Below are 56,584 nucleotides of genomic sequence, written 5' to 3'. Positions count from 1 at the left end.
GGGCGTCCCGCCCGTCCAAAAAGGCCGGGCGGGACGCCCATCCCACAATCTTGTGGAAGTTATTTAATTCTCATTCCATCTGCGGTTTGCCTATTACATCAAAAATTTAGGCAAGAAGTTTAATCAAGAAAAAAGGCAGGGGGAAAAATGTTTATAGTAAGGCCTTTAGTCATTAAAAAGGTAAAGGATCAGGTTCTGACGGTAACAGACTTACGCCAGTATAAGCTGATTGGAGTCGATCAAAAATGTATTCAAAAGCTTCTTCAAAGTGTCTGGGTTCATCAATGAGAATCTTGAATTCGTGACCCCAAGGATAAACGGTGACAATGAAATTGTCAATAACTTTGTTAACACTCAAAGATATTTCGACTGTTTCGCGATCGCCCTTTTGGGGATTTTCGGGATTTTCGCAAACATCGATCGCACCATCAAAATACAGAATGCCATTGTCATCAAACTTCTGATTTTGCTTTTGAATCGGGCATTCCAAATAATCGCTCATTTGCTTGATAAAAATGTCACTAAAATCCTGACAAGCTTCGCAGGATTCGCGGTATGCTTGCCGGGATGCGGCGTAAGCTTTGCAAAGTTCCTCAAATTTAGACATAGAAATTACCAGTGTTAACTGCCCAACATATCAAGTGTGCGATCGCAGGCGCAATATTTTCAACAAGGTATTGAATTGATCGGGCAAAGGGGCGATCGCCTCTATTAATTCTCCTGTTACGGGATGCTGTAATGTCAGCCGCCATGCGTGGAGGGCTTGTCCGGTTAAATTGACGCCGATAGAACGGTTGGAACTGTACATGGGGTCGCCCACAATCGGATGTTTTATTTCCGCTGTATGGACGCGAATTTGATGAGTGCGGCCGGTTTCTAATTGATAGTGCATTAAGCAATAGTTGCCGATTCTTTCTTTGATTGTCCAGTGAGTAACGGCGGGGCGACCGCCTTTTTCTACTGGTACTACTGCCATTTTTTTGCGGTCTGTGGGATGCCGTCCGATGGGTAGGTCTATTGTGCCTGTTTCGGTGTTGGGAGCACCGTAAACTATGCCTAAATATTCGCGGCGGGCCGTTTTGCTTTTGAGTTGGGCTTGCAGGTGTTGGTGGGCGATGTCGGTTTTGGCGATCGCGATCGCACCTGTTGTATCTTTGTCTAATCTGTGCACGATTCCCGGCCGCTGAACTCCGCCTATTTCTGCTAGGGGACAGTGGGCTAACAAAGCGTTGACTAATGTACCGTCTTGGTGTCCGGCGGCTGGGTGGACGACTAATCCGGCTGGTTTGTTGATGATAATTAAGCTGTCGTCTTCGTAGAGAATGTCGAGGGGAATTGCTTCGGCCTGCAACTTTGTGGGCTCGGTTTCGGGTAAAGTGAGGTGGATGCGATCGCCCGTTTTTACTGAGATTTTTTTCGAGGTGCAGGTTTCGTCGTTGACTTTGACGTTGCCTTGTGATATGAGGCTTTGGATTCGCGATCGGGATAAGTCCGGTATCTGGTTTGACAGCCAAATATCTAATCGCTGATTGACATTACTGCGATCGAATTCCTCTGTATTTTCTACTGTGTAAATCTGTGCCGCAGTGTCTGTTTCTATCATTTACTTTTTACTATTTTTTGCCAAGTGTGTAAAGCAAATATCCTCATCATAACATCTGTGAGTTAGTTCGCGATCGCACGGGCAGCGAGAAACCGGGTTTTTTCACCACAATACTTCGTTTCTGCCTGCTGATTGGGTAAAAAACCCGGTTTCTTTGATCGGAGTGGTTAAGTCGTTTGAGTATAATCGTCAATTCTATCGACAATTATCGCAGTGGCCGCAGCGCATTGATTTAGCTTCCTTGGCAAACCCAAAAGCTTGCAGCAAAAATTGCCACCTACACTCGCGATGTTTGAGATATTTTGCCATTTCTTCCGCTGCGGTAAAATTAAATTTTTCCGCTTTTTGCTGTGGAGATTTATTGATCGCATAATTAAAAGGATCTTGCCATGTTAATTGTCCGCTGCTGTGCAAGATTGAAAGGGCGATCGCGCTTTCGGGAAACTCCTCCGAGACTGCTTCTATATTACCTTTTACTGGCAGTTTCTTGGCTAATTGCTGAGCTTCTCGGTATTGCGATCGCAATTTATCTTGAAAAAATTCCTTTCTTTGTTTATCTTCGGGATAAAGCAAACCCGTCGGTTCGCTAATCAATGTCAGGGCGATCGCCGATTTGCCGTCGCGTCCGCCTCTACCAATTTCCTGAATGTATTCCGATAATAGCAAAGGTGCTTGATAATGAACAACCCACCGAACATCGGGCTTGTTAATTCCCATCCCAAATGCTGATGTACAAGTCACAAATTTAAGGTCATTGTTCAGCCAAGCTGTTTCTATTTTTCGTCGTGATTCTGGACTTAAACCTGCATGATATGCTGCTGTTTCATAACCTGCTGCTTCCAACAAATTCGCCAAGTTTTCGCTATCTTTTCTAGTGCGGACATAGACTAAACCTGCTTGTTTTGGTCGAGCTTTAATAAAATTTAATAACTGCTGCTTGCGTCCTCTCGGCGTCCAGACTGTCTGCACTTGCAGGTGCAGATTAGAACGGTAGGGACTTAGCAAAAATGCTTCTGGTTTTTGCAGTTGCAAGACTTTTTTGATTGTCTGCTGTGCTTCCGGGTTGGCGGTAGCGGTGAAAGCTGCGATCGCAATTTTACTATTTGCTGGTTTAGCTTTCAACAAAGCCGGCCGTACTGTTCCCAAACGACGGTAAGCTGGTCGAAAAGTATCACCCCACTGCACTAAACAGTGAGCTTCATCTAATATTAAACCGTTGATTTGGATGTGCGGCTGACTGATAATTTCCCAAACTGGTTTGCTGAGTAATGTTTCGGGAGACAGGTACAGCAATCTTAATTTGTTTTGTTGCAGCGACTGCATAGTTTGTCGGCGCTGCGCTGTTGGCAATTGACTGTGAAGTAGGGAAGCGGGAAGATTGCGATCGCGCAATTCTTGTACTTGATTTTCCATCAAGGCGACTAGCGGCGAAACTACGAGAGTTAAACCTGTTTGTAACAAAGCTGGCAGTTGAAAGCAGATGGATTTGCCGCCACCTGTCGGCATAATTATCAGCGTGTCTTTTCCGGCTAATAAACTGCCGACGATTTCTCCTTGGGGCGGGCGAAAGTCGTCGTATCCCCAATTTTTTTTAAATGTGGCGCGGGCTTGATTTAATGATGTTAATTCGGGTTGAAAGTTCATTTGACTGAGTTAAAAAACTTGTATGGTTTCGCCACAACTAACGAATTTTTGGCAAATTCGGATCTTTTCGACAAGTCGAGAGTGGTAATTGTTCACCACCTTGTATCGTGGTAATTCTCATTCGATTTCTATTTATCACCACATTTAAACAAGCACAGCCATATCCATAATTAACATTAGTTTTGACATATTCATCGTCGTTAAAAGGAGGAATATTGTTCATTCCTCCGGCTTGATATCCCCCTTGCACCGAGATAGTCCACTGAGCATCTTTGTCTTTGAGATACCAATTAGCAGGCGTGGGATTTATCAACCATCCGCACCTAATTTCAGCCGCTTTCGCAGGAATAATAACCATCGAAAAAGATGAGATAATTGCAGGTATCAACCACTTTAGTTTCATAGCTTTACATCCTAATTTTTGAGCGACAATCATACAGGAATTACGCGCTTCGAGAAAAGAAACAGAAACCTGGTTTTTTAGCGAATCTGCGGGTGACAACGAAATATTTTCGCAAAAACCTGGTTTCTAACTACCTGCGCGTAAGTCCTGTCCAAAATCCAAAATCCAAAATCCCCTAAGACTCCTCGCCGTCTCGGCGGCCGAGCTCGTACACGCCGCCGCCAATACAGGCGATCGTACCCATAGATACCGCCCAACCAGTACCCAGAGAAAATTCTACGCCCCAATTGCACAATCCGCCCGCAATCAAAAAGGGTACAATGCTCAACAGCGAAGCGTAAAACGTATTTTGGGCTTCTCTGGCTTGGCGGGTTCTTTCAAACTCGGCTTCTGAGGTGTAGAGGGATCTCTCCGCAAAATTCATCCAGCGGTTCAGTTGCAGGATTACCCATTCTGTGAGGGGCGACAGGCCCCAGTACAGGGCCAAAGACCACAAGGACGCACCGGCGATCGCAGTTGCGTCTATGGCAAAACTAAAGGGAAAAATTTCAGTAAGCATTGCTTGATGTGTTATGAATTTGAGATTTTGGATGACATCCAAAATCCAGGAACTAACTATAGTGTCAAGCAAAAGCTCGATCGAATTCAACCGCAGCACGAATTAGTCTGCCAACTTTTTTTTATCACCCCTGGGCATTTACCCGGAAGCCTTGACACGGGTTTTGGATGGAGTAAGATACACGTTGTTGATAAACTGATTCGCGATCGCGGGTAGAGCTCAAAGCCAATCTTGCAGCGAATTGGCATCACTTACATTTTGCACCCTTCTGAGAAACGGGCTTTCCGGCCCGTTCCACAAAGGATGATTTTTTTGTGGGCTGGGCCGGAAAGCCCGCCCCTGAAAGCTTTATTGACAAGGGTGCAAGATGTGAGCCTAACAGACAACGCACACTCCCACACACATTTAACTTTGAGCCGTGAAAAAAATCCTGCAAGACTCTAGAGGCCCGCTGACGGCAAAACGCTTTTTTCGTCTCAGACAGATGCTGCTGCTGGCACTTTCGATCGGCATTGTGTTGATTAGCCCTTATTTGCAGCAGCAGGTGGTCAAAGCTCAGTCAGGCTTACCAACCAGAGTAGCGACGGGTAATTTGTGGCAAGAAGCTTCTTTTCCAGTCGAAAACTTTGAAACCTACACTTCCCCTTTCGGCCCCCGTGGCGGGGATTTTCATTACGGTTTGGACTTGGCCGCCCCGGAAGGCAGCTATATCCGCAATTGGTGGGGCGGGCAAATTGTGGAAGTTTGGGAAGATGGCCGATGCGGCACTGGTATGATCGTGCGATCGGGAAATTGGGAACACATCTACTGTCACCTCAGAGGCCGAGTGCTAACGGCTAACGGCGGGCGTTATTATACCGATCGCGAAGGTACTTTGCAAATTTGGCAAGGTCAAACAGTGCCTGCGGGTGCGAGAATTGCCAGAGTTGGGATGACCGGCCGCACGAGTGGGCCTCACTTGCACTGGGGATTGAAGTACGGCGGCCGCTGGGTTGACCCGGCTTTGGTTCTCCGGGAAATGTACGCGCAACAATCTTAATTAGTCATTAGTCATTAGTCATTAGTCATTAGTTAGTAGTCATTTTTGGGGTTTGTAGTAATGAGTAAAGTCCTGATTTTTTCGAGAATGAGGAATAAAGTCATCACTACAAACTTGAATAACTAATGACTAATGACTCTTTATGTTGGTGCCAACTCTTTTTTGTTTACCTCGGTGTAGCGATCGACAATTTGGCGGAATTCATCGCCGTCGATCGTTTCTTCATCCAACAGCGCTTCGACAAGTTTGTCTACCAAATCCCGATTTTCGCGGATAATTCGGCGAGCTTCTTCGTAGCACTCAAAGGCAATTTCCCGGACTTGGCGATCGATCTTGATTGCCATTTCTTCGGAATACTCCGATCGCGAATTCCAGTTTTGGCCTAAAAACACCTCATTGTTCGGACTTTCCAAAGCCACAGGCCCCAAATCCGACATTCCGTAAAGCGTTACCATCTCCCTCGCGAGACTGCTAACTTTTCTGAGATCACTACCGGCACCGGTGTCGATTTCAGCATCGCCATAAATTTCGGCCTCCGCCGCCCGTCCCCCCAAAGCTACTTTAATTCGGTTTAACAGCAAAGCCCGACTCCTCAAACCTTCGCTGTCGAGCATTTCGTCGTCGAGCACAAAGCTAGTAAAGCCTTCGACCCCGCCGGAACGCGGAATAATCGTTACTTTTTCAACCGGGTCGGCATTTTTGAGCATGGTCGCGACTAGGGCGTGTCCGACTTCGTGGTATGCTGTCATCCACTTTTTCTTGCTGTCGAGCAGCGGGTTGAGGGTAAGCCCGATCGTGATCCGGTCGATCGCGTCGTGAACTTCTAAGTTAGTAATCGTGTCTTTGCGACGCCTCGCAGTGAGAATTGCTGCTTCGTTGAGCAAGTTTGCCAAGTCAGCGCCGGAAAAGCCGGGAGTCCGGCGGGCGATCGTGTCTAGGGCAACTTCTGGGTCGAGTTTTTTGTTGCGCGCGTGAACTTGCAAAATCCCCAAACGCCCTTTGTAACTGGGTAAATCTACCGTTACTTGTCGATCGAACCTGCCGGGCCGCAGCAGGGCGGTATCGAGCACGTCGGGGCGGTTGGTAGCTGCAATCACAATCACGCCACTGTTACCCTCAAAGCCGTCCATTTCTGTCAGCAACTGGTTGAGAGTTTGTTCCCGTTCGTCGTTGCCGCCGCCGATACCAGCGCCACGCTGCCTTCCTACGGCGTCTATTTCGTCGATGAAGACGATGCAGGGCGAATTTTCTTTAGCTTTCTTGAACAAGTCGCGGACGCGGGAGGCGCCAACTCCGACAAACATTTCGACAAATTCGGAACCAGAAATGCTGAAGAAGGGGACGGCTGCTTCGCCTGCGATGGCTTTGGCCAGCATTGTTTTGCCGGTTCCGGGAGGCCCGATTAACAGAACTCCTCTGGGAATTTTGGCGCCGATGGCGTTGAAGCGTTCGGGTTTTTTGAGGAAGGTTACGACTTCTTGCAGTTCTTCTTTAGCTTCTTCGATGCCTGCTACGTCGTCGAACATCACGCCGGTTTTGGCTTCCATTTGGAAACGGGCTCTGGATTTGCCGAAGTTCATGGCATTTCCTTGAGATTGGGTCGATCGGCGCAGGATTGCCATCAGCACTGCCAAGACTGCAAAAATCACTAGCAAGTTTATTACTAAACTGACTGCTGCTGCGTTATCTGCTGTTTGTTTGACTTCAAAGTCAATCTTTTTGGCGCGGATTTGCGAGTACAGTTCTCGGTTGTTGTAGTCGAACAGACTAACTGATTGGGTTTGATCGCTTTTTTGATTTTTTAGCCTAACCTTGGCAGTTCTTTGAGTTTCGTCTACTTCGATTTTACTGACTTGCCCTTTTTCTATGTTGTCGATGAGTTGGCTGTAACTCATGGTGTTTGGCGCACTCTCGGCAAACACCGGGGTCGAGAGCAATATTCCTTGAGAAATCACCAAACTGCCCAGGATGCGCCAAAGATTCCGTCCTGGAATTGATTTTTTAGGATTCTGGCTCGACTTGTCTTTGTTTACAGCTAGATGCCCCAGCCATGCGTGTTTCCAAGAATTTTTCATATTGCTTTGCCCAAGGTTGAAGACTGCCAAGATTGACCGCTTGTGGTTTGCTACGTTCATTTATTTTAACAAGATGGCGGGTGTTGGATGGGTTTATCTCTCGTGGGCATCTTAAGATGCCCCTCTTGAGGGGGGGGTTCATTCTCGGTAGGGGCAATCCCCCCGTGGTTGCCCCCATGTCTGAAACGCCTGTGCAATGGTCTGTGGGTGGGGGCGGGCACGGGGAGTAGGGGTCGCACCGCCCCTAAAAAAGCCTGATTTTCGTGAGAATGAAACCGCCCTGCTCAAGGGGGGGGGTTTTGAATCCACGGCTGCTCAAGAAACCGGGTTTTTTACCTAATCTGCGGGCTATAACCCAGGATTTTGCTCAAAAAACCCGGTTTCTCGGCTCCCTCCACTGAACTTACCCACGGCTCCTCAAGAAACCGGGTTTTTTACCTAATTTGCGGGCTATAACCCAGGATTTTGCTCAAAAAACCCGGTTTCTCGGCTCCCTCCGTAAATCTCAAATCTCAAATCTCAAATCTCAAATCTCAAATCGATGGATTTTGCTCAAAAAACCCGGTTTCTGGGTTCCGTCGGTAAATCTAAAATCTCAAATCTCAAATCTAAAATCGATTGACAGTTGTCGATCGAACTTGCTATGTTAATCATACTCGTAATGAGTACGTTTTAGTCAAGCAGTTATTGTTTTTAAGCTTTATGGTAAAAATTGTCGGCATTGGTGGAAGTTTGCGGGCTGGCTCCTACAGCCAGTTAGCGTTGAAGGTGGCAGCAGAACGGGCGCAGGCTTTGGGCGCGGAAGTTGAAATATTGGATTTGCGATCGCTCAATCTGCCATTCTGCAATGGTGAGAATGATTATCTCGATTACCCGGATGTGGAAAAGCTGCAGAATGCGGTTAAGCAAGCCGACGGCTTGATTTTGGCAACGCCGGAGTATCACGGTAGCGTCAGCGGTGCTCTCAAGAATGCCCTGGATTTGATGAGTTTTGAGCATTTGGACGGGAAAGTTGCGGGTTCGATCAGCGTTTTGGGAGGGCAGGTTAACAGCAACGCACTCAACGATTTGCGAACCATTTTGAGATGGGTGCACGCTTGGGTAATTCCCGAACAAATTGCGATCGGACAAGCTTGGAAAGCTTTTAGTCCTGATGGTAAATTATTGGATGAAAAACTGTCTGAAAGGTTCGACGAATTTGCTCGGAGTTTAGTGGAAAATACGCGGAAATTGCGAGGAATTTCGTAATTGTCTTTCAGGAAAAACGCATTCCTGGACGCAACTGGCATATTATTCGGATACGTCAGTTGCCATAATTTCTCGATTTGAAGAGGCTTTCTCTCTAGCAGAGCACCCTACAAGCTGTAATGTAACAGTTAACAGTCAACAGTCAACTGAGTCAAAATGGCATATCGATCATGTCTCCGAAAGGATGGGGTACGTCGATCGGCATTCTTCCGGGTTTTGACTCATATTTGTCTATCCACTTTTTGGCCAATTCCAAAGCTTCCTCCTCTGTCTTGGCATTTTGGACGGCGACGTGGCGGTTGCCGCGGCTATCCCAAACCTCGACGTAGAAGACTTTCTGGGATTGAATAATCCAACCTTTATAAGTGTCTGCTGGTTCCATAGTTAGAATCCTAAAATAATCGGGCGGGGAGTTCCACTGACTAGCTAATTGTAAATATTGCCCTGCATAAAATGAATTTTACGGGGGTTTCTATAGTATTTTTGGAAAAAAGTCAGTTTTACGGTTAACCTCATGACTCGACTCCTGAAGCAATTATTTAACTGGAGAAAATATCTCCAACCTTTGGCCGCGACGATCGCGATCGCCCTAATCGCATCCCAGATGGCGGTATTGCCGGCATTGGCGACTGGCGTTTACGAAATACCGATGTTGTCGGCGGGCGATCGAACTTGGGTGTTCGACAAAGGCGACGTGCTCAGCCGCAGCAGCGAAAGCAATATCAGCAGCGTGCTCGACAACCTGGAAAACAAAACAGGGAAACAAGTCCGATTTGTCACCATCCACCGCTTAGACTACGGTGAAACGGCTGCCACTTTCACCGACCAACTGTTTGAACAGTGGTTTCCCACAAAAGAAGACCAGACTAATCAAATTTTACTCGTTCTCGACACTGTTACCAACAGCGCGGCAATTCGGACGGGGGAAGGGGTGAAATCCCTGCTAACCGATGAAATTGCCCAGAGTGTGGCCGGGGAAACTGTGCAAGTGCCGCTGCGGGAAGCGAATAAATACAACGAGGCATTTGCGGCTGCAAGTACGCGCATTGCAACTGTTTTGTCGGGCGAACCCGATCCGGGTCCTCCTGAAGTTGTTGACAACATTCAAGTTGAAGGCACGTTTAAAAAAGCTGAAGAAACAGATCAAGGCAATGCCACAGTTGTTGTGGTTGTGCTGTTGGTGTTGGCGACAGTGATTCCGATGGTGACTTATTTCTGGTATCAAGGTTTTTCGTGATCGGGTGCTGCTTGCATCCGATCGGTTGCCGTTTTGTCAAGAAAATATGGCAGGGCTGCACTAATCTTGAACGTATTCTCGATCGCTCAACAAAGCAATTTCTGCCCGCACAAATTCCCGTCCCAGATAAGCCGCGTGATCTAACATTGTCACCGGACAGGGGCGGGTTTCTTCTAGGATTTTGACGCAAAGTTCTTTGGCGGTTCGGCCGGTAAAAAGTGTGGACTGAGTGCGTTCTACTTTGCCACGGGCGGGGATGGGTTTGCCGGTTTCGGGATCGACGGCGAGGCCGCGATCGTCGATGATGTTGGTGAAATGTTTGGCACAAATTAAGCTGGTTTCGCGATCGAGATAAATGATGAAGTAGCCGCCTGGATCGAGGTCGATGTGGCGTTTGGATAGCTTGTCATCGATTGCGGTGAGGTTTTCCAATGTTTGACTCATGGTTGGTGAAAGGAAGTAAAGAATAGCTATATTTTTTTTGCTATTTCTAGTTTAGTCGGCTGTGGGACAAGTTTGGGACATTGGTTGGTTGAATGCGGGGGGAATTTTCGGGCGATCGACATTCTACGCGATATCTGTGGGGACAGGGCATTGCCGTGTCCGGCGGTGGCTGCTGCGACTTTTAATGAGTGGTATAAGATTGAGGACTGTCACAAGACTTGTTGAACTTGATAGAATGAACCGCAGAGAACGCAGAAAACGCAGAGTGAAATAAGAGAGAGAAACAAAATATGTTATCACTGAGATATTGCACCATTTGCAATCAGCTTTTCAAGACCGGGTTGTCCTGCCCACCACCAGAAATTCACTCTTTGTGGAACAGGCATCTTGCCTGTTCTTGAGAATAGTGCTCTTCGGTGAGTTATCATTGGGGTGAGTAATTTTGGGATTTAATTATAAATGAAATTTATAGATTTATTTTCAGGAATTGGAGGTTTCAGACAAGGTTTTGAAAAAATTGGTTTTGAATGCGTTTTTTCCTGCGAAATTAACAGCAAATGCCGACAAGTTTACACGGATAATTTCGGTGAGGTTCCTTTTGGAGATATCAGTAAAATTAATCCCGTCGAGTTAGAAGACTTTGAGATTTTAGTCGCAGGGTTTCCGTGCCAACCTTTTAGCATCTGTGGCAAAAAGCTGGGTTTTGAAGATACTAGAGGTACGCTATTTTTCGAGATTTGTAAAATTATCAAAATCAAGCAGCCTAAAGTTATCGTTCTCGAAAATGTCAAGCACTTAATCCATCACGACAAGGGAAATACCTTAAAAGTAATTATTGCCAGTCTTGAAGATTTGGGATACAGCGTGAATTACAAAATGCTGAATGCTAAAGACTTTGGAATTGCTCAACATCGTGAAAGAATATTTATTATTGCAACTCAAGGTAAACCATTCAATTTTTCTCGACTTAAAAGCAAGTTTCCTCCGCAACTCAGGGAATTTCTAGACGAGACAGGAGATTTTGAAATATTGGATAAATCCGAGTATACTTTAATTGAGTCTCCGAGAAAGCAAGATTCGGGACTTTTATTTGTAGGTTACAGAAATAAAGGTACTTGGAAAACAGGCGTGAGGCCAAATACAGAACATTTATCGAGAGTGCACAGACAGCCTAATCGCATTTATTCGGTAGATGGAGTGCATCCGACAATTCCTTCGCAAGAAACATCGGGCAGGTTTTTTATCTACATTCCTGAGCAAGATAGGGTGAGAAAGTTGACGCTGAAGGAATGTTACCGTCTTATGGGTTTTCCTGAAGATTTTAAGAGTTATCCGAGTGCGGGGGAAAGTTACAAGCAAATTGGGAATTCGGTTTGTGTGCCGGTTGTGGAGGCGATCGCCCAAGAAATATTAAGTCAAAATTTATTGTATGATGAAAAGAAGGAACTACAAAGATGTCCAGAGTCCCGGCTTCGGGAACCAGTTGAGACTCTAGTTAACACTCTTACTTGAGATTAACTTTCTTATTAAACAATTTTAGAATTAACCAAGCGCTAACTTTGAGCTATAATATAAGTCACCCAAGATAGATATAGTCGTCATGGAAGAATTACTCACCTTAAAAAGCTTACTGCTAAAAGGGGATATACCTGGGTCATTAGCTATAGTTGAAGAACTAGAAGAAATGAGCAAAAAAGACATCATTAAAACTATTCGCAGCTATGCAGTGATTTTACTATTGCATCTGATTAAACAGCAAGCTGAAAATCGCACAACTCGCTCTTGGGATATCTCGATTCGGAACTCGGTTCTAGAAATTCAGGAGGAAAATAAGCGACCGAGAGGCGCGGGTTTTTACTTACCTCTAGAAGAGTTACTCATTGTTTTAGAAATGGCGTATCTACAAGCTATTAACAAAGCTTCCCTAGAAGTGGAAGAAGGGCGTTATGAACCAAGAGAATTGTCGCAGTTAGTGAATCAAGAGGCACTTATTAATCAAGCAATGACTTTAATTTCACAAGAAGCTGAAGATAAGGACTAAAGTTACCCAAAGTCAGGAGACGGCAGTGCCGTTTCCCTACAATTAATTGAGGTAGGGAAACGGCACTGCCGTCTCCTCGATTTTTGTAAGGACACGGCAGTGCCATTTCCCTACTTGTCTTAAGCTGGAACTTGGATTCTTTCAGTGCCGGCAAGTTCAAAGGCTGCGTGAATTGCCTTCAAAGCAGTTACTCCTTGTCCTTCATCCACAACGCAGCTAATTTTAATCTCGGAAGTTGCAATCATTTGAATGTTGATTTGCTGGCGGGAAAGCGCTTCAAACATCTTTGCTGCTACTCCCGGATGCGCTACCATCCCGGAACCGACAACGCTAACTTTGGCAATTTGTGTATCGACTGCTACTTCGCCCCATCCGAATTCTGGGGCGGCTTTTTCGAGGACTATTTTAGCAGCTTCGGCGTCAATTTGTGCTACGGTAAATGCGATGTCGCGAGTTAAGATACCGTCGATATTGTGACAGCGCTGCGACTGAATGATTGTATCTACGCTGATATTTTCCTCGGCTAAAAGTCCGAACAGTTTTGCTGCTACTCCGGGTCGATCGGGCAATTGGCGAATTGCCAGACGCGCTTGATTGAGATCCAACGCAACGGCGCGGACTGCAGGCGGTTTTTGAGATGATGAACGCAGCCCGATAGGGGAGTTGGCAACATCAAATGTTTTGCAGAGTTCGGCAACAGCCCGATCGCAATCTTCGGCATCGATCGCACAACTAACTTTCACCTCGGAAGTAGAAATCATTTGAATGTTAATTCCCGCATCCGCTAAAGTCTTAAACATCTGCGCCGCTACCCTAGGACGACCGATCATTCCCGCACCCGCAATGCTAACTTTAGCTATGGGCCGCTCTTCTGCTTTCACTTCCGGTTCTCCCAATTCTGGGCGAGAATTTTTGCCGAGGGCGGGGATAATTGCATCTGCAACGGCGGTGGCTTGTTGCAGAGATTTTCGCGTCACTGTGAAGGCAATATCGTTAGTATTTCCTTCATGAATTGACTGGATAATTAAGTCTACATCGAGGTTTTGTTGGGCGATCGCACCAAACAACCGCGCTGCTACACCGGGGCGATCGGGCAAACGCAGTAGCGACACCCCCGCCTGATCTAAGTCAAATTCCACCGCATCGACGGCTTTTGCGAGCTCCAAGCCCTCCAAAGGCCGGGGTTGCGGGGGTGGGGACACTACACGGGTACCGGGGGCGTCACTCCAGCTAGAAAGCACTACTAGGGGCACGCCGTAATTCTTGGCAATTTCTACCGCGCGCGGGTGGAGGACTTTTGCGCCCAAACTCGCCAATTCCAGCATTTCGTCGCAAGTGATTTCGTCCATCAATTGCGCGTCGGCAACCAAGCGCGGATCTGTAGTCAGAATTCCGGGCACGTCGGTATAAATTTCGCATCTGTCGGCCCGCAGCGCTGCAGCGAGGGCTACTGCGGTTGTGTCGGAACCGCCACGCCCCAAGGTGGTAATTTCCAATTCTCCGGCATCGGCGATACCTTGGAAACCCGCAACCACAACGACTTTACCGCTTTTTAACTGGCTTTCAAGCCGATTTGGGTCAATTCGCAAAATCCGGGCGCGGGTGTGGGCGGCTTCGGTGACAATGCCGACTTGGGCGCCGGTGAGGGAAATTGCCGGCTGTCCCATTTCCTGCAATGCCATGCTCAAAAGTGCGATCGAGACTTGTTCCCCAGTGGAAAGCAACATATCCATTTCCCGCTTGTTGGGATTTGGGGAAATTTCCTTGGCGAGTTTAACTAAACCGTCGGTGGTTTTGCCCATCGCTGAAAGTACGACAACGAGAGAGTTGCCGAGCTGTGCTGTTTTTACTACTCGTCTGGCTACTTCCAAAATGCGATCGACTGTACCAACCGAGGTGCCGCCAAATTTCTGAACAATTAGTGCCATAGATTCTACACAAAGCTACAAAATACTTATCAAATAATACAAGCAGCTTCTGGATTAGAAGTGGTAATTTTTAAAATTCCCATACGACAAACCGGAGAAAAGAAAAAAAATATCTGCGTAAACGACAAAAAATATGTGGTAGGGGGGGTTTTACCAGCCATTTAATTCTATCACACCAATATTTTAATAAACCCGCCCTCTTGATTCGGATTTTAGCCTCCTTCTAGCTCTCGCAAACGCGCTTCTAAAGCTTGAATTCGCTGCTCGGCTTCTATTCGCTTTTGCCGTTCTTGTTCTGCTTCTGACTGCGCTTGTTCGACTGCCAATTCCGCTTGTTCGGCTCGTTCCTCGGCGGCCGGCAGCAAATTCCCGGAAGCATCCCACCAGCGCAGCCAAGGCAGTTCTACGCCCTGATAAACCCCTTGCCAAATGCCTAATTCCAATCCCATTGGCTCGATTTGGTAATGTCCGCGCTGATTTTCTGACATTAATTCAAATCTATCTTCTACCAAATGATAGCATTCTATTTTGGCTTTTTTGAATTCATAAATTCCGTAAAAAGCAGGTCTAATAATCCGCTCGTAAATCCAGAATTTGCCTTTTTTGGGAGTTTTATCTCTTTCTTCGCTGCCATCTCCAGAGACAAATTCTAGTATGATTAACGGCGGCATTAATTCTTTCCACATCACATAGGAACGCCGCATATTTCCGTCGAGAGTTGGCGGCACGTCGGGGACGTAAAACCAATCCGGTGCTTCAGCTCCTCTGGCTAGGGGTTCTGGGGGTTGTGGGACTCGCCAATAGATGCCGGAATCTTGACCGATACAATATTGTCCGTCGGGATGAAGTTGGTCTAAAATGGGTCGAACAGATGTTGTTAACAGGATGCTTTGAGGATGTTCTTGGAAGTTTTTCACAAAAGTACCGTCGGAGTCGGGTAATTGAGTGTGGTCTGGGAAATCTGTAAAATCTGTTACTAGAAGTTCGGGTTTTTTGGTGACACTCATGTTGACCTCTTGAATGCTAAAAAATTATAATTCACATTGGGAATGGATGATGAGTCAGTACAAGTTAATTATTTTCGACTTCGACGGCACTTTGGCAATTACTCACAAAGCTATTGTATTTTGCTTTACCAAAACTTTTGAAACTTTCAATATTCTCCCGCCTGCTGCTGATACTATTATAGGTACGATCGGCATCAATTTACCAAATTCTTTTAAAATCCTCCATCCGGCGATCGAGGAAAGCGCAATTCCCGAATGGGTTGAAACTTACCGCTCTTATTATCGGACGGAAGGTGAAAAGCAGGTAGAGTTATTTACCGGGACAAAGCAAGTGTTGCAGTTGGCGCGTCAGTCGGGATTGAGCCTGGGAGTTTTCAGCAACAAACAGGTTACTTTTGTTAATGTATTACTAAAGAGTTTGAAAATTTACAGTTTTTTTGATTTGATATTAGGTGATAACGGACAAATAATTCCGAAACCCAATCCGACTGTTTTTCACTCGATTATTAAACCGCTGTTCCCGGAGTTGGATAACAGTCAAATTTTAATGGTTGGCGATACAGCGATTGATTTGCTGTTTGCTAAAAATGCTGGGATAGATGTTTGTTGGGCGGCTTACGGATATGGCGATCGCGCTCAGTGTCTCGCCCTAGAACCGACTTTCGCGATCGACGATATTTCAGAACTTGCTGTGTTCGTTAAAAATTAATTTTTCCTCGGTTTGTTTGAGAGAAGAGTTTGAATCATTTAACTATAAAGTATTTAATTAATTTTTTTTACGAGAGCCCGATGATGTATTTTTTATTTAACTAAAAAAATAAATGACCGAACTTGTAAGCCGCCCAAACTCTGCCAAGCAAACCATACCAGAGATAGAGTTATGGTGGGAACAACTATTATAAATTAACAACTAGGATTCCTTTGAAGGTAGAAGGCACAAGGCAGAAGGCAGAAGGAAAAAAAAACGATGGAAGCCAGATTTTCTTTAGGTAGAATTTAGCGCCAAAATTCTGCATGATAGCCTTCTAACTTCTGCCTTCGGAAAACAGGGAAATTCTGTTAAACTTTAGGGTGTGCTGGCAGTCGGTATCTACAATAAACTCAATTTATAGAAACTCATGCAGATAGATATAAGCATTCCTTCTGAAACGCTATCGCCGACTCGTACTGGCGGCACACCGAATTTAATAGAAGAAGTATTTCGACTGTACGATCGCGCCCTGGCAGCTACCAGCAACGGCATCGCGATCGCGGACGCTACCCAGCCGGACAAGCCTATAGTTTATTGCAACGGTGCTTTCGAGCGGATTACAGGCTACAATCGCAGCGAAATAATCGGGCAGAACTGCCGCTTTCTGCAAGGCCCGGATACCGATCGCGCTGCCGTCGATCGCATCCGCGTAGCCCTGAAAGAACAACACGACTGCAAAGTAGTTCTGAAAAACTACCGCAAAGACGGCACCGCCTTCTGGAACGAACTCACCATCTCGCCGGTGCGCGACAGCAGCGGACTCGTCACCCACTTCATCGGCGTCCAATCTGATATCACCGATCGCTTCCAAGCAGAAGAAGCCCTCAAACAAGCCGAGGCAAAATACCGCAGCATCTTTGAAAACGCCACCGAAGGCATATTTCAAACCGCCCCAGACGGGCGCTACCTCAGCGCCAACCAGGCACTCGCCCGAATGTACGGCTACGATTCCCCGTCAGAACTGATCGCAAAATGTTCGGCAAAAAACATTTACGCCGATCGCACCCGCCGCGCTTCCTTCATGGCAGAAATCAGCAAAAACGGCTCTCTGAAAGAGTTTGAGTCTTGCGTCCGCCGCCAAGACGGCAGCACTACCTGGATCTCGGAAAACGTGCGCGAAGTCCGCGACGAAGATGGCGAACTCCTTTACTACGAAGGAACCGTCGCCGAGATCGCCGATCGCAAGCGCGCCGAAGCAGCCCTGCGAAATCAACAATACTGGCTGAAAACCGCGATCAACGCCGTCCCCGACGCGATCAACCTCACAGACAGCGAGGGGCGCTGGCTGATTGCCAACGACTGCGCCCTCCAACTTTTGGGCTGGGAAACCGCAGACTACCAGGGCAAAACTACTGCCGAACTCGCTGCAGCCGCCGATCCCAGAGTCAGAGAAATCCTGCTAACTTGGCAGGAAACCGACGAAACCACCTGGGAAGCAGGCACTCTTACCTCCAGCCGCCAAATTGTCCCCTTGCCCACAGGCGGCAGCAATTTGTTTGAAGTGCGAAAAGTGCCACTGTTCAACCCTGACGGTTCGCGCAAAGGTTTGGCAGTGGCGGGGCGGGACATCACGCAGGAAGTGGCAGCGGATGCAGCTTTGCGCGACAGCGAACAGCGGTTTCGGGCAATTTTTGAACGCGCTGCGATCGGCATGGTAGTCGCTACCCTCGAAGGTGTTGCGATCGCCACTAATCCGGCATTTCAAGCTATGCTGGGGCGATCGGAAGCTCAACTGCGGGGTCTCGGCCTCGACGACTGCGCGCACCCGGAAGACGCACAAGTTTCGCGCGAGTTGCGCCAACAGTTAGTCGCGGGCACCCGCGAAGCTTACCAAATCGAGAAGCGCTACCTCCGCCAAGACGGCAGCATCAGGTGGGGACGCCTCAGCACCTCTGTCATCGACAGCAGTCAGGGAACGCCACAGTTTATTTTGCAAATGGTAGAGGATATTACCGATCGCAAAGAAGCCGAGTCAGCTTTGTTCCAAAATGAGGCTAAGTGGCGATCGCTGATTCTCAACAGTTCCGACATCATTACTATTCTCGATGCTAGCGGTCGCATTGTTTACGAAAGCCCTTCTGTAGAAAGAGTTTTGGGCTACGAACCCCTTGAACTCGATCGTCAAATTGCTCTCGATTCGATCCACCCTGACGACATTGCCTCGGTGATTTCCGACGGCGAAAAACTGATCGCAAATCCAGGCGTTCCCATCGCCCTAGAAGGTCGGTTCCGCCGCGCTGACGGTTCTTGGTGTTTTCTCGAAGGTGTCGGCATCAACTTGCTAGCAGACCCCGCTGTGAAAGGAATTGTGATCAACTCCCGCGACATGACCGCGCGCCGGCAAGCAGAGTACCGCCTCAGCAAAATCAACGAGTGCTTTTTGGGATTCACCACCGACGCCGCTGAGAACATCCAGCGCCTGACATCCTTAGCCGGCGAGCTTTTGGGCGGAAACTGCGCCATCTACAGCCACGTCGGTGGCGGACTGCTGCAAGCGATCGCGACTTGGCAAGCGCCGCCGGACTACCCGCTGGTCGATCGCGCCGAGGGCCACATCTGCACCGACGTATGCAGCAAAGGAAGCGATCGGGCTGTTGCCATTCCTGACTTGCAGAACACGATCTACGGCCAAATCGATCCCGCTGTCATCCGCTATCAACTGCGAAGCTATCTGGGACAAGCAGTGCGGCTGGGCGACAATTATGTGGGTGCGATGTGCGTTCTCTACACTGAGTCGATCGCGCCCACAGAAGCCGACTGCAAGCTGATCGGAATTATTGCCGGGGCGATCGGAGTTGAGGAAGAACGGGCCGCCGCCGCCTCGCGCGATCGGCAAAAATCCCAAGAATTGCAAACAGCTTTGCGCGACTTGCAGCAAACTCAAATGCAGTTAGTACAAACCGAAAAAATGTCTTCCCTCGGACAGGTGCTAGCAGGAATTGCCCACGAAATTAACAACCCAGTTGGCTTTGTCGCAGGCAACCTCTGCCACGTCCGAGGCTACGTTCTAGACTTGTTAGAAATCGTGCAAGTCTATCAAGAAGAGTACCCAAATTCCCCTACAAAAATTCAGCAACAAGCCGAAGATATAGACTTAGAATTTCTAGCAAAAGACCTGCCAAAATTGCTCAATTCAATGCAGACCGGATGCGAGCGCATTGTAGAAATTATTCAAACTCTCCGAAATTTCTCGCGGGCGGACGAAGCAAAAATCAAAACTGCCGACATTCACGAAGGTTTAGAAAGTACCTTGTTAATGTTAAACAGCCGGCTGAAAGCCAAACCCAACTGGCAGGGCATTAAAGTCATTAAAGAATACGGAGAACTGCCGCAAATAAACTGTCATCCCGGACTGTTAAATCAGGTATTTATGAATGTATTGGCAAATGCGATCGATGCCTTGGAAGAAAGCCGCATCCAAGCAAAAGACACAGCCGATTATACCTTTCCTACTATTACCATTCAAACAGAAACAATTGATGATAAGAGCATTTTAATTCGGATTAAAGACAATGGCTTGGGCATTCCCGAAGATCATATTGTGCGTTTGTTTGACCCGTTTTTTACCACAAAACCCGTAGGTAAAGGCACAGGTTTGGGTTTATCAATTTCGCACCAAATTGTCGTTGAAAAACACAACGGCAAATTGCAGTGTCACTCGGAACCCGGTAAAGGCACTGAATTTATCATCGAAATTCCAATTCGTTGACATCAGGACGACGCTAATCAGGATATAGCAATCCTCGCATCATTCGTGAATTTCTTACTTCCTCTCCGCGGGTTCGGGGAGGGTTGGGGTGGGGTAAAAAATTTACGACTCATTGAGGATTGCTATATAATTATGTTCAAGTCAGCCCTAACTTACTTAAAAACTAAACTGCGTCCGCAAATTGCCCACAAAAATTGTCGGGTTGTTATCGAAATTGTTGGGATTGCCGATCGCATAAAATGCTGGTACGATCGAAACATGGTCGGTGAGAGGAAAATAATAAGTTGCCTCAATTTCGTACTGCGTGCCACCGTTACCCCCGCCAGAAATCAGAAATCTCCGACCGCCAGTAAAGTCAAAAGGTACTAAATATGACACCGTAAGCAAAGCTCCTTCTTTGAACAAATCGGGAAATGCAACTCCTAACTGATAAGATTGATTTTTGATCGTGCCGTCGGGTCGGTTAGTCTTGGGAAATATATTGGTTTCGGCGTAGCCGTAACGGCCGAAAAGACCAAAACCGCGAGTGACTGACCAATCGAAATTGAAACTATAAGTATTCGCAGTCGCATTCCCCAGCCGACCACCAAAACCGTCATCTGCCACACCGTTTAACGGCTTGCTGTTAGGAGATCCAATTAAGCCGCCGATTTGCTGGATGTTGGAACGGCTGTACAAAAAGCGCAAATTAACCCGATCGCTCGGACTGAATGTTAATTCTGCTGTAGTCGTATTTGTCCCGTCAAACAAGCCTTGAGACGGATTGGAAGCCGAATTAAACACGGAAGTTGGCAAAAATTCTGTACTCTCGCCCAAGTAACCAAAACGCAGTTTCAATGCGCGGCCGATATCCCACAAAGCCAAAGCACCGGCACCGCGTCTGGTAGCGCTTAACAAAGGGCTGTTGTTAGAATTAAAGCTGCTCGCACCGTCTACGAAAAAGTTAAATTTATTGTTGTCAAAGTAGCGGTAAAAATTAATCCGCGGCCCGACTACTACTTGCAAGCTGTTGGTAAGCGGGAACCTATAGGAAAGTTCCCGCAGGATAACTTCATTGGGATTTGCTCCGGCAGTTTGATCGAGAAAAGGAGTGCCGAATGTATTGAAAAAACCCGTTGAAGTATACTGGTTGGCGGGGGAATTGCCGTTACCTACAGCTAGCTGTGTAATCAATTCGTCTTTCCCTGTAAAGGAAGTAGTGAGAGTCAACCAAACTAACTGACTGAAAGTGATTTCTGGATCGTCCACTCTCTGCACAATTGGTCTGTTGGTGACAGGATCGCGTCCGGCTACTCGATCGAGCGGAGCAGCATTTCCATCTATTGCTTCAACTCGGACTCGATCGCCCGCAAAAGCTCCACTCAGGTTAAACCAAGCAAATCCGTTGAGTTTAGTCGTAGTTGAAAATTGGTTGGCTTCCAATTCGGCAGTCCGGGCTTCTAAAGCATCTACTCGACCGCGCAATGTAGCTAATTCTGCTGCAAATTCTTCTTGCAATCTTTGCAAAGCAAGTAAATCTTCTCGCTTGACTAAATTACCAGTAGAACCGCCAATTTGTTTGGTGATTTGATCCAAGCAAGCGTTTAATCCGGCGGCAAATTCGTAGCGAGTCATTGCTCGATTGCCTCGGAATGTGCCGTCTGGATATCCCGCAATGCAGCCGTATCTTTCTACTAGGGATTGCAAGGCTTGAAAAGCCCAATCTGTCGGCCGCACGTCGGAGAGTTGGGAAACAGAAGTGACTTGTGCTGCGTCTTCTTGTATGCTGAGGTCATCAGCGCTGCCCGTCTCGCTGCTGATGTCGGCAACTTTGCTGGCTTCAGCAACTTGTTGAGACTGAGGAGAGTTTGCAATTTCTAACTTCTGTGGGGGCAATTCGCCGATTGCCTCGGTTATTTCTGGGGTTGTTGTTGCACGATCGACTTTTGCTATATCTTGTTTGGGTAAAGCACGATCGACTGTTGCTATATCTGTTTGGGGTAAAGCGCGATTCACCCATGCTGCATCTGTTTCGGGTAAAGCAGGATCGACTTTTACATCTGTTTCGGGTAAAGCGCGATCGACTGTTGCTATATCTGTTTGGGGTAAAGCACGATTCACCCATGCTGCATCTGTTTCGGGTAAAGGGCGATCGACTGCGGAGTTAGTCTCTGCGGTAATCGCCGCTAACTGCGGTATCTCAATCTTACCTGCTGCCAGCGCTGCGTCTGGGGTAGCCGTAGGGAGAGCACTATCTTCTAGCGCAACTTCTGGAGTTGAGGTATCCTGAATTTGAGCTGTTGCGGAGATCGGGCCCAAAGGCACTGCCACACCAGAAATCAAGAAAGACAGCCAAAAAGCTTTAACGGAGGTTGAATTATTCACCATACCACTCACACCACTTGTTGAAAATGAAATCTGGCCAATCTTAAACGATAAGCTTGCTTATAAATGTAGTTGGTTTAACAAATTCTTATAAATAGTTAAAATTATTTTAGGAAGCCAGCGATTCCCAATCACTAATCACTGATGACTACTGACTACTGACTCCTGACTAATTCCCCCAATGAAGTTTTTATTAGTTACAGATTTAGACAACACGCTAGTCGGAGATGACGAAGCAACTCAAGTTTTAAACCAGCGCTTGCAACCTGTGCGATCGCAAATTTGTTTGGTTTACGCTACCGGGCGTTCTTATGCTTCAACTTGCGAATTAATTGCCCAAAAGCAACTGCTAGCACCCGACTATTTGATCGCAGGTGTAGGTAGCGAAATTTACCAAGACGGAATCCTCGATTTAGATTGGGCGGAATATCTTTCTCAAGACTGGGATAAAATGGCGATCGCCTCTTTAGCACAGCAGTTTTCCCAGCTTAAACCCCAATCCGTAAAAGAACAAAATCCTTGGAAAATCAGTTATAGTCTGGAACCAGCAGCAGAAAATAGCTCGACAATCAACGCTTTGCAGCAAAAGTTAACTGAATCGCGACTGCCAGCTCAAATCATTTTTAGCAGCAATAGTAATGTAGATATTTTACCACAAACTAGCAATAAAGGCAATGCCCTTACTTATTTACAAAAGCGCCTACAAATTCCATCTGAAGCAACATTAGTTTGCGGTGATTCTGGCAATGATATCAGTATGTTTGAGCAGGATTTCCGGGGAGTAATCGTCGCTAATGCTCTATCAGAACTCTTAGAATGGCATCGCGAATGCGGCACTGAAAATCATTATTTAGCTAGTTCTGCTTCCGCTTGGGGAATCATGGAAGGAATGGCATATTTTTGGGAATTTTGATTGCCAAAAATTCAGTTTGGTTGGTAGCGATCGCTGAAGTCCTAAGTACAACCGCACCCCAAGCACCCCAAGTCCTGCAAACAGTTAAAATCTGTTCAGAATCTCAACCGCGTATCGATCGAACCTGCGAGTTGCGATACCATCAGCGTGTACTGCTTGATCAAACCTAATCGAACTTCACTTGAGTTACCTCAAGCGAGTTGAAGTTTATTTCCTAGCCTCTTGGGCCCAACGTAGTGGAGGGAGTCGGCTATCCCAAGATAAGTCGGCTATTCCCCGATCGCCAAAGGTTCTATAGTTAAGTGTAGCGCCTAAACCTAAATTACTCTCTCTATAAAAACTTATCTTTCTAGATGAACAAGATGTAGGTTGAGTCAACTATTTGCCCCTTTAGTTCAGTTCGCCAACGCACCGCCACATGGAACAAAATACTTTACCCGTAGAGGTGATTCTCTCTCACCCGCGCCAATATTTAGGTAGCATTCGGCTGGATTGGACGCCGCAACCGGGGAACTATGTAGATTTAGAGGGACAAACCTACGCTGTTTTGGAACGCCACCACCGCTATCAACTCAAATCCGGCCGCTACCAACTGCAAAAAATTGCCCTGTACGTGCAGTCGGCCACACCGCCGACGGAAAGAACTTTTGTAAGCGGCATCTGGGTTATCGGAGATGCTAGCTGTCGCTTTAATGCTCGATCGGAAATTCTGCGCTGTGCTGTCAATCCCAATGGCCCGTGCGACGGCTGTGGCGATTACCAAAAGTCTTGAACCATCAAGTCAATCGATTTTAGATTTTAGATTTTAGATTTTAGATTTAAGCATTGAGCCCACGGATAAATTCGGGGGCGCATTTATCGGATACAGGTTTTTTATTTCTGGACGGATGAATCACGTGGCGGGTATCCTGGATGCTTTCCGTCAGTACACAATTTCACCTCGCCCAACTGAGAAACCGAGAGTGCCGAGAATCTCGGCGTCTCCCTCAATGACAATAAACTATCAAAACCAACTAGCAACTCTGGAATCGAATTTAACTTCTTCAGGTAGGGGGTAATCTATCTTCTGATAGCTGTGCAGCACGTCGCGAATGCCAGTATGAATCAAATTTTCTATGTGCAGCAACTGTTCTGAAGAACAGCGAACCTGAACTGTTTGGTTTGACACAGACTCGCCGGAGTCGATCGCAGTATATCTATTAGGAACTCGGCTGAGCACATAAGCAATTAAATCTTGTCGCAATCCCGAAGGCGAAAAAGCTTGTTGGTATGGGTGCTTCGGATAAGACTCCAAGATAATTTCTACTTCCTCTGTGACTACAGCCAAGGTAATATTGACAAGATTTTTCTGCATTTTCCCTGTCCCCAAAGACTCGTTAACTAATATTTTTGTGATCCTTCTCGTTTTCGTCTGATTTCTCATGAATTTTAACCGGCTAATACCGCCCATCGTTCTTCGGTCATCACCAGCTCAAACTCAGAACTTACCTCTTCTATAACCCGCAGCACGTAGCAGGGAATCTTGTCGGATAAAATAGCACTTGCCACCGTACCAGTGTGAATTTCTAAGACTGCTTCTGCAGCAGCTTCAAACATCAGTCGCTGTCCCGGAAACATCACTCTTTCAAAGTACCAATTAGGAATGTTCCCAATCCGAACCACCTGAACTAGGTTGGTAACATTTGCGTAATAGCACAGAATCTGGTTGTTACCTTTATAAGATAGCTGATCAGACATTTAAAAAATCTCCACACTCTTTCAAAAACTTACTGAGACTTGGCTTTGCCTGTTAGTGGCAATTGTGAGTTTGGATCTTGACAAAAGGACAGACTTATTTTTTTTGTGTTATTCTATAGCACGAATCACATCTTCAGTTATTAATTTTTGTAGCATTGAGTAATCCTGCCAACATTGAGAGGTTTGGCGAAGAAACCCCGTTTGTTCCGGCGAAAACCCCCGGTTTGTTTGGTATGCAGGGCCTATATCCTGACTTATTAAGGTTGTTGTTCTGTTGCACCCGTTAATCGAAAATACCGTCACTTTCCCGAACTCTCCTGACAACAGATTCACTCTTTGGCAGTGGAATGGTGCTGAGAGTGCGATCGACCTTTAGATCCAGAGCTTGGAGTAAACTTTATCTAAAAAATATGAGGAAATTATGAAGACAATCATTTTTTTTGATAAATCTACTTTTGCCGAAGCAGGGATTACAATACTTAAGCAAAAACCCGGTTTTTTAGCCAAAAACTTGACTCCATCTGTGCTCCTGGGTTAATAAACCCGGTTTCTGAGGGAAATCTGCGTAAATCTTGGATTAGCAGGCCCAAACCGGGTTTTTTACCAAAAAACTTCGCTGCATCTGTGAGCTCGGATTAAAAAAAACCGTTCTTGAGGCCAATCTGTGTAACTTCTGCAGGAGTTATTCTGCCTGTAAATACGGTGATAGCCGATCGGCTTTGCAGGTAACAAAAAACCCCGACTCCCTGAGATAATCTCTAGAATTTCTAGGGAATCAGGGTTTAAATGAACGAATCACCGATCGATCTCAAAGCTAAATCAAAAAAATGAGGAAATTATGAAAATAGCCGGAAAAACTAGCACTTTCCTCGACCCCTAAACCCGGCTTAATAACATAATTGCGTAATTTTCGCAAGAATCAAGGGAATGAGAAAGCGGAGTTTTGAGCCTCATCCGGCTTTAATGCCTCTTTGATTCTGCCGTCGGGCTGGGCCGACTTTGTTTGTCTAGTAGCGGTTTCAAATGCCGAGTTTGATCTGCTATCTGCGATGTATTTTACCCGAGTTTAAGCTGTCGCGCATTTAAATTGTATATTAAGGGCGGGCGGGACGCTAGGGCCCCTACTCCCCACAAGACTTTAATTTTTTTTGACCTACAATTTAAATGCCGCCACAGCTTAAAGCAACGGTTCCCAACCCAGAATTTCCGCCACTTGCTGTGCCAAACTCAAAGGATCGAAAGGCTTTGCAATCACCCCCGCTACCCCCAAATCAGCAAATTTGCTCAAATCCATCGCCTGCACCTTAGCCGTCAGGAAAATCACCGGAATCCCCCGAGTAGCAACATTGTTTTGTAGCAAACCAAACAGAGTAAGTCCGTCCATATCCGGCATCATCACATCTAGTAGAATAGCGTCAGGGAGTTGAGTTTCAGCTAACAGCAATCCTTGGCTGCCGCCTGGTGCGCTTAGTACAAACCAGCCGCCTAAATGTTCCAGACAAGCCTGAATCACGCTGCAGAGGTTTTTTTCATCATCAATGACCAGAATGCGCTTTGCTGACATAATTAAAACTCAAATTTTAAATTAATCATGGTAAACCGAAAAAAAACTTAGGCACGCTGCCTCATCAACCGGGTTTCTTGAAAGATATAGCAAAAGGAAGAAGCGATAAAATTAAGAGTTTCCGCACTTAAAAACGTCCTAATCGTCGGGCGCTGTTGATAGATTTTGCCGCTTACCTACTTAAGCCCTGAACATAAAAATCGACCTATCAGCCTCCCAAAATCATCCTACCCGCGTGGGTTGCCAGGAACTTGAGCTTTCGCGAGATATTATCAAAGCAATCTCAAACCTCCAAACTTTTTCCTCCCTCGCCTTCCAACGGTGCAGGGACTGTGAAATAGAAACTGCAGCCTTGTGAGACAACACTTTCGACCCAAATTCTGCCCCCGTGCTGCTGTACTATGCTGCGACAGATAGCCAAACCCAAACCCGTACCTCCTTTTTGGCGGGAGTCAGAAGCATCGACTTGTTGAAACCGTCCAAAGATTGTTTCTAGTTTATCTGCCGGAATCCCCCGCCCTCGATCTTTGACTTCAAATAAAACCCGCTCGCCCAAATCTTCCACCCTGAGAGTTACTGTACTTCCAGGAGCGGAGAATTTAATCGCATTGCTCAACAAATTTACCAGCAGTTGAACGATTCTGTCGGGGTCAGCCCAAATTTTTGCTGTTCCGGGCAAAATCAACAAATCAATGTTATTTTCAGCAGCCACAGAAAGTACAGCTTCGGCAGACTTCCGCATCAAAACCTGGGCATCGCACCACTGCTTGACGAGGATAACTTGGCTCGAATCGAGCCGTTCTAAGTCGAGAATATCGTTGACCAAACGCACTAACCGTTCGGTATCGCTCGAAGCGATTTCTAACATCTGTTTGGCAGTTTCCGGTTTATTTTTCAGTACCCCAGCCGCCAGCAAACCTAAAGAACCGCGAATCGAGGCAAGTGGCGTTCGCAGTTCGTGGCTGACAATCGAAATAAACTCATTTTTCATTTTTTCAATTGCCCGACTTTCTGTGATATCTGTGACTGTGCCCACGTGACCAATTAGTTGAGCTTTGTCGGAAAAAATCGGAGCTGTTTTAAGCCGACAAAACCGAATGGTTCCGTCTCGCTGGATGTGGCGAAATTCGCCGGAAAATTCCCCATCTAGCGATTGCGATTGAGACCACTTAGACAGAATTAGTTTGAGGTCTTCGCGGTGAACAAACCGCATCCAGCCGTTTCCTAAAGCCGCTGCCGATGTGAAGCCACCAATTGCTTGACAGCGAGGATTTGTATAGGTACATTTCCCCTCAGTATCGATTTTGAAAATGCCCACGGGGGAACTCTCGCTCAGAGAGCGAAATAAAGCTTCGCTTTCCCGGAGTTCTGCTTGAGAGCTTTCTAGTTCTCTGGTTCGCTGCAAAACTCGCATTTCTAACCGTTCGTTGAGCTGTTGGAGGGTAGCTTCAGCAAGTTTGCGATCGCTAATATCGCGGTGGACTGATACCCAGTGGGTAAACTCACCATTTTCGTCCGCTATGGGGACAATGCTCATTTCTACCCAAAATTCCGTCCCGTCTTTGCGGTAATTGATCGAGTCAACCCGCACCGGCTGCCAGGTTTTCAAAGCTGTCCGAACTCGATGGAGACTGGCGCGATCTGTTTTTTCACCTTGGAAGATGCGTGGCGTTTTGCCCACAACTTCTTCTAGTGTATAGCCGGTCATTCGCGTGAAAGCTGGGTTGACATAAATAATTCGCGGCCCCGGTTCCTCAATCGGTTCAGCTTCGGTAATTAACACGGCGTCGTTAGTGGTGGTGACTGCTGATTCCAACAGGCGCAACTGCAATTCTCTAGCTTTGCGATCGGTAATTTCTCTAACAGTCCCCACCATCCGCACTGGATCGCCGGCTTCGTTGTAAAAAAACTTACCTTTTCCCTCCATCCAGTGAATGCTGCCGTCGGGCCAAACCACGCGCTTTTCGTGACAGTAATCTCCTCGCTGGGCGATCGCCTGATTGATAGCATTCTCCATATTTTTAAAATCTTCTGGGTGAACGCAAGCTGCAAAACTTTGATAAGTTCCGGCAAAAGTCCCTGGGGCCAACCCAAACAACTCTTCGTGTTCCCTCGACCAAACTATCTGATTTTTCTGCACGTCCCAGTCCCAAAATCCAATTTTGGTAGCCGACAAAGCTAAGCTAAGCTGCTGATTGATTTTCCGCAGCTCAATGCTAGTAATAGCAACTCGAAGTTCTCTGGCTATTTCGATTTCGCACTGCTGCCAAGGCAAAGATTTTGACCTCACATTTTCTTGCCACAACTCAAAGGAAATGCGAGGAGAAATTAATCGGGTGCCATCCGGTTTAAATTCAATTTTTCCCTCTGGTGGACCTGCCCAGTTGACAGTTTGAAGTGCTTCGGGACGGAACCACAAAATGTAATAATTTTGCATCTCGGACATGGCAAGCACCAGTAAACCGCTAGCAAATTCTTGAAAATTATCGGCGGGCGGATACAGTTTTGAGAGAGAATCTGTATAAAAAACCTCATTATTTATTTGAGTTTTTATCCAAGCAATTAAGTTTTCGATTTCTACCAATTCCGGGGTTTGCCCGATGGTTGTTAAATTTTCATTGGCACACACAACTCCACCGGTAGCACCCACTAAGGCAAGCAATTCATCTCGGTAGGTTAGTAAACCTTCTACAAAGCAGTTTTTTTGATAAATTTCCGTGATAAATTTTTGGCAAAGTGCTTTTAAATAAATAGCATATTCCCGGTTTTCGCTATCTTGTTTATAGCTGAGTTCTAAATTCACAAACTTCGCTAGTAGTTCGCAAGCAGTTCTTGTTTCGTAGTTGACATACTTTCGTGTTGGATGGTGACAGGCAATCAATCCCCAGAGTTTTTTATCTTTGATTAATGTCAGAGTCATGCTAGCAGCGACGTTCATATTTTTGAGATATTGAACGTGGCAAGGCGAAACTGTTCTCAACAAAGATCCGCCCATATCTAAAGGGCTACCCGTCAGCGGATTGCAGTGAGGAATTAGTTCGACAGGCTGACAGTTAATATCGGGAATAAACCGAATTAAATTCATGCTGAACAGGTTTCTTGCTTGGGCGGGAATATCGGTAGCCGGATAGTGCAGTCCCAATAAAGGAGCCAAACTTTCTACTTTGTCTTCGGCGACAACTTCCCCCGCCCCGGTGGCATCAAATTGATAGACGATCGCTCGATCGAAACCGATGATCCTCCGCACTTCTTCAACTGCTGTCTGACACAGCACTTGCAGGTTTGGTGTTTTGTGGATTTTGTCGATCGGCTCTTGGACTAAATTATAACAATTGAAACAATCGCTCGTTTTTGGAGAAACAACCGACTCTAGTTCAACAATTAATGCTGAATTTGATTGATGTAGCGTCCCCTCAAAAAAAGACTGGCGGTCTTGACTTTTGAATGATAATCTGATACCATTACGTTGGTCTTTTTCAAATAAAGCTTTTTCAATAGCCTCAATTTCCTCAGTCTCGACAAATTCCTCTAAAAATTTATCCAAAAGTTGTTCGGGGTAAAGGCCCATCGCCTCAAAAGTATTGTTGCTAACTTGCAAAATTTTTAACGCCGGAGATTCCAGCACCAAAAGGATGCCGTGAGGTTGAATCGAACCTGGGGCGTAAATTAGTTCGCAGTCGCTGTTATTGAGAGTGCCTGTGTCTGAGGGCAATACCATCGCTTTCATCTGATTAATATTTCTCTAAATTAGCCTGTGTTCTCGATCGGCGGGCTAGCATTAATCAACAGCACCGCGTCGCAATCACACAATCTAACCATCCCCAGTCTTGGCTAAGGCTTCCTAATTTGTTTCGGACACGCACTGCATATTTGCTCCTAGTTATCCCATTTTAAAAAAAGAATACAACTGTAGGTACGTGCTCGAAACCCATATCTCATCAGCCATTCCCAGTTCTTCAATTCTTTAATTTTTTAAATCTAAAATGGGATTAGCGCTGTGCCTGAGCCAGTCTGTTTCTCAGTTGAGTCCGCTCCAAACGATTCAGGAGGCGAGCAATTAATTCCGGTTTCACGATCGGCTTGTTAACGTAGTCGTCAGCACCTGCGACAAACATTTGGCGCACGGTTTCCGACTCGGAATGAGCTGTCAAAAATAGCACGGGGAGCTTGCTCCAGCGCAAATCGTTGCGAACTGCCAAACACAGCTCGATACCGCTGTAACCGGGCATCTCCACATCTAAAATTAGCAAATCCGGACAAGTCGTTTCGAGTACCTCCCAGAACTTTTCGGGATCGTCCAATGTTGTTACTTGAAATCCCCAAGGTTGGAGAATCACTTGCAGTGCAGCCAATAGATGCACGTCATCGTCTACCACCATAACTTTAGCTTCAGCAGGGCCAGTCTGGTCGAGTAGTTGGGCGACTGCTTTGAGTATATCTGCTGGGGGGATAGATTTGTGTAAAAAGCCCGAAGCTCCCAAACGAGCAACTTCTATTCGATCGCTCAATTGATTGTGCCCGCTAAAAACCATTACCGGAATTTCGGGCTTTTCACTGCGGAGTTCGGCTAATAGAGAAAGTCCGTTTTCCTGAGATCTGGAAAATGTCAAATCCAGCAAAATCGCGTCGGGAGGCTGTTGAGAAATCGCATTTCTAGCCGCTTGCGGAGAGTTGGCGACTTCTATCTGGAAGTCGGAACCGGATGCTACTGTTTTGAGTCGATCGCTCCCAAAAGTATCATCATCAACAACCAGCATTCGGCGCTTTTGGGAAACCGCAGGAACTAAATCGCCTTCCGGTTCGGGCGACGGGCGATCGAATATCTGTTTGAGCTTATGCAGAAATCCCTCAATCTGCTGAGCCGTCCCCGGTTTCAAGATGTTTTCAGCCTTGAACCAATGTTCTATCTGGCGCGCCACTTCCGAACCTTGCGGCAACCCTAACGTTCCCAAAGAACCGACTAATTTGTGAGCTTGAGACTGGGCTTCTTGGCGCAGTTCGCCCTCCAAGCTTCCGTTTTTCAGTTGAGCGATCGCGCGATCGAATATCGCCACCTTTTCTATAAAATTAGCTTTTAAATTTTCCCGCATTTGGGCAATCGCATTCAAGACTTTGAGACGGCGCTCGTCTTTATTTAATTCCTGGCTCGACCCGCTGGATGCAGTAGATAAAGTCTCTTGAGTTTTAGCAGTTTCTGCCGTTTCCTGCCCAACTTGTGGGCTCTCAATCTCCTCCGGCAGACTTTTGAGCCGATAGCCCAATCCGTACACAGTTTCCACTAAATCTACAGTCATCCCGGCTGCTTTCAGCTTCTGCCGCAGCCCCTTGATGTGAGCAGTAACGGCTTCTTCTTGAGGAAATTCGCCGGCCGACCAAATGCGATCGAGGATGGCGCTGCGACTGAAAATGCGCCGAGGATTTCTCAGGAAAAGTTCTAGCAAATTGTACTCTTTAGGAGTCAAGTGCAGCACTTTTTCGGCATAAGTTACTTCCGTAGTGTCCGGGTTGACTTGCAGTTTTTCCCATGTCAAATTTGTACTTGACAAAGTTGCCTTACCCCGGCGCAGCAAAGCCCGAATTCGAGCGATTAATTCTTCGAGATTAAAGGGTTTGACCACATAATCGTCTGCACCGGCCTCTAAACCTTGGACTCGATCGTTGCTGCTATCTAGCGCTGTCAGCAGTAATATCGGCATTTGGCAGCCGGACGATCGCAATTTTCGACACAAACTAATGCCGTCGAGTTTAGGAATCAGCACATCCAAAACAATCAGGTCGTAATCGTATGCCTGCACCAAATGCAACGCTGTTTCACCGTCTGCTGCCGCATTCACATTGTAATTGTGAGACTCCAGCGCTTGAGTTAGCAAACTGACTGTAACTGTGTCATCTTCTACCAGCAGGATTTTCATAAACGTCACCTGTCCTTCCAACTATTATTGGAATTTTTTAGAGGTTTTTGGGGCTAATTAAATAGCCTTTTTACAACTGAATGGAAAAATTCCCCACCTTCAGTATAACAAATATTATTCTTGAAATAGTATAAGTGTCAATTATTCTTGTGATTTTATTTGTTTTCCTATCGTAATATTTCATTAGATTCTGGCTTGGATTTTAGGGCTTTTTGGACTTCAACGCCTGCTGAATTTTTTGAATCAAATATTGCGAGGAATCTTGATTTCTCACTAAATCTTCCAACTCGGAAGCCGCCACTTCTGTGTGTTCTATTTCTCGAACTAAAGAATCAGGGGTAACACTTTTTATGACTCCCAAAGGTTCTTGGATAGCGGTCAACGAATTGAAATTTTTTTCCGCTATTAATTCTTCCAACTCTAATAGGGCCATTTCGGCGCGATCGATCTTGATAGTCACGGATTTAGCCACATTAGCACCCGCTCTTGCTGCCTCCGTGAGTTCGTGAACTCGAAGTTTAAATCGGCTGGCAATTTGCTCCATTTGAGTCCCCAATTCAAAAGTTTTACTTGCCAGTCTGCCAATTTCTAGACTCACTTTGCTCAGGCCGCTAGGCTGACTTCCCATTTGATTGGTAACTACAGCCACCTGTACTGCTAAATGCCTGACTTGTTCGATCGCCTCCCGGATGGTTCGGGAAGTGCGGTTAACCGTTTCTAAATCATTAGCTATGGCTTTGCCCACGCCCAAAATTTTATCTGTATTGTTGCAAATAGAATTAGCACCTTGAAAAGTAGCTTGAAATGCTTGGCGACCTTCCGAAGAAATCAGTTTTGCAATCCTCACAAATCGCTGATTCATTTGAGCAATTTCTTCAGCTTGTTTGACCAGCGCCGCTTGATGGGAATTCGGATTGACCTGGGATTTTTCTGCTTGACGTTGGTAGCTTTTTAAAAGTTCCTTACATTCATGAACTTTCGCTCTTTCTTGTTGAATCAGCGCCAAATACTTGTGTCTTTCTAGTCTGTATTTTTGAATAGCTTTGTTGGTTTGTGCTAAAATCTTTGACTGGGCAATCACCAGAGTATGAATGTTCAAAAGGCGGTGGCTCTGGTCTTCCATTACCACAATTATCGGTTCATAAATTAAGTCTCTATGCCTGTTGAAAGACGCTTGGACAGCATCGTCAATTTTCCAGTTTTCCGAAAGCAGCAAAGGCGGAATTCTAATAAAATCTAACAAGGCTCGAATCGGGTGTGACCCGTAAAGTTCTACGCGATCGGGAAAACTCATTTGCTCTCGAAATTTGACGCGAGAAATCATGCCCAATACCTGTGATTCATGAGTAATAATGACTCCCGGCAGGTCGGGTTCTTGCTCAAATCTTTCAGCCACTACCTGTCCTAGAGTTGCAGCGCTCACTTGGAAGTCGTGACACGGCAGATGTCCGATCGTGAAATCGGGGGTGAGTTGAGTTGGATTGCTCATTTACCCGGATAGTGTTAAGTACAAGTTAACAAATTATATATTAATATTATAGCTGGCAAAAGTATAGTCATTTATAGACATGGGGGGCGTTAAGTCCCTCCCCTTTCACTTTTGCTTTGAGCGGATCGACCCGCCTCGGCTGAACTACGCAGCTCCCTATCCCATTGCGGAACGCATTTGGGATTGCTTTTCTGAGAATATTGTACGCTGCATTCACATCGGAATTAATTAGCTGACCACTCGACGTTTTGTACAAACCCCGCTTAATCCGTTTACCAGTAAACACAGGCTCTTTTTCTGTTTTTCCATAAACAGGAATTGGGTCTAAACCTAAAAAACTGGATCGGGATGTGTAGGATTCTTCCTGCACAATTACTGTGATTCCCGCCAACCGAGCTTTGTACTCCAACATTTCAATTAATCGAGAGTGAGGAATACTAACAAAGTTTTGATTGGTTTGCTTCCCTAACTCGATTTCTGTTTTCCACTGCGCGTTCTTGCCAATTACTAGCGTCCCAATCTGCTTGGTGAGCAAAAGGTTAATAATTAGACGGCTAGCATGATGTAAGTAATTATCAACTTTTTGATAGCGACAGCGAGTTAAGCGCTGAATCCGGGGTGAAGTTTTGCGATTCCCTTTTAAGTGGGATTGCAATCGTGCTTTCCGCTTGTTGTAGAACTGGTTAATCGATTTCAATGGTCGCCCGTTAATCAACAAAGGGATAAATCCCGGTTGATTTGAAGTTAACGCCACTAAATTATCCAGTCCCAAATCAATACTAGCTACAGAGTTGGCATTGCCAAGGGTGGACTCCGCTTCATCATAAATCACCTCAATTACATAGGAATCACATTTCGGAACCAGTCTAACTTGACAAATCTGGTTGGGATTGAGTTGGGTTTTAATTGAAAGTTCAGTGCCGGAAAGTTTAATAATTCCTTTCTTCAACTGTTTGCTGCTAATTGCTTGAATCGTGTATACTAGAAGGTTTCGCCCTTTAGTCTTATCTTTGTACTTTGGCAATTTTGGGCTACCCGTGAATCTTGAAGAGTCAGCTTTGTAAGCTTTAACGGCTTCAAAAAACGATTTCCAATTCTTGTCTAGCACCATCAAGATTTGCTGACTAACTTTAGCAGGCAAAGCCTTGTATGCTTCATGAGACTTCATCAATCGGTTCATTTCGTTATAACTGACATAACCCCATCCATAAATAAAGCTCTGACGAATGACGTAATTGGCGGCATTGTAGAGGTTTTTGGACTTGAAAGCTAGTTCGTCTATTTGGGCGAAACGGTGTTCCGTGGATTTAATGATGTGCCTCTCTGTTAGCTGCATTTGAGACTTCCCTTCTTTGGGCTGTGCGTATTTCTTGTTCAACACTCATAGCGATATGATACCATTCTTGTTTATAATGGCTTATAAACTCAACGAAGTTTTACAATACTGGAATAAGATTGTTGAAAGTAGTCAACGACCCAGCACGGAAGTGACTGGGCTTCGGGCCTAAAACTTCATTTTTAGTTGACCAGCCTGACACCTTTGATGTCTAGGTTTTTTGAGTAATGACACCAAGCGGATGCGTAGCTAGTCCCCTGTTCTGTCGTTAAGGGTTAAACATTTTTATTTGGGTTAAGGACGTACCATTAGCCGAATCAGCTCAGAAAACAAAGGCGCGTGCTAACTTCACCCCAGCAATGGGAGTGGAATTGCTTAGTTTCCCTCAACAACCCGGTTCACAAACACAACCAGAAGCGATCGATTATACAGCCCTATCCCTTCCCCCTGTTTCCTCCTACCGCTTTCGCGCTCGTAAAACGCTGAAGTGGGGGTTACTCGCCCAGAAGAAAGAGGACAACTATAGGGAAAAATTAACTCTCTGACCCTGGGGCCTTCTATTACCTAGTGTCTGACTATTGTCATCTCAAGTCTGTTGGATCGGCCACGCCAGTTGTCCCACGGGTTCCGTCCTCACAACAGGGGCATTCATATTTTGTTCTTTAAAACAACCGGGAAAATATCTAGATTGAAACCAAAAACCTTAAATCGGACTTTGCCGCTAGCAACCTTTGAGGCTGCTTACCAGTTGTTACAGCAAATGGCTGAAATCCCAGGGGCGATTTGGCTGACCGACGATGCGATCGCTGATTCTCAAAATCTGGAAAATTCGTCGGAAAGGTTTGCAGCAGTAGTATCAGACCATTTTAGCGCGCTGCTGCGGGGCAATCTATTAGATGAGTTCGCAACAAACGGACACAAGCACAGCGAAAAAAATCTCTATTCGCAATTGAATGTGCAGTTGACTTTCGACCCTGGGGCGATCGCCAATTTCCTGTCTACCCTCGCAGACAAACTCGCAGAAATAAAGCCCGCACCCCCGTGGAAAATTGACATTCGCGCCATCAAACAAGCAATTAAAAATATACAGCCCAACTCGGCCGTTCTTCAAAGCGAATTCACCCTAAATTTGCTGGATATTCTAGCTGCTAAGGCCAGCCAAAATAATCGCCTGCCCCTACACAGCCAAACAGAAATAGAGGGAAAATCAGCGCCCAAAATTATAGATCCAGAAACGCTACAAAGCCAGATTGCCGAAGCCGTCAATCAATTACAAATTGCCAGTCCCTGCATTTCATTTTGTCAGCCAGTAGAAGATGCTTTGCAGCAACAGCTTGAACAAGAGCGACTTTTGAATCAGGTGACAACTCAAATCCGCCAGAGTTTGGAATTGCCTGTAATTTTGTCAAAAGCAGTCGAGCAAGTGCGAGAGTTTTTGGAGGTTGATCGCCTGTTAATTTATCAATTTGAAAAAGTGCCAGCGCCGCACAAGGCCGAGTTAGCTAAAGAAAATCCTGCGGCAGTTTCTGGGTGTGGCGAAATCATAGCAAATTCCGGGTCTTACTTGTATTTAGGTCGTGTAACTTACGAAGCTTTAGCTAACGATACTATCTCGTCTGTACTGAATTTTAGTGAAGACGCGCAGTGTTTTACCAATGGAGTCCTTGACCGAGAAAAATATCGCAAAGGTTTGGCTTTGTGCGTCGCGGATGTGGAAACAAGTTACTCTTCGCAGCCTTGTTTTTTAGAGTTGATGCGGCGGGCGAAGGTGCGGGCAAAGTTGCTAGTGCCGATCGTAGTTCAAGACGACTTGTGGGGGCTGCTAATTGCCCACCAGTGTACTTTTCGCGAGTGGGAAGAAAGCAAAAAAACATTTTTGCGACAAATAGCAGAACATTTGGCGATCGCGATTTACCAAGCCGAACTTTATGCACAAGTCCAGCAGCAAAAGCGCACCTCAGAACAGCGCGTAATAGAGCGCACGCGAGAACTGCGCGATGCACTGGTTGCAGCCCAGTCTGCCAGCCTCGCCAAGAGCGAATTTTTGGCAGCTATGAGCCACGAATTGCGGACTCCTCTGACTTGCGTCATCGGCATTTCTGACACGCTGCTGCGGTGGTCTTACGGCAAAGTTGGCAGTAAAGAAGTGCCAGTGCAAAAGCAGCGACAGTACCTGCAAACTATCCGAGACAGTGGCGACCACTTATTAGAATTAATTAACGATATTTTAGATTTATCGCAAGTAGAAGCGGGAAAAGCAGTATTAAAAATTAGTGAATTTTCACTTTCTAAATTAGCTTCTCAGAGCCTGCACGCCCTCAAAGAAAAAGCTGCGGCTAAAGGCGTGGAACTGCTGCAAGAACAGCGGATAAAACAAGAGTGCGATCGCTTTATCGCTGACCCGCGCCGCTTGAGACAAATTCTCTTCAATCTATTAGGAAATGCGATTAAGTTTACTCCCAAAGGCGGGCGAGTCATCCTGCGAGTTTGGGTGACAGAAGATAAAAATCGAACGTCGGCAGTGCGGCATCCCGGTACTGCACCTGCAGGCAGCACCGCTGTTTTTCAAATCAAAGATACCGGCATTGGAATACCCGAAGATCAGCGATCGCTGTTGTTTCAAAAATTCCAGCAGTTGGATTCCCCCTACCGCCGGGAATACGGCGGCACCGGTCTGGGATTAGCCTTAACTAAACAGTTAGTAGAGCTTCACGGCGGTGCGATCGAAGTCAAATCTCAAGTTGATGTCGGCTCTACTTTTACCGTTTTTATACCCATCCAAACTCTAACCAAAGATGAATCCACAAAATTAACCTATGAAAAATCTAATTCATCTTTACCGCTGCATTATTCCTCGCGCGGTAGCCTCGTACTCGTGGAAGAAGATGAAGAAACTGCCATGCTGATTTGCGATATCCTGACAGCAGCAGGACTGCAAGTGGTGTGGATGATTGAAGGTTCAGCGGCGGTGGAACAAATTGAACTTTTGCAGCCGAATGCTGTGATTGTCGATATGCGTTTGCCCGGTATGAATGGCTGCGAAATAATTCACCAACTGCGCGAAAAACCCGCTACTGAAAATATCAAGATTCTGGCTTTAAGCGCTAATGAAATTCCGCCCGATCAGATATCTTTTGTGACGGCGGGAGCTAACGATTGTTTGGCTAAACCGATTCATCCTGAGCAATTGCTGGACAAAATTATTTCTTTAATGGCTGGGATTGGTAATGGGTAATACAATTTTAGATTTTAGATTTTAGATTTTAGATTGGGGAATGACCACGAATTTCAAAGGTGGTACCCGCCACGTGATTTATCCCTGGAATCAATCCAAAATCGAAAATAGAAAATCCTCAAGAAAGAGCATTTATCCGTGGGCTCAATCTAAAATCTAAAATCTAAAATCTAAAATCGATTGACTCATTGGATATGGGTTGGGATATGGTCTACAGTTACATTCTTTTTTTGAACTGGTATAATTTGTAATTCCCAATTACCAATTCCCCATCCGCAATTCCCCATGATTAATTGTCAAATTCCTACAGGATTAATTGTTTCTTGTCAAGCACCTGCTGATTCGCCGCTGCACGATCCGATCGTAATTGCGGCAATGGCTCGAACCGCTATCAATCGAGGTGCATCGGGGGTGCGGATTGACACTCCGGCTCACATTGCAGCAGTGCGAAAACAGATATCCGCTCCCATAATTGGGATTTGGAAGCAGCAATTGCCGGGATGCGAGATTTACATTACTCCTCGGTTTGAAGACGCGCGGGCGATCGCCACTTCGGGAGCCGATATTATCGCCGTTGATGCTACTCTGAGAAACCGTCCTCCCGGCGAAGAGTTAAAGACGTTAATCGCGCGAATTCACAGTGAATTGGGCAAATTAGTGATGGCGGATGTAGATACAATAGAAGCTGCGATCGCGGCAGCCGAAGCTGGTGCAGATACTGTAGCAACTACTCTTTTTGGCTATACTTCCCAGACGGAAAAATTTTCGCCGCCGGGATTTGATTTGGTTGCGGAAATGGTAGAAAAGCTTAAGGTTCCCGTTATCTGCGAAGGCGGGATATCGGGGCCGGAAATGGCTAAAAAAGCCTTGGATTTAGGAGCGGCGGCTGTTGTTGTTGGGACAGATATTACTGGGATTGATCTTAAGGTGACAGCCTATAAGTCGCTGATGGGGAAGGAAGTTCGGCAACGGATTGTTTAACGGATGTAACGGATGTAACGGATGTAACGGATTGAAGGAAGTTCGGCAACGGATTGTTTAACGGATGTAACGGATGTAACGGATTGAAGGAAGTTCGGCAAGGGATGTAACGGATGTAACGGATGTAACGGATGTAACGGATGTAACTTATATCTTGCACCCTTCTCAATTAGCTTTTTAGGAACAGGCTTTTCGGCCTGTTCCACAAGAAAATATACTCTTTGTGGAACGGGCCCCAGAGCCCGTTCTTGAGAATGGTGCAAGATGTGAGATGTAACGGATTGAAGGAAGTTCGGCAACGGATTTTTTAACGGATGTAACGGATGTAACGGATTGAAGGAAGTTCGGCAACGGATTTTTTAACGGATGTAACGGATGTAACGGATTGAAGGAAGAAGGGAGAATAAATATTCGGCGATTGAAATCGCTTGTAAGGAAACGAAACGCGCAAGGTAAGGGTGGGGAATATCGGGCGATTTCTATCGCCCTTTATCAGGGGAAGTTGCTAAATCAGTGCGCCGTTGATAAAGCTGCTAACTACAGCCAAGGCGATCGCCCCCAGTACCGCGCTCCAAAGGCCCATCCGCAAACTAAATCCTTCAACTAGCTTCGCAGCCGAGGCAAAAACAATCACATTCATTACAAAAGCAAACGCGCCGGAAAGCAATCCCAGCGTCAGTAGGTTCGGCACGAAAAAAACTGCTTTCAGAATTGGCAAAATTAAAACATTCAACATTCCCAAAACCGCAGCGGAAATTACTGCTTTCGGTGTGCTGTCAATTTCTACGCCGATCGGCAGTTGAGAAATTAGCAGCAAGCTGCTACCCGTCACCAGCCAAGCAATCAAAAAATCGATCGGTTCCACAGCGCCCCTACCTCCTTAACAGTTGAATTGTCAGAAAAACCTGATATTTAACATACATCTTATATAGCTTAATTAAACAATCCGGCTGATTCGTCTGCCAATCGACAGAATTTATGTCTGTTACTAAAGAGTGAGAAGTTATAATCCCTGTAATCATCGGCCCAATCATCCGGATGGGGCCCGTATCAACCTGTTAGTTGAATAAAAAGAGCAGATTAATTAATATGGCTGGCGATTTTTCTTTTAACTCTAAAGTCCGATTCGACAAAAATGGCTTGGACAATGCTTCACGGCAACGCAGCCGATCGCTCCAAGTTATGATTTTTATGCTGCTCGTCACTACCTTGATGGCGCTACCAATATTTCGTCTAGCCGAATTGCAACTGGTACAGGGAGCCTACAACCGACAACGGGCGGAAAATAACCGCATTCGCCCTGTTTCAGTCCCAGCGACTCGCGGTCAAATTTTAGACCGCAACGGCAAAATTTTTGCGGCCAGCCGCGTATCTCGATCGGTCTATGTGTGGCCAAAAGAGCGATCGGCCAAAGAGTGGCAAGAGATCGCCGCTACACTGGGCCCGATCGTCAAACTTCCGGCAGCCGAAATTGTCAAAAAAATCGATGGAGCCGGCTACAAATCAGCGCTACCAGTGCGAATTAGTAAAGATATCGATGTCGGTACTTTCGTCGCTTTGGGAGAACAAGCTAATACTTTGCGGGGAGTTGAAATTCGCGTAGAATCGAGCCGAGACAATCCCCACCAGCAATTAGCAGCTCACCTTTTGGGGTACGTCGGCGAAGCTAGTTTAGAGCAATTAAAAGCTAATCCTGCATATCCGATGGGGATGCTCGTGGGTCAAATGGGAGTGGAAAAATTAGCCAATTCAACTTTAGAGGGCGTTTGGGGAAACCGTTTAATCGAGGTGAATGCTAAGGGCGAGGAAATCCAAGATTTAGGTGTAAAAGACCCTATTCCCGGCAAACCGGTGCAGCTAACTTTAGATTTAGATATGCAGAAAACTGCAGAAAAAGCTTTGGGCGATCGCCTGGGTGCAGTTGTGGCGATCGACGTAAAAACCGGAGCTCTTTTAACAATGGCTAGTTGGCCGACATTTGACCCCAATATTTTCACCCGCAAGGTGACTCAAACAGAATGGGAGCGGCTGCAAGGGCCAGAAAAACCGTTTTTAAATCGAGCCGTTCAAGGTTATCCAGTCGGTAGCACTTTTAAAATTGTCACTGCTATAGCGGGGATGGAGTCGGGCAAGTTTTCTCCTGACTCGACTGTGGCCACTTCTTCTTCAATTACGATCGGCGGAATTTCTTTTAACGAACACAGCGGCGGTTACGGCGTTATCGGTTTCCGCGACGCTTTAGCCTACAGCAGCAATACGTTTTTCTATCAAGTAGGTATGGCTGCTGGCCCCGAACAAATGGCAAAAGCGGCTAAAGCGATGGGCATTGGCGGTACTATTAATTTAGACCTTTTGGGGTTGGAATCCGCCAATCACGGTCAAGTTCCGGTACCAGCAGAGAAACAGAAAATGTATGGGGAAGATTGGTATGTTGGGGATACGGTAACAATGTCGATCGGTCAAGGTTTGGTACTTTGTACTCCCTTAGAATTGGCTGTGATGGTGTCAACTGTTGCTAATGGCGGTTATCGAGTTCAGCCGCATTTATTGGCTTCTCAAACTAACACTCCTATTACCAAAAAAGTTCCCACAGGTATTAAGCCTGCCACTTTGAATGTTGTTCGCGAGGGATTGATTGACGTGGTGAAAAAAGGTACTGGCAAACGCATGAATGATGGTACTATTCCTTTAAGTGCTGGTAAGACTGGGACGGTGGAAATGCCCGGTCATCCTGACAATTCTATGTTTGTGGGTTTTGCTCCCGCTGACAAACCGGAAGTTGCGATCGCAGTTATAGTTGAAGGCGGCGGATTTGGTTCTGTATCGGCGGCACCAATTGCTCAAGAGGTATTCCGAACCTATTTTCAAAAGCAGGGTTTTAAACCTACTAATAAGCCTCTCTAGTCATTCGTTAATAGTTGACTGTTGGCTGTTGACTGTTCTCAGTTTGTCCCATACTTCGATCGCACTATTCTTGATATATTGGAAAAGTGCGATCGATCAAAAGTTTTCCCCTACCAATCGTCTCACTTCCACGGTTGATAAATTCATCATTTGCGCTACCTGTTCCCGACTCATTCCAGAATTTAAGAGTTGAGTTACGAGCGATCGTAATGTTGACTCCGCTGCCAGTCGTGCTTGCTCAGATTGTTGAAAGGCTGACTCCGCTGCTAGTCTGGCTTGTTGCTCAGCGAGTCGTCCCAGTTTTTCTTCCTTATGAGTCTTCAAAAACTCACCCGTTTCAGGAACTCTAAACCTCAATTCTCCTGAAATTAGATGCAATTCCAGTCCCAGCACTTCACTGAACAACCACAGCGTATCGAAAGCGATATTGTTGGCAGCAATCGGCTCGTACTGATTGTTTATTAGACGTACTCCCTGTAAAATCGGATTTAGGTAATCTCCCGACGGATCGTACTGAAAATATTCCCTAACTCCCAAAGCTCGATAAATTTCCGGTTTGGTTTCTTGGTCTTTCGTCTGAGTTGTTTCCGAAGTAATTTCTAACACAAAATCTGGAGTAATTCCGCCTTCTTCCCAAACTTTATAATTATCCCTTTTGCGGTTGGCAACTCCAAACACCACATAAATATCGGGAGCAACAACCGCTTGGTTGTTCCCTTGTTCATAATAAATGAAAGAATTGGCTGACACGTAAACATCAGAACGTTCTTGAAAGTAAAGCTTGACAGCTTCAACGCTGTAAGTCATGTAATCGCGCGTGATGTCGCTTTCAGCCATCGGCTCTCCGTCGCTGCTGGGATATTCAATTTCTAGTTGTTCGACTTGAGTTAAAATTGTCATTTTTCAATTTTCCTCAAAGTTAATTAATTTAATGGTAGCATTCTGTCAGGTTTGAGAAAGTTTCAATATCCTCAAAAAAATCAACAGCGGTAAGGTGTGCACTGCACACCTACATAATTAGGTGCTGCGTCCTGGACTGTAAGGCTGTTAAGATGGTGTACAGATACAGACTCTTTAAATTCTAATTAATCCCTCTGTCTAAAATAATCATTTCCGAACCAACAACCGGACTTCTAGCTATTAACTTGCCTTCCATATTCGCAATTTCTAACTTGCTGAAATCGAGTGAATTAGCCTCCTTCCACATCTTCGTTGCTAGTTGATTTTGCTCAACTTCGCTGAGTTTGTACCAATCTTCAGCGACTTTTACTGTCAAAATGCTGCTGGAAAAATTAGCTTGAACAGACTCAACTAAACCGCCGCCCAGTCGATTCTTAATGTCAGTAACTTGATTTTGAATCGCAGCAATCAGAGACTGTTCGGGCGTCAGCGGCGGCGGTGGGATAATTTCTACTGGTTGGGGTTTTTTCGGTGCTACTAAATCGGGCAACTTGCTTTTGAATTTAGTAGAGATTGGCTCAGATGGTACGATCGCCTCTGGGGATTTCGGCGTTCCCGATGCCATAAAATCATCAAATGTTGGCGACGACTGCTGCGCTGCTGGTAAAGGCACTTTTGCTACTTTCTCCGGCGGTTTTGCTGAGAAACTGTTGAAAGTTAAACCGACTACAACGATCAGAATTGCTGCTATGGCGGCGTTTAAAATTGGATCGGACAGCTTCTGGTTCGTAGATGGTGGCAGTAGCGATCGCACTAGCCGCACAATACTTTGCCAAAGTATACCGACGTTCTGTAAAAAGCTCCCTTCAGTGCGTTGGGATACAGGTTTTTTATCAACTTTTACAGCAACTTTTGGTGGCACGCTGTTAACTTCCGCAGCAACAGCCGCAGGAGTTACTGTTGCTGAGTCAGAAGCGGTGGGCGCGATCGGCTTTTCTTGCTGCAACGGGGGTTCGGCTGGTAATTTTTGGCCTTTTTTTCCCAAGTTCCCAATCGATGCAATCAAAGTTTTGATTCTCTGATTTTTGGGAACCGCGCTGCTGGCATTTTGAGTTTTGCTGCCAGTGGGGGCAGACTTTGCAGCCGAAGCAACCTCCGGTGTCGGAGATTGAGAGGGTTCTGGAGTTGGTTGGTTTAGTTGTTCTTCTGACATTTTCTCTGCCTTGGGGCGTTGCAAATATATGTAAACGAGATAAATTTTAATTGAGCCATCTCAACCTTAATTTATCATTTAACTTAGTTGTAACCGAATCAAAATGAGCATCAAACGTCGTCACTTTCTAATTTTAGGCAGTCTCAGCAGCTTAGGTTTTGCCGGAGTCTCGAAAATGATTCAGCTTCGGACTTCCTCCGGTAGAGACGCCAACGCTGCTGTCCCTTCTAACGTTGAGGCAGAAAGGGCGATCGTCCCTTTACCGGCCTCACAGCCTATTTTACGCTTTATTTCGGTAGCCGACACCGGTACCGGCGCTGAAGGTCAGTATGCTGTCGCTGAGGCGATGACCCAATATCACCGGGAAAACCCTTTTAATGTTGCTGTTCTCGCCGGCGACAATATCTACAATAACGGCGAAATTGAAAAAATTAATGCTGTTTTCGAGCGACCTTATCAGCCATTATTACAGCAAGGTGTAAAATTTTATGCTTGTCTGGGAAATCACGATATCCGCACTGCTAACGGCGATCCGCAAGTTAAATATGCGGGTTTTAATATGCAAGGTCGCTACTATACTTTTCGCCGCGATCCCGTACAGTTTTTTGCTTTAGATACGAATCACAATGCGGATTGGAAAAATCAGCTTGTTTGGCTAGAAAAAGAGTTGAGTCAGAGCACCGCACCTTGGAAAGTTGTGTTTGGCCACCACCAGATTTATTCCTCTGGGGTGTATGGAGTGAATCAACCTTTTATTAAGACTTTGACGCCTTTGTTTCAAAAGTACGGCGTGCAGCTTTATATCAACGGACACGATCACAGTTACGAACGTACTCGCTCGATTAACGGTACGACTTATTTAATTTGCGGTGCCGGCGGGGGCACTCGTCCGGTGGGGCGTTCTGAGTGGACGGAGTATTCTGCTAGCCGCCTGAGTTTTGCGACGTTTGATGTCTATGAAGACCGGATGTTTGTCAGTTCTATCGGTACTGACAAACGGGTTTTTGACCGAGGGGTGATTCAAGTGCGATCGGCTTAATTTAGATTATATTCAGGAGGCAACAAAATGAATAGGGGTTTGAGAGCCAATAAAACGGGTTTTGTTTTAGAAACAACTGTAGAAGGTACGTTGAGAGGCCACGGATATATCGAGATATGTCCCCAGTTGCCGAAAAAGCGCAAGCGAGATTGGCTCTTAAGCTCTACTGAAAATTCCAAGCGATATGCTAAACAGGTTTATATCGGAGCTAGCATTTATGAAACTGAAATAAATGTCGATTTTTATATTGTTAATTCCGCTTTGTTTCCTCTGGGTCTAATTGTTGAGTGCAAATGGCAAGAAGACAAAGGTTCAGTAGATGAAAAGTATCCTTACCTCAATTTAAATATTAAAAATTGTTATGGGGTTCCTACTATTGTTATAGTGGGTGGTGATGGTATGAGACAAGGTTCGATCGACTGGTTTAAAAAACAAATTCCTGACAATGACAATCTGTTGGCAGTTCACAAGCTCGAAGGTTTTATTACCTGGGCTAACAAATATCTGTAACAGGAATTATGGAACTTTGCCTCGTGTGGGGAAACTACGTATTGCTCCTACAAAATATGCTTAGGAGTGCGAATTAAATAATTTACACTCTTGAAAGTGGGAAGTAGGGGTTGGGCTTATAGCCCATCCTTTCTGGACGGGCGGGACGCCCATCCCACAAGAACCATCACGCATTCTAAGTTATTTAATTCTCATTCCTTAATTAGAGACTTTCCTTAAGGAAGATTTAAAATAAACGTATTAATACTTCTTTGATTTTGCCGCGCTTAAAACTATTAGAATTAATGCCCCTAGATGCTGATATTTCAATGAGTTTTGGCAGAGATTGATTGGGGAAAATTTGAGTATCGCGGTAGATTTTTTCGATAAAATCGCAGTTAGAATTAGACAGCATAACTTTCACGCCTCGTTCTGCAAGTTCTGCAAAAATATCTCTCAGTTTAAGCTGTTCCGATTCTTTAAAATTATCCCGGCTGTAAGTCGTGAAGTTACTGGTGGCACTGATTGGATAATAAGGCGGGTCAAAATAAACAAAGTCTTCGCTGCTGGTAGCAAAATCCAAAATTTCATCGAATTTTCTGACTTCAATTTGAGCGGGCGCGAGTAAAGATGAGACCGATCGCAGTAAATCTGCTTGACAAATGTTAGGATTTTTGTATCGACCTATGGGAACATTAAATTCACCTTTTGAGTTTTCTCTGTAGAGGCCGTTGTAACAAGTTTTATTTAGGTAAATCAGGCGTGCTGCTTTTTCTGTATCTGTTTTGTAGGAGCGCGATCGCACCGAGTAATAATAATCTTTATTGTTCTTGCTGTGTTCTGACTGATGCTCCTCTAAAAGGAGAATCAGCTCCTCAACTTTATCCCTGACACAGCGATAAGCATTAATCAACTCAGGATTAATATCTGTTAAAACAGCTTGCAAACCAGGGTGCTGCTGTGCTAAGTAAAAAAATACAGCTCCGCCACCCAAAAAAGGCTCGTAGTAAGTTGTGAACTTTTCAGGAAAATAAGGTTGATATTGTCCAATCAACCGAGTTTTGCCTCCTGCCCATTTCAGAAAGGGACGTGGCAAGACGAAAGAAGGTGCGGCAGCAGACATTTATCTAGAAATAACGGCCCTATAATATTTATCACAACTAGAACTCAATAGACATACTTCTGAAGTTGTTACCGGAGGTGGCGTGGCATTAAACAGAGAGTGCTGGAGCCATCGGCGAAAAGTTTTCGTTAGAATTATATATGTCAGCCTCGCCGGCAAAAATGCCCGATCGCCCGATCGGCAGATTTAGCTCCGGCTGTGCCAAAATTGTCTAACTCGCTCACAAGTGTTACCAGTCAAAGATTGTGCTGTGACACTTTACCCCACCAAGCCCATGCAAGATTTTATTAATAACGTCTCTCGCTACCCGCGCTTTTTCATTACGATATGCCTGGGAATTTTCTTTTTCCTGTTCGAGCGACTCAAACCCCTGCTCGATCGACCGGCAACTGCGATCGCCCTGATTAGTTCGATTGTAGCGACTTTTGTCTTTCTAACTTTTACACTGCGGGCTATGTTAGGCCTGAGTTCGGTTTAAAGCCTGCGCTTGAACGCAAACATCAACGGCAAATTCAGTTAAAACACTAACTCCCAAAGTAACTGCGAACTCTTGCAGGCGATCGCACACTTGACAATAGTCGCTGCGATAGATTGGAAGAGGAAGTTAGTCAGCAGCGTTACGTCAGCGCTGCTCAACCAAGGCGCAGGCAAACATTACCGAAGTGCAGGACAAGCGTTTGGGGCTATCAACATTCACTGGGGAAATACTGCACCTCTGTTTCCCCGGTGTCCCACTTAATCATTAGGAAGCGGCACACCCCGCCCCGCTTTCCTCTCCCGTTAACCTGACGGTATCACGAGAGTTTCCAGCGGACAAGACAGATGAAGTTTGAACATATCTATCAATTTTTTCAAGACCCCCCTCCTGTTTATCTAAACAAGGAATTAGCTGTGTGTTACATTCTCTCCGTGTTATTGCGCGGAGATTCCTACGGTACAGAACTGATTGGCCAACTAGAGAGGGAATTCCCCATCTACCGACTTTCTGATACCGTTCTCTACAGCGCTCTGAAATTCCTTGAAGATGAAGCCGTAATCACCGGTTACTGGAAAAAAGTAGAAGGACGAGGCCGCCCCCGCCGGATGTATCAAATCCTCCCTGAGTGGCGGCACCAAGCTCAAGACCTCGCTCGTCTCTGGCACGATTACATTGGTCAGGGAAACGGCGTTTCAGAGCGTCGTTCCCGCGCCTTAGAAACTGGTCACACAGGTTAGCCGAGTTTGAATCGGATGCCTCAACCCTGGAGATGCTGGCGCTACTTGCAAAGCGATTTGCCTGTCCGAAGCCTTCGCTTTGCTCGATCGCCACACAGCGATTAAAGCAGCTACACTACGTCAGGACTTACGCATTGTCACTTGAGAATTAGGGATGATGGGGAGATATGGGAATTGGGTGATGGAGAGCAAAACGCCTTGCAGAAGAAGCTTTCTGCGAATTTTGATAACAAAGTGTCTGCGTAAGTCCTCGATCGCTTTAGTATGTTAAGTTCTGTAAAGTAATAGTAGATAATTTCAATTACACAAACTTCTACCGATGGATACTACTGTTCTTTCTTCAACGTTTGTAATCACGCTGCTGCTGGCTGTTGGCTTGTTTTTCTTCATCAAGGCTTCAGTCAAAGATCGAATCGAACAAGTCAAGCTGGCTTCCGAGAGCGCCCAAGAGTCACTGTTAACCGACTTACAACAGTATTTTGCCGATAGAGCTTACCGAGTTGCAGCAGTCGATGCCCCCAACTATAAAGTCACGTTTGAGGGTTTTGTGCGGCCGAGTTGGTTTCTAGCTATTTTTCTAACTCTGCTGAGTGCAGGCGGCACTCTGTGCTTGGGACTGGTTTTGGGAATGCTAGTTCCCCAGCAGGGCCAAATTTTCCTAGCTTTGGTACTGCTGTCCCCGCTGGCGGGGGTATTTTACTGGAAAAAAGCTGGACGCTCTGAGCAAGTCTCGCTCAAACTCGAATCAGTTGCTGAGTCGGGAAGCCAAACCAAGAGCTTTGTTACTGTCCGAGCTCACCGCGATGAACTAGCAGCCATGCAAAAAGCTTTAGATTTGAAACCGATCGATTAAAAGTTTGACGCGGAACGTTTTTTGATATGCTAGATGCCGTAGTTAGACTGCGAGCAGACAAACCGATGACTAAGGAGCAGCTCTCTCGTTGATCAACCCGTGGCTGTTTTTTTTATCCACTTGTTCGATAGACAAATTCGATCGACAAATTCGATCGACCAAACAGTCAATCAAAAAAAACCATTATCGTGAAAGTGCCAATTGTGGCGATCGCCCTTGGGCTGCGATCACGCCTGTTGCGATGGCTCCTTATACCCTAATTTCTAAGGACTTTTCGCAGAAATTTCAGTTGGCACTCTCCAGACAATGAGAACTCTCGCGCTTTTGTTAAAAAACTTAGAAAAACATTGCTGTCAATGTTTTGAGCTAAACATTTTGAGCTATGCGCGGGCAGCTGACACCACAGGAATTTTTTCTGTGGTAGCTTCCAACATCACCTTTAAGCTGGGAAACAAGAAATGGTTCTCTTCTACATATTGGGCTCCAAATAAACCTTTTTCAGCCCAGAAGTATCTGTCAGTGGTATGCTCGTTACGCTTGACTAACAGCAATGCTGGGGGAGCAATGCCTTCTGCATGGATGAACTTGCGAGCCGCTGTTACGGGTTTATCTTCGCCGCTCTCGATGCTATATTGAGGCACACACTCTAAAATTCTGCGTCCTTCTTGTCGGCGGCGACTCTTGCGTTTGCGTCTCCTGGCCAATTTCTTTACCTCCTCTGTGAGCAGACAGTATGAGCAGACAGGTTGTAATGATAGCTACCAAATCCGAGGCCAGTATATCCGTTCTAGCTCAAAATTTCAACTGTTTTTAATATATCGACATAATCTTAACATTCGTGCCGATCGACAAAAGTGTAGCGGTTGTGATATGGTTGGCCGCAAGTTCGGGCAATATCAAAGCTTGGGGATCGGTGGAAGCTGCGCGGACGGGGATGCGGGGCAATTTGGGTTCATGAAAGCCCCATGCCTTCAACATAGCTGCCTTCTATCAAAGGGAATAAATCTGAAATCTAGAAGTCTCTCATCAGTAATCGGCAGCCGATCATTTGTAATTTACTTAGAATTCCGTTAGATATCTTAATGTGGCGCTCATGTTAATGCCAGCGAGTTCAGAATTTGTCAAACTTTGCCGTTCGCAGGTGGCCATCGCCGTTAGTTTGGGAGCGAAATTCAGCGCGGTATACCTGACACAAGAGTTGGTAGAAGGCAGCGAAGCAAAGTTGGTGCCGATCGCAGTTTACCCAGAAACCTCAGCCGAATTGGAAGAAAATCAGGGGTTGAGGTTGCAATCTTCCGAAAGCTCGACAGTGAAACCGGTACCGCGACTGCTGGCGCCGCCTGTTGAGGTGGAAGAATCAACGGTAGGGGCGATCGCACCCGATCGACTTCCGGGTAAGGAGCGCACTTCCCATCAGTGCCAAGGCCCGGAGAATTTGTGGCAGCAGCGGATGCAAATTGTGACGCCTCTGATACACGAGGGAGCTGTAATGGGACTCCTAGTCAGCGGTAGGCAAGACAGGCCTTGGAACGAGCGAGAGGAGGCTCAGATACAACAAATTGCTCGCACCTTAGCCCTAGCCTGCATTTTAGACCAGCGGTCGCAGTGGATGCAGCAGGAATTGGGTTCGGCCCGGCAAATCCAGGCTCAGGTTTACGACACGATGCACAATTTGCTGCACCAGTTCAAAAGTCCGCTGACAGCGTTGCGAACTTTTGGCAAGCTGTTAGCGCGGCGGCTGGTACCCGAAGACAAAAACCGCAATGTGGCTTTTAGTATTGTCCGAGAGAGCGATCGGCTGCAAGAGTTGCTCGGCCAGTTCGATCGAACCGTTGACACCGGCGAAGCACATCTAAAACTGCGATCGGACACTTCCGAAACAACAACATCCAATGTGGAATTAATCCGGCATTCTCCTCTGTCGCTGTCACCTGCAGCCAATTTGCAGGAATCCTGTTTTGTTACAGAAGTCTTAAAACCGCTGTTAATTTCCGCCGAGGCGATCGCCTCTGAAAGGAATCTGAAATTGGTAGGCGACTTGGAGGCGGATTTGCCACCAGTCTCAGCGAACGATCGAGCTTTGCGCGAAGTTTTGAGCAATTTAATTGACAATGCTTTGAAATATACCCCTGCCGGCCGCCAAATTTATATTAAAGTCAGGTACAAAGCAGCGGATGGCGATCGGGCAGGATACAGCCAATTGCCTGCCATAGCAGTTGCCGTCAGCGACACAGGTTCCGGCATTCCTCCCCAGGATTTAGAGCATTTATTTGAGCGGCACTACCGGGGAGAAAAAGCGCAGACAGAAATTCCGGGTACAGGATTGGGTTTGGCGATCGCCCGCGATTTAGTCCGCCAAATGCAAGGAGAAATAGAAGTATTTTCCCCAGTCAATCCTGAATGGCTGCCATCGGCGGAAACTCATTTATATCCAACCGATCGCGGCACTACATTTGTGGTTTGGCTGCCGGTGAATAATTAACGAACTCTATTGCTTAGAGACCTTTTTTATGAAGCATCTACCTTTATTCAATCAAATTCCCAAGTTTTCAACTTCTTTAGAAGTTTTCAAAAAACACTTTTTTCGTGTACGGTTTTTAGCTGCTTTTAACATTCTGACTCTTCTGATTTTGTGCGCGCTGAGCATATACGCCAAACTCAACAACCAGGGAGACGGAGTTGAACGCCTGTTTAGCGATCCTTTTAATTTCTGGTTCCCTTACGAAGGCATTCTCACCGGAGTTTCCGAAGTCCTATGGTGCACCCCAGTCGCAATTTGTGCATTTACTTTCGGAGTGCTGCGCCAAAAAGAGCCGCGGAGTCGATCGGGGATATTCTTATTTTTTAGTGCTTTACTGCTGGGAGTCTTTTTCCTAGATGACAGGTTTCGGATGACTTTGATTATTTCTCGGTTGGGAATATCTAAGAAATTAATTTATTTGTGTTATGGTAGTGCAGTTTTCCTTTACGGAGTTAAGTTTTGGCGATACATCAAAACCACTCCTTACCTGCCATTAGTCGCAGCATTCCTATTGTTGGCTATCTCGCGGTTTGCGGATCCTTTACACTTGCGAAATCAAGGAGTACACGCGATGTTAGAAGATGGCACTAAATTATTAGCTCTTCTGAATTTAGCCCTGTATTTTTGGTACGTCTGTCATCATGAAGTTTGGCGGCATTTCCAGCAAAGCGAAAAGCGTTGATCTCCTCCATGATATTACAAAAAAAGGCCTGGCTGAATTAGGGTATCACTAAGCAACACCGGCGATCGCGTAAAACCAAAATAATTTCTTTGATTTTGATATGGCATCGGAAGCTCAGCAAATTTTAGAGAGTGAATTAATAATCGAAGGGAATGTCTGAGCAACTTGTTGCCTGATTTAGAATAACAAAAAGTTTTTCCTGTCAAACGAGCTATCAGGATGTGTTAATCTTGTATTTACGCGCTCAACAATTTAGCAGCGCCCTAACTGAGGTAGCACCGGATTCATAGGCTTTAACTATTTTTTTACGAAACTCGATCGCATAAAGTTTCATTTTTTCGGCTTATCTACGGAATGCAGTGTACTAAATATACATGGAATATACTGTATTTTTACGACACAGTTAGTAACGCCTCGGAAGAGATTGTTAAAAAATATATTGAAAACCAACACAATTAAGTTAGAAGAATGTGGCTAAAGCCGCATCAAGTCCACACCCCAGAAAAGGAGGGACTTGATGCGGTAAAAAATTCTGTCAGAATTCCGATTAATGAGGAATTAGCAATTACCCTATTCTCATGCAACTGAAAACCGGTATACGATCAATTCAGCCCGATGAGTTTTCTAGGCATCCGCTACGGTGGCGATCTTAGTGGATCTACAGATAGTCGGCAGATCAATAATAAACTGCGTTCCCTGCTCTGGCGTAGAAATACACTCCAATTGACCGCAGTGTTTTTCTATCAGAATTTTTCTGCTGATGGACAATCCCATGCCTGTACCTTTTCCTATGGGCTTAGTAGTAAAAAAGGGAGTGAAAAGTTTAGCACGAACTGTTTCGGTCATGCCCACACCATTATCAGAAATTGTTACCAGGATGTGGGAAGCCGAGCTAATGTTGTCAGGCGAATTGCCGGGTACAACTTCAGTCCGAATCAAAATCTGGGGGTGAAAAACTGCACCATCTTCTCTACTTAGCCGCTCTTCTAAAGCATCTATAGCATTCGCTAAAAGGTTCATAAACACCTGATTGAGCTGACCGGCATAACAGTTCACAAGCGGCAATACGCCATAGTCTTTTATCACATTGATAGCAGGGCGATCGGACTTAGCCTTTAGTCGGTGCTGTAAGATCATCAAAGTGCTATTAATGCCTTCGTGGATATCTACTGATTTAATTTCAGTTTCATCCAACCGAGAAAAATTGCGTAGAGAGTGAACAATATTGCGAATGCGTTCGATCCCTAACTGCATGGAAGAAAGCAATTTTGGTAAATCATCTATGATAAATGGCAACTCTGCATCTTCTATTTCATGGACAATTTCTGCTTCAGGTTGTGGGTAATACCTTTGGTAAAGATTCAACATATTAATGAGTTCTTTAATATAGTCGTTGGCGTGGGACAGATTGCCGTAAATAAAGTTAACCGGATTGTTGATTTCATGAGCGACACCTGCAACTAATTGACCAAGACTAGACATTTTTTCACTTTGAACTAGCTGGAGTTGTGTTTCTTGGAGTTGTTTGACAAAATGATCTAAAGCAACAGATTTTTGGTGCTCTTTTTCTTCACTGAGACGGAGTGCTTTCTCTACTTGTTCGCGTCGCTCTATTTCAGCCTGCAAACTCTGACTCAGAGAAAAACTTCTCAAAGCTGTTAGGATCGTAGTGTATAGCTTTGATGTCGTTAATTCAGTTTTAGTTTTATAGTCATTAATATCGTAATTGATAATAATGCTTTTTTCCGGTACTTGTCCGGGTTGACCCGTGCGTAAAATAATTCGCACTAACTGATTGCCTAAAACTTCTCGGACATATTTAACAAAGTTTAAGCCAGCATCATCTGTTTCCATAATTACATCTAGTAAGATGATGGCAACATCAGGATTTTCTTGGATTAGCTGTCTAGCTTCACGAGCGGAGTAAGCATTAATGAAGGTTAAAGATTTATTCTCAAAGACAAACTTCCTGAGTGAAATTTCGGTAGCGGTGTGAACTTGAGCCTCATCATCTACAACTAAAATTTTCCAGCTTTCACTCAGTTTTTCTTCTGTGGTTTCATCTGCAAACAATATCTCGTCATCCGAGTCGATTACTTCGGCAAAGTATACTGTTTCTGGAGATGGTTGAGTTAAGAAATCGTCAAAATCACTTTTCATTGCTGTACACCTTTATTTTTTACTAATGTGTAGGTTTGAAGTTAGAAAACCTGTTAAGCTAAGCAAAAGGCAGAAGGGAGAAGATTTACACAGCAACCTTTTCAGTCATCCTTATTTTACTTCTAATTAGGTGGACTTACTTAGTTATCTTGGCCAGGAAATCGGAATTAGAACTCTACATTGGTGAATCAATTTGCATCGGTAATTTAATAATAAACTTGGTGCCTCTTCCCACCTCACTTAGACATTCAATTTCACCTTTTAGTTTTTGGGTGACTAAATTGTAGACAATATGTAACCCTAACCCACTGCCACCTTGACCACGCTTAGTGGTAAAAAATGGCTCAAAAATTTTACTTAAGTTTTCTGGGGGAATACCTTTACCTTCATCGGCGTATTCAAATTTGAGCCGATTACCTTCTTGCTCCCAAGCAAAGATTAGTTCCCCAGAAATCCCTGGTTCGTAGGCATGAATCAGAGAATTGATTAGCAAGTTTGTCACAACTTGGGACAAGGCTCCTGGATAAGAATCTATAGCAATTTTGCTATCTCCCTTAATTTTAAGCGAATGTTGGCTATTTTTCAACTTTGGTTTTAATTGTAATAAAATTTCATCAAGATAAGGTCTGATCTGGAAAGTACGTCGTTCTTCGCTAGAGCGATCGACTGCTACTTGCTTAAAGCTTTGAATCAAGGCTGCTGCCCGCTCTAGGTTAATTAGAAGTGCCTTACTGCTTTGGGTAGCAATATCGACAAATTCTTCTAAATCCGATCGCTTCATTTTGCCACTTTTATAAATAGATGCAAATTCTGTGGTATTTTCTGCCAAAGCTGAAGCAACCGTGACACCAACTCCGATGGGAGTATTAATTTCGTGGGCAACACCAGCAACTAATCCTCCCAGAGATGCCATTTTTTCAGATTCGACTAGCTGTGTTTGGGTGGCTTTTAAAGCCTCTAGGGTGTTCGATAATTGTTGAGTCCGATCGCTCACTAATTGCTCTAAGTTTTGATTAAACTCCTGTAAATTTTTGTAAAGCTGAGCATTCTCAATGGAAATAGCAATTTGGGCAGATAAAAGTTTTAACAATTCTAGGCGATCAGTAGTAAAAGCCCCCTCAGTCAAATTATTTTCCAAATAAAGAAGGCCAGTCAGCTTACCTTGGTGCAGCAGAGGAGTGCAAAGAATAGACTTCGGTTGAGTAGCTGCAATATAAGGATCGCGGGTAAATTGTCCCTCTTGAGCCGCATTATTTAACACCACATTTTCCTGAGTGCGAATCACATAATTGGCGATCGCACTTGCAAGCAAAGGAGAACCCCCAGAAGCTGCTATCGGATTGAGAGGAAGCGATTGCAGCACACTAACTTCATCCTCCTGCACCGAACCTTCCGCCTCAATCGCCCAGTTTCCCCCTTTTTCTAAAATCAAAAAACCTTTTTGCGCCCCCGCATTCTCGATCGCAATTTTCATCAATCTTTCCAGCAACCTACTCAAAACAATTTCACCCGAAATCGCGAAAGAAGCTTTCATCACCGTAGTTAAATCTAGCGTCTCACCCAAATTGCTGCTAGTAGTCGCCGTCGTTGTTCGGTTTTTTGTTTGAGTAGTTGTCTTCCCTGAAGTTCTCACTATTAATTGGGGATATTTTTCCTCCAAACTCTCAACTTTACGTTTAGCCCCCCAGTATTGATAGCCATAGTGGGCTTTAGTCAGGTAGATGTGGGCAAATTCTTCTTTCTCCTTCCCCAACCAGAACTTAGCAGCCAATTCCGCCGCCAGCGCTTCATTCTGAATAAAATCATGCTCTCTAGCCAGAGCAATCGCGCGATCGTACAAATCCATCGCCGACAAATCAAAACCTGAAATCCTCGCCATTTCTGCCGCCACCAGCCAGAACTTATGTGCAAAACTTTCCGAGCAATTATCCGCCCAAACTTTGATTTGTTTCTGATTAGCTTCTAATTGCAGCCAGTAATCTTGTCGCTCCAATTCAGAAACCTCTGAATACAGAGCCGTTAAAATCAGACAACGGTAAAAATAATGGTGAGCACTAGAAATATGACCCATCAAATAATCAATCAGCTCTGCCGCGCGATCCGATGCTTCTAGCGCCTCACTATACTGTTCGTAAAGATAGAAAGTCTGCGCCTTTAAAACATAAAACTCACACAGCGCTGCCATGCTTTTACGGCTATGAAAATTTTCTAAATGCTGTTCTTCGCTAACTTCATCCTCTTCTCCCATCAAATTTAAAATTGCTAT

The 56,584-nt window shown here is 45.5% G+C and carries 48 protein-coding genes and 1 pseudogene; 22 read left to right on the top strand and 27 right to left on the bottom strand.

The genetic code is table 11. The features are described from left to right. Positions 1 to 172: 172 nt before the first annotated feature. From QT987_RS19740 to QT987_RS19720, 5 genes are all read right to left on the bottom strand, one after another. Positions 173 to 607 (bottom strand): hypothetical protein, encoded by a 435-nt coding sequence (locus tag QT987_RS19740; RefSeq protein ID WP_333243223.1) that lies wholly within the window; start codon positions 605 to 607, stop codon positions 173 to 175. A 30-nt stretch (positions 608 to 637) separates the two neighbouring features. Continuing rightward, entirely contained in the window at positions 638 to 1,603 is a 966-nt protein-coding gene (locus QT987_RS19735) for an RluA family pseudouridine synthase (protein ID WP_333243220.1), read from the bottom strand. 195 nt (positions 1,604 to 1,798) lie between these two features. Then, a complete protein-coding gene (locus QT987_RS19730) occupies positions 1,799 to 3,247 on the bottom strand; it encodes a RecQ family ATP-dependent DNA helicase (protein ID WP_333243217.1) in 1,449 nt (482 codons plus the stop codon). Positions 3,248 to 3,284: 37 nt separating this feature from the next. Next, on the bottom strand, positions 3,285 to 3,650 hold the full coding sequence (locus QT987_RS19725) for a DUF4087 domain-containing protein (RefSeq protein WP_333243214.1): 366 nt from the start codon (positions 3,648 to 3,650) through the stop codon (positions 3,285 to 3,287). Between the two features lie 175 nt (positions 3,651 to 3,825). Further along, on the bottom strand, positions 3,826 to 4,209 hold the full coding sequence (locus tag QT987_RS19720) for a hypothetical protein (RefSeq protein WP_333243212.1): 384 nt from the start codon (positions 4,207 to 4,209) through the stop codon (positions 3,826 to 3,828). Between the two features lie 6 nt (positions 4,210 to 4,215). Between QT987_RS19720 and QT987_RS19715 the strand changes: the two genes are divergently transcribed. Further along, a complete protein-coding gene (locus tag QT987_RS19715; RefSeq protein ID WP_333243209.1) occupies positions 4,216 to 4,425 on the top strand; it encodes a hypothetical protein in 210 nt (69 codons plus the stop codon). 268 nt (positions 4,426 to 4,693) lie between these two features. Beyond that, complete coding sequence (locus QT987_RS19710; protein ID WP_333207798.1) at positions 4,694 to 5,248, top strand: M23 family metallopeptidase; 555 nt, start codon at positions 4,694 to 4,696, stop codon at positions 5,246 to 5,248. A 140-nt stretch (positions 5,249 to 5,388) separates the two neighbouring features. On the opposite strand, the gene ftsH is transcribed toward QT987_RS19710, so the two are convergent. Next, complete coding sequence (gene ftsH / locus QT987_RS19705; RefSeq protein ID WP_333253617.1) at positions 5,389 to 7,323, bottom strand: ATP-dependent zinc metalloprotease FtsH; 1,935 nt, start codon at positions 7,321 to 7,323, stop codon at positions 5,389 to 5,391. Positions 7,324 to 8,025: 702 nt separating this feature from the next. Here ftsH and QT987_RS19700 point away from each other — a divergent pair. Beyond that, complete coding sequence (locus tag QT987_RS19700; RefSeq protein WP_333243226.1) at positions 8,026 to 8,571, top strand: NADPH-dependent FMN reductase; 546 nt, start codon at positions 8,026 to 8,028, stop codon at positions 8,569 to 8,571. Positions 8,572 to 8,722: 151 nt separating this feature from the next. Here the strand turns inward: QT987_RS19700 and QT987_RS19695 are convergent, their stop codons facing one another. Then, positions 8,723 to 8,953, bottom strand: coding sequence for a hypothetical protein (locus tag QT987_RS19695; RefSeq protein WP_006635545.1), 231 nt, complete (start codon positions 8,951 to 8,953; stop codon positions 8,723 to 8,725). A gap of 132 nt (positions 8,954 to 9,085) precedes the next feature. On the opposite strand from QT987_RS19695, the gene psb32 reads away from it, so the two are divergent. Continuing rightward, entirely contained in the window at positions 9,086 to 9,808 is a 723-nt protein-coding gene (gene psb32 / locus QT987_RS19690; RefSeq protein ID WP_333243203.1) for a photosystem II repair protein Psb32, read from the top strand. A 60-nt stretch (positions 9,809 to 9,868) separates the two neighbouring features. On the opposite strand, the gene QT987_RS19685 is transcribed toward psb32, so the two are convergent. After that, positions 9,869 to 10,252: a DUF4346 domain-containing protein gene (locus QT987_RS19685; protein WP_006635547.1), complete on the bottom strand. Its 384-nt coding sequence runs from the start codon at positions 10,250 to 10,252 to the stop codon at positions 9,869 to 9,871. Positions 10,253 to 10,711: 459 nt separating this feature from the next. Here QT987_RS19685 and dcm point away from each other — a divergent pair, with 459 nt between their 5' ends. Continuing rightward, the gene (dcm, locus tag QT987_RS19680; protein ID WP_333243200.1) at positions 10,712 to 11,764 is read left to right on the top strand and encodes a DNA (cytosine-5-)-methyltransferase; all 1,053 of its coding nucleotides are present in this window, start codon (positions 10,712 to 10,714) and stop codon (positions 11,762 to 11,764) included. An 88-nt stretch (positions 11,765 to 11,852) separates the two neighbouring features. Then, positions 11,853 to 12,293: a DUF29 family protein gene (locus QT987_RS19675; protein ID WP_333243198.1), complete on the top strand. Its 441-nt coding sequence runs from the start codon at positions 11,853 to 11,855 to the stop codon at positions 12,291 to 12,293. A 119-nt stretch (positions 12,294 to 12,412) separates the two neighbouring features. Here QT987_RS19675 and QT987_RS19670 read toward each other — a convergent pair whose 3' ends face one another. Both QT987_RS19670 and QT987_RS19665 read right to left on the bottom strand, forming a co-directional pair. Next, entirely contained in the window at positions 12,413 to 14,221 is a 1,809-nt protein-coding gene (locus tag QT987_RS19670; RefSeq protein ID WP_333243196.1) for an aspartate kinase, read from the bottom strand. A 212-nt stretch (positions 14,222 to 14,433) separates the two neighbouring features. Continuing rightward, a complete protein-coding gene (locus tag QT987_RS19665; protein WP_333243193.1) occupies positions 14,434 to 15,228 on the bottom strand; it encodes a Uma2 family endonuclease in 795 nt (264 codons plus the stop codon). Positions 15,229 to 15,274: 46 nt separating this feature from the next. Between QT987_RS19665 and QT987_RS19660 the strand changes: the two genes are divergently transcribed. Both QT987_RS19660 and QT987_RS19655 read left to right on the top strand, forming a co-directional pair. Further along, positions 15,275 to 15,937 (top strand): HAD family hydrolase, encoded by a 663-nt coding sequence (locus tag QT987_RS19660; RefSeq protein WP_333243190.1) that lies wholly within the window; start codon positions 15,275 to 15,277, stop codon positions 15,935 to 15,937. Positions 15,938 to 16,346: 409 nt separating this feature from the next. Beyond that, on the top strand, positions 16,347 to 19,688 hold the full coding sequence (locus QT987_RS19655; RefSeq protein ID WP_333243187.1) for a PAS domain S-box protein: 3,342 nt from the start codon (positions 16,347 to 16,349) through the stop codon (positions 19,686 to 19,688). A gap of 156 nt (positions 19,689 to 19,844) precedes the next feature. Here the strand turns inward: QT987_RS19655 and QT987_RS19650 are convergent, their stop codons facing one another. Then, a complete protein-coding gene (locus QT987_RS19650; RefSeq protein ID WP_333243184.1) occupies positions 19,845 to 22,055 on the bottom strand; it encodes an iron uptake porin in 2,211 nt (736 codons plus the stop codon). A 178-nt stretch (positions 22,056 to 22,233) separates the two neighbouring features. Here QT987_RS19650 and QT987_RS19645 point away from each other — a divergent pair, with 178 nt between their 5' ends. Next, positions 22,234 to 22,965 carry a sucrose-phosphate phosphatase gene (locus QT987_RS19645; RefSeq protein WP_333243182.1) on the top strand — a complete coding sequence of 244 codons (732 nt, stop codon included), beginning with the start codon at positions 22,234 to 22,236 and terminating at the stop codon, positions 22,963 to 22,965. A 418-nt stretch (positions 22,966 to 23,383) separates the two neighbouring features. Continuing rightward, positions 23,384 to 23,737 (top strand): DUF6464 family protein, encoded by a 354-nt coding sequence (locus QT987_RS19640; protein ID WP_333243179.1) that lies wholly within the window; start codon positions 23,384 to 23,386, stop codon positions 23,735 to 23,737. Positions 23,738 to 23,968: 231 nt separating this feature from the next. Here QT987_RS19640 and QT987_RS19635 read toward each other — a convergent pair whose 3' ends face one another. The 7 genes from QT987_RS19635 to QT987_RS19605 form a co-directional block, all read right to left on the bottom strand. Then, positions 23,969 to 24,319, bottom strand: a complete 351-nt coding sequence (locus QT987_RS19635; protein WP_333243176.1) for a late competence development ComFB family protein — start codon at positions 24,317 to 24,319, stop codon at positions 23,969 to 23,971. 74 nt (positions 24,320 to 24,393) lie between these two features. Continuing rightward, complete coding sequence (locus QT987_RS19630; RefSeq protein ID WP_333243174.1) at positions 24,394 to 24,702, bottom strand: DUF1830 domain-containing protein; 309 nt, start codon at positions 24,700 to 24,702, stop codon at positions 24,394 to 24,396. A 1,177-nt stretch (positions 24,703 to 25,879) separates the two neighbouring features. After that, positions 25,880 to 26,266 (bottom strand): response regulator, encoded by a 387-nt coding sequence (locus QT987_RS19625; RefSeq protein WP_333243171.1) that lies wholly within the window; start codon positions 26,264 to 26,266, stop codon positions 25,880 to 25,882. Positions 26,267 to 26,549: 283 nt separating this feature from the next. Then, positions 26,550 to 29,993, bottom strand: coding sequence for a PAS domain S-box protein (locus QT987_RS19620; protein WP_333243168.1), 3,444 nt, complete (start codon positions 29,991 to 29,993; stop codon positions 26,550 to 26,552). A gap of 262 nt (positions 29,994 to 30,255) precedes the next feature. Then, positions 30,256 to 32,178, bottom strand: a complete 1,923-nt coding sequence (locus QT987_RS19615) for a response regulator (protein WP_333243165.1) — start codon at positions 32,176 to 32,178, stop codon at positions 30,256 to 30,258. Positions 32,179 to 32,380: 202 nt separating this feature from the next. Further along, the gene (locus QT987_RS19610; protein WP_333243162.1) at positions 32,381 to 33,667 is read right to left on the bottom strand and encodes a chemotaxis protein; all 1,287 of its coding nucleotides are present in this window, start codon (positions 33,665 to 33,667) and stop codon (positions 32,381 to 32,383) included. 67 nt (positions 33,668 to 33,734) lie between these two features. After that, positions 33,735 to 35,003, bottom strand: a complete 1,269-nt coding sequence (locus QT987_RS19605) for a transposase (protein WP_333243159.1) — start codon at positions 35,001 to 35,003, stop codon at positions 33,735 to 33,737. 688 nt (positions 35,004 to 35,691) lie between these two features. On the opposite strand from QT987_RS19605, the gene QT987_RS19600 reads away from it, so the two are divergent. Both QT987_RS19600 and QT987_RS19595 read left to right on the top strand, forming a co-directional pair. Further along, the gene (locus QT987_RS19600) at positions 35,692 to 38,238 is read left to right on the top strand and encodes an ATP-binding protein (protein ID WP_333243156.1); all 2,547 of its coding nucleotides are present in this window, start codon (positions 35,692 to 35,694) and stop codon (positions 38,236 to 38,238) included. 285 nt (positions 38,239 to 38,523) lie between these two features. After that, on the top strand, positions 38,524 to 39,219 hold the full coding sequence (locus tag QT987_RS19595) for an N-acetylmannosamine-6-phosphate 2-epimerase (protein WP_333243153.1): 696 nt from the start codon (positions 38,524 to 38,526) through the stop codon (positions 39,217 to 39,219). A 505-nt stretch (positions 39,220 to 39,724) separates the two neighbouring features. Here the strand turns inward: QT987_RS19595 and QT987_RS19590 are convergent. Next, complete coding sequence (locus tag QT987_RS19590) at positions 39,725 to 40,084, bottom strand: phage holin family protein (protein WP_333052282.1); 360 nt, start codon at positions 40,082 to 40,084, stop codon at positions 39,725 to 39,727. A 224-nt stretch (positions 40,085 to 40,308) separates the two neighbouring features. Between QT987_RS19590 and mrdA the strand changes: the two genes are divergently transcribed. Beyond that, positions 40,309 to 42,123 (top strand): penicillin-binding protein 2, encoded by a 1,815-nt coding sequence (mrdA, locus tag QT987_RS19585; protein WP_333243150.1) that lies wholly within the window; start codon positions 40,309 to 40,311, stop codon positions 42,121 to 42,123. 96 nt (positions 42,124 to 42,219) lie between these two features. Here the strand turns inward: mrdA and QT987_RS19580 are convergent, their stop codons facing one another. Beyond that, positions 42,220 to 43,023 (bottom strand): Uma2 family endonuclease, encoded by an 804-nt coding sequence (locus tag QT987_RS19580; protein ID WP_333243147.1) that lies wholly within the window; start codon positions 43,021 to 43,023, stop codon positions 42,220 to 42,222. A 181-nt stretch (positions 43,024 to 43,204) separates the two neighbouring features. After that, entirely contained in the window at positions 43,205 to 44,236 is a 1,032-nt protein-coding gene (locus tag QT987_RS19575) for a hypothetical protein (protein WP_333243144.1), read from the bottom strand. Between the two features lie 103 nt (positions 44,237 to 44,339). On the opposite strand from QT987_RS19575, the gene QT987_RS19570 reads away from it, so the two are divergent. Beyond that, on the top strand, positions 44,340 to 45,275 hold the full coding sequence (locus QT987_RS19570) for a metallophosphoesterase (protein ID WP_333243141.1): 936 nt from the start codon (positions 44,340 to 44,342) through the stop codon (positions 45,273 to 45,275). A 27-nt stretch (positions 45,276 to 45,302) separates the two neighbouring features. After that, positions 45,303 to 45,785 (top strand): PD-(D/E)XK nuclease superfamily protein, encoded by a 483-nt coding sequence (locus QT987_RS19565; protein ID WP_333243138.1) that lies wholly within the window; start codon positions 45,303 to 45,305, stop codon positions 45,783 to 45,785. A gap of 226 nt (positions 45,786 to 46,011) precedes the next feature. Here the strand turns inward: QT987_RS19565 and QT987_RS19560 are convergent, their stop codons facing one another. Next, positions 46,012 to 46,887, bottom strand: a complete 876-nt coding sequence (locus QT987_RS19560) for a DNA adenine methylase (protein ID WP_333058440.1) — start codon at positions 46,885 to 46,887, stop codon at positions 46,012 to 46,014. Between the two features lie 274 nt (positions 46,888 to 47,161). Here QT987_RS19560 and QT987_RS19555 point away from each other — a divergent pair, with 274 nt between their 5' ends. The 4 genes from QT987_RS19555 (at position 47,162) to QT987_RS19540 (ending at position 48,955) form a co-directional block, all read left to right on the top strand. Next, complete coding sequence (locus tag QT987_RS19555) at positions 47,162 to 47,365, top strand: DUF751 family protein (RefSeq protein ID WP_190657763.1); 204 nt, start codon at positions 47,162 to 47,164, stop codon at positions 47,363 to 47,365. Between the two features lie 90 nt (positions 47,366 to 47,455). Then, entirely contained in the window at positions 47,456 to 47,626 is a 171-nt protein-coding gene (locus QT987_RS19550; RefSeq protein ID WP_333243135.1) for a hypothetical protein, read from the top strand. Between the two features lie 83 nt (positions 47,627 to 47,709). Next, entirely contained in the window at positions 47,710 to 48,102 is a 393-nt protein-coding gene (locus QT987_RS19545) for a PadR family transcriptional regulator (protein ID WP_333243132.1), read from the top strand. Positions 48,103 to 48,421: 319 nt separating this feature from the next. Continuing rightward, on the top strand, positions 48,422 to 48,955 hold the full coding sequence (locus QT987_RS19540; RefSeq protein WP_333243129.1) for a cofactor assembly of complex C subunit B: 534 nt from the start codon (positions 48,422 to 48,424) through the stop codon (positions 48,953 to 48,955). 380 nt (positions 48,956 to 49,335) lie between these two features. Here QT987_RS19540 and QT987_RS19535 read toward each other — a convergent pair whose 3' ends face one another. Both QT987_RS19535 and QT987_RS19530 read right to left on the bottom strand, forming a co-directional pair. After that, entirely contained in the window at positions 49,336 to 49,659 is a 324-nt protein-coding gene (locus QT987_RS19535; protein WP_333066452.1) for a DUF3155 domain-containing protein, read from the bottom strand. A 106-nt stretch (positions 49,660 to 49,765) separates the two neighbouring features. Beyond that, positions 49,766 to 49,933 carry a hypothetical protein gene (locus tag QT987_RS19530; protein WP_333243126.1) on the bottom strand — a complete coding sequence of 56 codons (168 nt, stop codon included), beginning with the start codon at positions 49,931 to 49,933 and terminating at the stop codon, positions 49,766 to 49,768. A gap of 121 nt (positions 49,934 to 50,054) precedes the next feature. Between QT987_RS19530 and QT987_RS19525 the strand changes: the two genes are divergently transcribed. Together QT987_RS19525 and QT987_RS19520 are read left to right on the top strand one after the other, a co-directional pair. Further along, entirely contained in the window at positions 50,055 to 51,437 is a 1,383-nt protein-coding gene (locus tag QT987_RS19525; protein ID WP_333243123.1) for a sensor histidine kinase, read from the top strand. A 28-nt stretch (positions 51,438 to 51,465) separates the two neighbouring features. Beyond that, entirely contained in the window at positions 51,466 to 52,158 is a 693-nt protein-coding gene (locus QT987_RS19520) for a hypothetical protein (RefSeq protein WP_333243120.1), read from the top strand. A 14-nt stretch (positions 52,159 to 52,172) separates the two neighbouring features. Here the strand turns inward: QT987_RS19520 and QT987_RS19515 are convergent. After that, positions 52,173 to 52,407: pseudogene (locus QT987_RS19515) on the bottom strand (hypothetical protein); the annotation flags it as partial. 105 nt (positions 52,408 to 52,512) lie between these two features. On the opposite strand from QT987_RS19515, the gene QT987_RS29995 reads away from it, so the two are divergent. Beyond that, entirely contained in the window at positions 52,513 to 52,617 is a 105-nt protein-coding gene (locus tag QT987_RS29995; protein WP_445299645.1) for a transposase, read from the top strand. Between the two features lie 165 nt (positions 52,618 to 52,782). On the opposite strand, the gene QT987_RS19510 is transcribed toward QT987_RS29995, so the two are convergent. Together QT987_RS19510 and QT987_RS19505 are read right to left on the bottom strand one after the other, a co-directional pair. Next, positions 52,783 to 54,318, bottom strand: a complete 1,536-nt coding sequence (locus tag QT987_RS19510) for an ATP-binding protein (protein WP_333243117.1) — start codon at positions 54,316 to 54,318, stop codon at positions 52,783 to 52,785. Between the two features lie 175 nt (positions 54,319 to 54,493). Continuing rightward, positions 54,494 to 56,584 (bottom strand): GAF domain-containing sensor histidine kinase (locus tag QT987_RS19505; RefSeq protein WP_333243114.1); only part of this gene is annotated, 2,091 nt, incomplete at its 5' end.

The organism is Microcoleus sp. SVA1B4, from assembly GCF_036700545.1.
Classification (GTDB): domain Bacteria; phylum Cyanobacteriota; class Cyanobacteriia; order Cyanobacteriales; family Microcoleaceae; genus Microcoleus.
The sequence above is the reverse complement of the archived record's forward strand: the minus strand, read 5'-3'. Positions and strand labels throughout refer to the sequence as shown.

What these genes read in the sequence shown, in the direction of transcription:
- QT987_RS19740 (WP_333243223.1), bottom strand. Translation starts at nt 607, where the DNA reads ATGTCTAAATTTGAGGAACTTTGCAAAGCTTACGCCGCATCCCGGCAA.
- QT987_RS19735 (WP_333243220.1), bottom strand. Translation starts at nt 1,603, where the DNA reads ATGATAGAAACAGACACTGCGGCACAGATTTACACAGTAGAAAATACA.
- QT987_RS19730 (WP_333243217.1), bottom strand. Translation starts at nt 3,247, where the DNA reads ATGAACTTTCAACCCGAATTAACATCATTAAATCAAGCCCGCGCCACA.
- QT987_RS19725 (WP_333243214.1), bottom strand. Translation starts at nt 3,650, where the DNA reads ATGAAACTAAAGTGGTTGATACCTGCAATTATCTCATCTTTTTCGATG.
- QT987_RS19720 (WP_333243212.1), bottom strand. Translation starts at nt 4,209, where the DNA reads ATGCTTACTGAAATTTTTCCCTTTAGTTTTGCCATAGACGCAACTGCG.
- QT987_RS19715 (WP_333243209.1), top strand. Translation starts at nt 4,216, where the DNA reads ATGTGTTATGAATTTGAGATTTTGGATGACATCCAAAATCCAGGAACT.
- QT987_RS19710 (WP_333207798.1), top strand. Translation starts at nt 4,694, where the DNA reads ATGCTGCTGCTGGCACTTTCGATCGGCATTGTGTTGATTAGCCCTTAT.
- ftsH (WP_333253617.1), bottom strand. Translation starts at nt 7,323, where the DNA reads ATGAAAAATTCTTGGAAACACGCATGGCTGGGGCATCTAGCTGTAAAC.
- QT987_RS19700 (WP_333243226.1), top strand. Translation starts at nt 8,026, where the DNA reads ATGGTAAAAATTGTCGGCATTGGTGGAAGTTTGCGGGCTGGCTCCTAC.
- QT987_RS19695 (WP_006635545.1), bottom strand. Translation starts at nt 8,953, where the DNA reads ATGGAACCAGCAGACACTTATAAAGGTTGGATTATTCAATCCCAGAAA.
- psb32 (WP_333243203.1), top strand. Translation starts at nt 9,086, where the DNA reads ATGACTCGACTCCTGAAGCAATTATTTAACTGGAGAAAATATCTCCAA.
- QT987_RS19685 (WP_006635547.1), bottom strand. Translation starts at nt 10,252, where the DNA reads ATGAGTCAAACATTGGAAAACCTCACCGCAATCGATGACAAGCTATCC.
- dcm (WP_333243200.1), top strand. Translation starts at nt 10,712, where the DNA reads ATGAAATTTATAGATTTATTTTCAGGAATTGGAGGTTTCAGACAAGGT.
- QT987_RS19675 (WP_333243198.1), top strand. Translation starts at nt 11,853, where the DNA reads ATGGAAGAATTACTCACCTTAAAAAGCTTACTGCTAAAAGGGGATATA.
- QT987_RS19670 (WP_333243196.1), bottom strand. Translation starts at nt 14,221, where the DNA reads ATGGCACTAATTGTTCAGAAATTTGGCGGCACCTCGGTTGGTACAGTC.
- QT987_RS19665 (WP_333243193.1), bottom strand. Translation starts at nt 15,228, where the DNA reads ATGAGTGTCACCAAAAAACCCGAACTTCTAGTAACAGATTTTACAGAT.
- QT987_RS19660 (WP_333243190.1), top strand. Translation starts at nt 15,275, where the DNA reads ATGATGAGTCAGTACAAGTTAATTATTTTCGACTTCGACGGCACTTTG.
- QT987_RS19655 (WP_333243187.1), top strand. Translation starts at nt 16,347, where the DNA reads ATGCAGATAGATATAAGCATTCCTTCTGAAACGCTATCGCCGACTCGT.
- QT987_RS19650 (WP_333243184.1), bottom strand. Translation starts at nt 22,055, where the DNA reads ATGGTGAATAATTCAACCTCCGTTAAAGCTTTTTGGCTGTCTTTCTTG.
- QT987_RS19645 (WP_333243182.1), top strand. Translation starts at nt 22,234, where the DNA reads ATGAAGTTTTTATTAGTTACAGATTTAGACAACACGCTAGTCGGAGAT.
- QT987_RS19640 (WP_333243179.1), top strand. Translation starts at nt 23,384, where the DNA reads ATGGAACAAAATACTTTACCCGTAGAGGTGATTCTCTCTCACCCGCGC.
- QT987_RS19635 (WP_333243176.1), bottom strand. Translation starts at nt 24,319, where the DNA reads ATGCAGAAAAATCTTGTCAATATTACCTTGGCTGTAGTCACAGAGGAA.
- QT987_RS19630 (WP_333243174.1), bottom strand. Translation starts at nt 24,702, where the DNA reads ATGTCTGATCAGCTATCTTATAAAGGTAACAACCAGATTCTGTGCTAT.
- QT987_RS19625 (WP_333243171.1), bottom strand. Translation starts at nt 26,266, where the DNA reads ATGTCAGCAAAGCGCATTCTGGTCATTGATGATGAAAAAAACCTCTGC.
- QT987_RS19620 (WP_333243168.1), bottom strand. Translation starts at nt 29,993, where the DNA reads ATGAAAGCGATGGTATTGCCCTCAGACACAGGCACTCTCAATAACAGC.
- QT987_RS19615 (WP_333243165.1), bottom strand. Translation starts at nt 32,178, where the DNA reads ATGAAAATCCTGCTGGTAGAAGATGACACAGTTACAGTCAGTTTGCTA.
- QT987_RS19610 (WP_333243162.1), bottom strand. Translation starts at nt 33,667, where the DNA reads ATGAGCAATCCAACTCAACTCACCCCCGATTTCACGATCGGACATCTG.
- QT987_RS19605 (WP_333243159.1), bottom strand. Translation starts at nt 35,003, where the DNA reads ATGCAGCTAACAGAGAGGCACATCATTAAATCCACGGAACACCGTTTC.
- QT987_RS19595 (WP_333243153.1), top strand. Translation starts at nt 38,524, where the DNA reads ATGATTAATTGTCAAATTCCTACAGGATTAATTGTTTCTTGTCAAGCA.
- mrdA (WP_333243150.1), top strand. Translation starts at nt 40,309, where the DNA reads ATGGCTGGCGATTTTTCTTTTAACTCTAAAGTCCGATTCGACAAAAAT.
- QT987_RS19580 (WP_333243147.1), bottom strand. Translation starts at nt 43,023, where the DNA reads ATGACAATTTTAACTCAAGTCGAACAACTAGAAATTGAATATCCCAGC.
- QT987_RS19575 (WP_333243144.1), bottom strand. Translation starts at nt 44,236, where the DNA reads ATGTCAGAAGAACAACTAAACCAACCAACTCCAGAACCCTCTCAATCT.
- QT987_RS19570 (WP_333243141.1), top strand. Translation starts at nt 44,340, where the DNA reads ATGAGCATCAAACGTCGTCACTTTCTAATTTTAGGCAGTCTCAGCAGC.
- QT987_RS19565 (WP_333243138.1), top strand. Translation starts at nt 45,303, where the DNA reads ATGAATAGGGGTTTGAGAGCCAATAAAACGGGTTTTGTTTTAGAAACA.
- QT987_RS19560 (WP_333058440.1), bottom strand. Translation starts at nt 46,887, where the DNA reads ATGTCTGCTGCCGCACCTTCTTTCGTCTTGCCACGTCCCTTTCTGAAA.
- QT987_RS19555 (WP_190657763.1), top strand. Translation starts at nt 47,162, where the DNA reads ATGCAAGATTTTATTAATAACGTCTCTCGCTACCCGCGCTTTTTCATT.
- QT987_RS19545 (WP_333243132.1), top strand. Translation starts at nt 47,710, where the DNA reads ATGAAGTTTGAACATATCTATCAATTTTTTCAAGACCCCCCTCCTGTT.
- QT987_RS19540 (WP_333243129.1), top strand. Translation starts at nt 48,422, where the DNA reads ATGGATACTACTGTTCTTTCTTCAACGTTTGTAATCACGCTGCTGCTG.
- QT987_RS19530 (WP_333243126.1), bottom strand. Translation starts at nt 49,933, where the DNA reads ATGTTGAAGGCATGGGGCTTTCATGAACCCAAATTGCCCCGCATCCCC.
- QT987_RS19525 (WP_333243123.1), top strand. Translation starts at nt 50,055, where the DNA reads ATGCCAGCGAGTTCAGAATTTGTCAAACTTTGCCGTTCGCAGGTGGCC.
- QT987_RS19520 (WP_333243120.1), top strand. Translation starts at nt 51,466, where the DNA reads ATGAAGCATCTACCTTTATTCAATCAAATTCCCAAGTTTTCAACTTCT.
- QT987_RS29995 (WP_445299645.1), top strand. Translation starts at nt 52,513, where the DNA reads ATGCAGTGTACTAAATATACATGGAATATACTGTATTTTTACGACACA.
- QT987_RS19510 (WP_333243117.1), bottom strand. Translation starts at nt 54,318, where the DNA reads ATGAAAAGTGATTTTGACGATTTCTTAACTCAACCATCTCCAGAAACA.